This is a genomic window from Telluria sp. AZSoR62 (genome assembly GCF_058111565.1).
Window position 1 is genome coordinate 1 of the sequence record NZ_JBYTST010000001.1, and the last position, 57671, is coordinate 57671.

Below are 57671 nucleotides of genomic sequence, written 5' to 3' on the forward strand. Positions count from 1 at the left end.
CTTGGCGTGACACCGAAACACCATACATCAGGCACCTCGGTCAAAGGAAGGTCGGTCGTTTGCCGTACCGGCAGTACATCGCTACGAGCAGCACTCTTCATGCCCAGCATGGTGGCATGCCGGTTCAACCCGATCCTCAATCAATTTGCAGCGCGCCTGCTGACAACTGGACTGCCGAGGAAGGCTGTCATTTGCGCTGTCATGCACAAACTGACTCACCTGATTTACGGGGTAATCCGCACCGGCAAGCCATTTGACGCAAATTACCCGTCGAAACGGCTTGCCATTCAAGACGGTATCTGACCCCGATGTTGAAGGTACGGGTAGAATGCGCTCTCGATAAACAAGGACAAGCAATGAAAAAGACCGACCTGGCCAAGAGCGACGCCAAGAAACTGATGAACCAGATGAGCGCGAAGGGTGGCGCCTTTGGCGCGTCCGTCGCGCCGGCTGTCGACCGCCGCGAGCAGCGCGAGCGTGAACGGGCGCTGGGGCTGGTGCCGTTTGCCGTCAAGCTCAACGGCGAGCTGGTGCAGCAGCTGCAGGCGCAGGCCAGGGAGCGCGGTGTCGACATGAACCAGCTGGTGGCCGAGCTGCTGCAAAAAGGCCTGTCGGCCTGAAGCCCCGCCCTGCCCGCGGCGTGCTCAGCACGCGTCGCGCATGCCGGCTGCGACGACCGCATCCTCGAAGGGCTTGCGTTCGGTATGGATCTTGATGAGGTTGCCGGTGTGGGACAGGTGCTGCGCGATCCCGACGGTCAGGTGCATGTATTTCGTTCCCGTCAGGACGCTCACCCGCCGCAACTGCGCGCGCGCTTCGGAAAAGAAGGCCGCCCACTGCCGGCTCACGTCGACCGACACGTTCACGACCTGCTCGGCGTCGACCAGCAGTTCCAGCGTTCCCGCGCGCCACAGCGCCAGCCGGATCTCGTCCAGGCAGGTGCTGCCGATCTGGCCTTCGTCGACGCCCGCGATGGTCACCAATAGCGCATCGGGCGCCAGCTGGCGGAAACAGAACTCGCCGCCTTCGGCGTTGATGCGCACTTCACGCGCGTCCTGGGTCCTGGTGGTGACCTGCATCATGCCGCCGCTCCTGGAGCTCAGTGGATCGCAGCCGGGTAGCGGAGTTCGCGGCGCGCAGCGCGCAGTGTTTGATCATGGGCCATGGGCCGATGATACATTTGCCCTGGCTGGAGGACAATGCCTGCGGCCGATCGGCCGGCTCAGACCTGCGCCACCCGCAGCATCGCCTCGATCCGCCCCGGCTCCACCGGCCGGCTGAAGTGGAAGCCCTGCATCTGGTCGCAGCCGTGTTCAAGCAGGTAGGCCAGCTGCTCGCCGGTCTCGACGCCTTCCGCAATCACGTTCAGCTTCATCGAATGCGCCAGCGCGATCACCGCGTTGACGATAGCGGCGTCGTCGGCGTCCTGGGTCAGGTCCATCACGAAAGAGCGGTCGATCTTCAGGCTGTGGATCGGGAAGCGCTTCAGGCTGGCCAGGCTCGAGTAGCCGGTGCCGAAATCGTCGATCGCCAGCTGCACGCCCATGGCGGCCAGGCGCCGCATGGTTTCGGTGGCGGCCAGCGGGTTTTCCATCAGGACGCTCTCGGTGATTTCCAGGGTCAGGTAGCCGGGGTCGCAGCCGGTGCGCTCCAGCAGCGCAGCCACGCACTGGGCCACGTCCTGCCCCAGGAACTGGCGCGCCGACAGGTTCACGCTGATGCGCACCGGGCTCAAGCCGGCCTGGCGCCAGGCCACCTGCTGGGCCATGGCGGTGGCCAAGACCCATTCGCCGATCGGCACGATCAGGCCGGTTTCCTCGGCCAGCGGGATGAAGTCGGCGGGAGACACCATGGCGCGGTCCTGCGGCTGCCAGCGCAGCAGCGCCTCCACCCCGGTCACCACGCCGCTGCCGATATCGACCACCGGCTGGTAGTGCAGCAGGAATTCCCGGCGCTGCAGGGCGCGCTGCAGGGCGCCTTCCATGCGCAGGTGCTCGACCGCCTGGGCGCCCATTTCGGCCGTATAGAACGAGTAGTGGTTGCCGCCCTGCGCCTTGGAGCCGTACATGGCGCTGTCGGCGCATTTGAGCAAGGTGGCGCTGTCCTCGCCGTCGCGCGGGTACATGGCGATGCCGATGCTCCCTGATGGGAAGACTTCCTGGCCGCACAGCATCAAGGGCTGGAACAGGTTTTCCAGCAGCTTGCGCGCCACGCGCGCCGCGTCTTCCTCTCCGCCCAGGTCGGGCAGCACCACCACGAATTCGTCGCCGCCCTGGCGCGCCACGGTGTCGCTCTCGCGCAGGCTGCCCGACAGGCGGCGCGCGATCTCGACGATCAGGCCGTCGCCGGCATCGTGGCCCAGGCTGTCGTTGACGTGCTTGAAGCGGTCCAGGTCGATGAACATCACCGCCACCTGGCGCCCTGCCCGGTGTGCATGCATGATGGCCTGGCCGAGGCGGTCCTGCATCAGCACGCGATTCGGCAGGCCGGTGAGCGCGTCGTGGTTGGCCATGCGCAGCAGCGCTTCCTCGGCCTGCTTTTGTGCGTGGATGTCGTTGATGACGCAGATGAAGCGCTGGCCGCCGTTCACGTCGCGCATCGCCGACACGTTCACGCTGACCCACGCGCGCGCGCCATCGCGCCGCAACAGGCGCTTTTCCAGCTGGTAGTCGCTGATCTGGCCGAGCTTGAGCCGCCTGATCAGCACTTCTTCTTCGGCCATGTCTTCGGCGCAGGTCAGTTGCTGGAAGAAGCGCTGCATCAGCTCCATCTCGGTATAGCCGAGGATCTGCGACATCTTGCTGTTGGTCCGCAGCACGCGCCCGTCCGCGCCCAGCAGCACGATGCCGACCGCGGCCTGGTTGAAGGTGAGCCGGAAGAATTCTTCGCTTTCCTGCAGGCGCAGGCGCGCCTTGCGGCGGAAGGTGATGTCCTGGCCGATCAGGAGCAGCATGTAGCCGCCGTCCTTGCGGGTGCGGCGGATGTTGAAGTCGACGTAGCGCACGCCGTCCGCGCGGCCGTCCAGGGTGACCAGCACGTTGTCGTGCGGAGCGCCGGAAGCCAGCGCCTCGGCCGCGCGGCGCGCGAGTTCAGGGCAGGCGATCAGCTCGTCCAGCGCCAACTTCTGTTCGCACAGCAGGTCGTCCGACACGCCGAGCAGGTCGGCCATCATGCGGTTCATCGAGCAGGCGCGCAAGGATGCATCGACCATCACCAGCCCGGCCGGCATGGCGTCGATGACCTGCTCCAGGTAGTTCTGGTTCTGCAGGTGGCTGTCGGCAAATTCGTGCAGCACGTTCATCGGTGGAGGCATTTCATGGCAAACCTGGAGCCCAAGGGCAATATTTATTCTGGGATAGTGTCATTGCATGATAGCAATCAGTGTCGTGTGAATCGAGCAGATAATCACGAATTCTCACGTCTGTTGTGAAACCACCATACCGCGAGTGTGGTTTTGTTGCCGAAGGCCAATAAAAGCTTGGGATGGCGCAAGGCCTGCCGCTGGCCACGGCAGCACAGTAGGACGAATCCCATTGCCGAGAGGAGTCCGCCATGCCACGCCGCCTGTCCCTGTCCTTGCTGCTCTCCCTGGCCGCCGCCCCTGCCCTGGCGCAGGACGTAAGCGTGACGGTTACCCCGGTGCGCCAGAACTTCGCGCGCAGCGACGAGGTGAAGGTCGAAGTCACGCTGGCCAACCATGGCTTGACGCCGCAGTTCATCCTGAAATGGCATACCCCGGTCGAGGGTGTGGAAGCGCAGCTGTTCGAGGTGCAGCGCGACGGCCAGCCGGTGCGCTATCTCGGCATCGAAGCCAAGCGCCCGGCGCCGGGCCCGAACGACTACGTGCGGCTGGAACCGGGTGCCTCGATCTCGACCGTGGTGGAGCTGTCGGCGCTGTACGAGATGAACGTGACCGGCTCCTATACCCTGCGCTACCGCACCGCCGCGGCCGGCCTGTTCGGCAGCGCGGGCGTGCGCCAGACGACAGGCGCGCTGGCCTCGAACACGGCCGCGATCTGGATCGAGGGGCGCCTGCCGCGCGGCGCGCGGCCGCCGGCCAAGCAGGCCGCCACCGGCAGCGGGCTCGAGTTCAGCAAATGCTCGAACGCGCAGCAGGAGCAGCTGGCGCAAGCGGTCGACGCGGGCCGCGCGATGACGGTCGACAGCCATGCCTACCTGAGCGCCGGCGCTGCCTATGGCGCGCGTTACGCCACCTGGTTCGGCGCGCCCGACCCGGCCCGCGGCGCGGCGGTGACGAAGAATTTCGCCGCGATCCGCGACGCGTTCGAGACCAAGCCCCTGAAGATAGACTGCGGCTGCACCGCCTCGTATTTCGCCTACGTCTACCCGGCCCAGCCCTATACGATCTATGTCTGCAAGGCCTTCTGGACAGCGGCGCCGACCGGCACCGATTCGCGCGGCGGCACCCTCTTGCATGAGCTCAGCCATTTCACCGTGGTGGCGGGCACCGACGACCACGTGTACGGGCAATCGGGGGCGGCGGACCTGGCGCGCACCGACCCGGGACGGGCCGTCAACAACGCCGATTCGCACGAATACTTCGGGGAGAACACGCCCCAACAACAATGACCGAGCATAATTGCTAGCACTTGTATTGACAGATTTCCAGCGCACGATTGAAGATTTTTGTCGCTTGTTGACTTTCCACAAATACTGTCACATTCAGCACGAATCGACTTTACACCTACTCATCATTCCGTGATGATTCATTGGAGTTATTCCATATCACCGGCGTAACTCGATAAGGCTGAGGCAAGGCCACATAACAATTTTTCACACGGAGAATCAATATGAGCTGGAACGGCATCTTGAAGTCGGCAGTGGGCGCTGCGGCGCTGATGGTGGCATGCGGCGCGGTGGCGGCCCCGAAGGGCGTCTCGGTCAGCGTCACCCCGGAGAAGAACGCGCTGGGGCAGGACGAAGACGTGGTGGTCAAGGTCACCATCACCAACAATTCGGGCGCGCCGCAGTACGTGCTCAAGTCGCGCACGCCGTTCGAAGGCATGGACCACCCGCTGTTCGACATCAAGCGCGACGGCCAGCCGGTGACCTACCTCGGCGCCCTGGCCAAGCGCGGCGCACCGACCCAGTCCGACTACTTCGTGCTCAAGCCGGGCGCCTCCCACACCGTCAAGGTCGAGCTCTCGAGCCTGTACGACATGAGCGTGAGCGGCGACTACCAGATCAGCTACAAGACCCATTCGCCCCAGCTGTTCCTCGCCTCTGCAAGCGGCGGCGATACCGCCTCGATCGCCTCGGCGCCGGCCTCGGTGTGGATCGACGGGCGCGTGGCGCGCGGCGAGAAGTCGAAGGTCGAACTCGACCTGGAAGCCATGAAGGCGCCAGCGCCGACGCCATCGGCCGGCAGCCTCTCGTTCAGCCGCTGCACCACCTCGCAGCAAAGCACCGTGATCTCGGCCATGTCGGCCGGCCTGAACATGTCCAGCGACAGCGACGCCTACATGACGCGCGGCGTCATCGGCCCGCGCTACACCAAGTGGTTCGGCGCCAACAACAGCACCCGCGTGGCCACCGTGAAGTCGAACTTCGCCAAGATCACGGACGCGTTCGCGAACAAGCCGGTGACGGTGGATTGCGGCTGCAACAAGACCTACTACGCCTATGTCTACCCGACCCAGCCGTACAAGATCTATGTCTGCAAGGCCTTCTGGACGGCGCCGATGACCGGCACCGATTCCAAGGGCGGCACCCTGCTGCATGAAATGAGCCACTTCAACGTGGTCGCCGGCACCGACGACAACGTGTACGGCCAATCCGGCGCCGCCAACCTGGCGATCACCAATCCCGACCTGGCAGTGCAGAACGCCGACTCGCACGAGTACTTCGGCGAGAACACCCCGGCCCTGAACTAAGCCGCAAGGACTGTTTCGGATAGCAGGAAGGGCGGCCTTGCCGCCCTTCCTGCCGTTTACAGGCTGTGCGCTGTCAGCGGCTGAAGCTGAAGCGCACCGGCGTTGCCGGGCTATGGCTTACCGCATCGAGCTCTTTCACATCCTTCAGCCACGGCCCGTCGTAGCGGATCTCGTAGCTCCCCTTCCCCTGCCTGAACGCATACGCCGGCGTGATGTCGATGGTATTCATGTGCATGGTGTGCGGCGCCACCGGATGGTAATCCTGGGCCGTGAGCGCGCTGCGCTTGACCATCATGCCGGTGTAGTCAAGCGGCTTGCCGGGCGTGGCGCCCTGCATGTCCAGCACCTCGAAACGCCGGCCCGTGAGTTCGTCTTCGGCGGCGACTTCGCGCGGCACATAGATCGTGGTCTCGCCATGGTTCTCGACCGTCAGGCGCACCCGCACCTGGCCGCCGGTGGTCTCGACTTCGAGCTGGTGGCGCACGGCCGCGTCTTTTTCCACGGCGCCGACGGCGCTCACGAGGCCGCCCAGGGCAAGGACCAGCAGGGCAAGGATGGGTTTGACATGCATGCGCACTCCTTGAAAGAATATTTCAAACAGACGGCAAAAATGACATTTTATTTCAGGGCCGTGGGCGGCGGCTCGGGCGTCGCGGCCAGGATCATCACCGCAACGCGCCGGTTGCGCGCCTGGTTGACGGGGCTGTCGTTGCGCGCCACCGGCCGCGTCGCGCCATGGCCGATCGCCGACAGCCGCTGCTCCTGTACGCCGCCCTCGATGAACAGGCGCACCACGCTGGCCGCGCGTACCGCCGACAGCTCCCAGTTCGATGCATACTGGGGCGTGGCGATCGGCAGGTTGTCGGTATGGCCTTCGACTTCGACCATGTGCGGATCGTCTTTCAGCAGGCCGGCCACCTCGCGCAGCACCGCGCGCGCGTCCGGCTGCAGCACCGCGTCACCCTGGTCGAACAGCGCGCTGGCATTGATCTCGATGCTGATGCCGCGCGCGTTCTGGGTCACGCGCACCTGGCCCGATTTCACCAGCGGCAGCAGGGTCGCCGACAGGTCTTTCGACAGGGTCTCCAGGCGCTGGCGGTCGCGCCGTGCGGCCTCGATGCGCTTGCGGTTGACGATGTGCGACAGCGGCAGCGCCGGCTCCACGCGCGTGGCCGCCTGCGGCGCCAGGCTGCGCCCGCCGAAGGCGTCGCCCAGCGCTTCGGACAGCACCGCGTACTTGCCTTCGTTGACGATGGAAATCGCGTACATCACGACGAAGAAGGCGAACAGCAGCGTGATGAAGTCGGCGTAGGAAATCAGCCAGCGCTCGTGGTGCTCGCCGGAAGCCGAATGATCGTCGTAGCGTTTGCGCGCCATGGTCCAGCGCCTAGTGGCGCATCAGGAGGCTGGCCACGCGCTCGTCGACCACGCGGGTATGGTCGCCGCTGGCCAGGTCGTGGAAGACTTCGGCCAGGATCTCGTACTGGGTCACCTTGTCGGTGACGATGGCCTTCAGTTTGTTCCCGACCGGGTAGAAGAACAGGTTGGCCAGGCCCACGCCATATACGGTGGAGACAAAGGCGACCGCGATGCCCGAACCCAGGCGCGACGGGTCCGACAAGTTCTCCATCACGTGGATCAGGCCCAGCACCGCGCCCAGGATGCCGATGGTCGGCGAATAGCCGGCGGCCGATTCCCAGATGCGCGCGGCCTGGCGCTGGGCGAATTCGTAGGCGCTGATTTCGCTCTCGAGCAGGCTGCGGATCTTGTCGGGGTTGATGCCGTCCACCACCAGGCGCAGGCCCTTCTGGACGAATTTGTCCTGCGTGCCCATGTACTGCTCGAGCGAGAGCAGGCCGTCGCGGCGCGCCGTCAGGCTCCACAGCGCGATCTCGCGCGAGAGCTTGTCGCGGCCCGATTTCGGCGGGAAGAACACCCAGCGCAGCATGCGCATCCCATGCAGGAAGCTGCGGGTTTCGCTTTGCAGCAGCACGGCCCCGAAGGTGCCGACCACCACGATGGCAAACGCGGCCGGCTGGATCAGCGAGGCGAACTTGCCGCCGTCGAGCGTATGGCCCACCAGGATGCCCGCCAGCGCGAGCACCAGTCCCGCTACGCTGGCCCAGTCCATAATTGCTCCTTGAGCGAGGCACGCAGCCGCGACACCGCCTGGGTGTGCAGCTGCGACACGCGCGATTCACTCACGCCCATGACCGCGCCGATTTCCTTCAGGTTGAGTTCTTCCTCGTAGTACAGGCCCATCAGCATCTTCTCGCGCGGAGGCAGCTTGTCGATGGCGTCGATGACGGCCTGGCGGAAGTCGGTGTCGAGCAGCGAGCGCAGCGGGTCGGCGTCGTCGACCGCATAGCGGTCGAGGAAGCTGTCGCTGCCCTCTTCGTCGTGAAAATCCTCGTAGTACAGCAGCTGGTGCCCGCCGCCGTCGCCCAGCATGTCCTGGTACTCGGACAGCGAGATCTTGAGCGACTTGGCGATTTCCGATTCGCTGGCCGGGCGGCCGAGGCGCTGCTGCAGCGCTTCCATCGCAGCCTCGACCTTGCGCATGTTCTGGCGGGTGCTGCGCGGCATCCAGTCGCTCGAACGCAGTTCGTCGAGCATGGCGCCGCGGATGCGCAGCACCGCATAGGTCTCGAACTGGGCGCCGTGGTTGTCCTCGTAGCGGTTGATCGCGTCGAGCAGGCCGATCATGCCCGCCTGCACCAGGTCATCGACTTCCACCGAAGGCGGCAGCTTGGCCTTCATGTGGTGGGCAAGACGCTTCACCAACGGCATGTGCTCCGTCAGCAAATGGTTCTTGTCCGCTTTCCCTTTGACCGTGTACATGCGTTGCTTGTCTTCTCTTCTTCTCTAGCAGGTCAGGACCCGAAATGTGCGCCGCCTCCCCGGCCCAGCTGCGGCATCGCGTGCAGCGCGAACTTGCCTGCCAGCTGGCGGAAAGCAACCGATGCGCCCGCCAGCGGGAAGGCATCGACCACGGCGCGCCCCAGGCGCGCGGCGCGGTGCAGGTATTCGTCGGCCGGTACCGAGCCCATCGAATTGAGGGTCACCGCCAGGTAGCGTGTTGCCGCGGTAGACATATTATCGTATACAACCTTGGCTTCCGCCTCTGTCGCGCCGGTAACAAGGATGCCGAAAGGACGGCGGCCCAGCTGGTGCGACAAATGCTTGATCAAGGCGTAGGCATTCGTGATCGATGCGGCGCTGGTGGAGACCTGCACCACGATCTCGGAACTGGCCATCAGCGGCAGCGGCAATTCGCCGTCCGGGCCGAGTTCGGCGTCGACCATCACGATGCCGGCCTGCTTGACCAGCACGTCGAAGGTCTTGCCCAGGCGGCGCGCGTCGTCGGCGCGCTGCGGGCTGCCGAGCGAAGCCACCGAGAAGCCCTGCGGCACCGCGTGCAGCACCTGGTTCAGGCCGCATTCCTGGCGCGCCACGTTGGTCAGCGCGGCGGCGCGGCTGATGCCCAGGCGCCGGGCCACGCCATACTCGCGCTCGCAGGCGTCGACGATCAGCACGTCGTTGCCGGCCTGGGACAGCGAGGCGCCCAGGTTGACCAGCATGGCGCCCTTGTCGTCTTCGGGGGTAGCGGAAAGAAAAGTCACGATGCGCGGGCGCGGGCCCTGCAGCATCCGGCGCAGGCCTTCGGCCTGGTCGAAATCGAAACTAGCCAAGGGACACCTCGCGCAGCGAACGGTCGTTGTGCAGGTTGCCTGCGTTGGCGCCGGCGGCGGCCATCATCAGCGGCAGGTCGGCGTCGAAAAAACCGTTGCCGGCGGCCTTGCTGCGGAAGGCGCGGTCGACCAGCATGGCGCGGTCGGCCAGGTGCAGGTCTTCCGGCACGCGCTGGCCGTTCGAGATGTAGTGCAGGTTCAGCTTCTGGCGGATCACGACGTCGAGCACGTTGCCGATCGAAGCGGCTTCGTCCAGCTTGGTCATGATGCAGCCGGCCAGGCCCGAACCTTGATAGGCGCGCACCACTTCGTTCAGGGTCTCGTTGGTCGAGGTCGCGTTCAGGCACAGCAGGCGTTTCACGTCGGCGCCGGATTCGCTCAGCATGGCCACCTGTTCCGTCACCATCTGGTCGCGCTGCGACATGCCGATGGTGTCGATCAGCACGGTGTGCTTGTTCTTGAGTTCCTTCAGGGCGATGCGCAGGTCGGCTTCGTCCTTCACCGAGTGCACCATCACGCCCAGGATCTTGCCGTAGATGCGCAGCTGCTCGTGGCCGCCGATACGGTAGGCGTCGGTGGTGATCAGGGCCAGCTTGTCGGCGCCGTGGCGCATCACGCAGCGGGCGGCCAGCTTGGCGGTGGTGGTGGTCTTGCCGACACCGGTCGGGCCGACCAGGGCGAACACGCCGCCGCGCGAGAGCAGGTCGTCTTCGTTGGCGATGGTGGTCAGGTTACGGGCCAGCACGGTCTTGATCCAGCGCAGGGCTTCGGCCGCGTCCTTCGTGGCCGGCATCTTGTCGATCAGGTAGCGCGCCAGGGTGGCCGAGAAACCGGCGGCCAGCATCTCGCGCAGCACGGCGTTCTTCTGCGGTTCGCGCTGCGAGCCGGCGTTCCACGACAGCTCGGCCAGCTGGGTTTCCATCATGCCGCGCATGGCGCGGATTTCATTCATCATGCCGCTCATTTCGAGCGTGGCCGATTCCTTGGCCTGGGCGATCGCGGCGCTCATCATCGAGCTCATGGCGGCCATGTCGATGGCCGGCGCTGCAGCCGGGGCACGGCGGTTTTCGTAGGTCGGCGGCACTTCCTCGGCAACCGGGGCAGGCGCGGCGCGGCGCTCGACATAAGGCTGGCCGGCGAACGGCTCCATCTGCGGCTGGGCGGCGCGCGGAGCGGCCTGGCGTGGTTCGGGAGCGGCGAAGGCAGGGGCGCGGGAAAAGACCGGTTCCGGGTCGAAGTCGGTGTCGAAGGCCTGGAATTGCGGCTGGGCTTGTTCGATGCTCGGCGCGGACAGCGAGGCGACGTCGTCGTTGTCCAGCGCCAGGATCTCGACCACGCCGTCGACCGGACGGTTGGACAGGATGACTGCGTCAGGACCGAGTGCCTCGCGCACCTTGCGCAAGGCGTCACGGGAGGTAGCCGCTGTAAATTTCTTCACGTTCATCGTTGTTCTCCGCACTTCGCTGGTCTGTTCTATGTTCTGTTGCAGGCGAAACCGCCCGTCCATAGATCGTATTATTGGCGATGCCGTGCGGAAACCATCGGGGGAGAAGGAAGGGGAAAAGGGCCTATTTCAAATGGCCCGGGAAAAAATGAAGGTCTACCAAGGTTTTGTAGGGTGGGCGGGTCTCCCCCCCACCCTACAACCATCACATCGGCACGCCGACCAGGCTGGTCACCCGAATCGTCTTGGTTTCCGGAATCTCGTTGTGCGACAGCACTTTCAGCTGGGGCACCGCACGGCGCAGGAAACGCGACAGCAGCACGCGCAGCGGGGCCGGCACCAGCAGCACCGGGCTCAGGCCCAGCTCTTCCTGCTGCTGGGCAGCATTCGCGGCCTGCTGGGCGATGGTGTCGGCCAGGCCCGGCTCGATGCCGGCGCCGTCGCCGCCCGCTCCCATGGCCTGCATCAGCAAACGCTCGAGGCGGTTGTCGAGGGTCATCACGGACAATTCGTTCATGCCCGGGAACAGCTGCTGCACGATGGCGCGGCCCAGCGCCACCCGCACCATGGCGGTCAGCTCGTTCGGGTCCTGGGTCTGCGTCGCGTATTCCGACAGCGCCTCGATGATGGTGCGCATGTCGCGGATGTGCACGCCTTCCTGCAGCAGGTTCTGCAGCACTTTCTGCAAGGTCGACAGCGAGACGATCTTCGGCACCAGGTCTTCCACCAGCTTCGGGGTTTCCTTGCCCAGGTGGTCGAGCAGCGCCTGCACTTCCATGCGGCCCAGCAGCTCGGAGGCGTGGGTGGTGATCAAATGGTTCAGGTGGGTCGCCACCACGGTGCCGGCGTCGACCACGGTATAGCCCATGCTCTGGGCTTCGTCGCGCAGGCTGGCGTCGATCCAGGTGGCGGGCAGGCCAAAGGCCGGATCGGTCGTCACCAGGCCAGGCAGCGTGCCGCTGGCCATGCCCGGGTTGATCGCCAGGAACTGGCCGTTCATGGCTTCGCCCGTGCCCACTTCCACGCCCTTGAGCGTGATGCGGTAGGCCGATGGCTTGAGTTCCAGGTTGTCGCGGATGTGCACGGGCGGCGCCAGGAAGCCGACTTCCTGGGCGAATTTCTTGCGGATGCCCTTGATGCGCTTGAGCAGCTCGCCTCCTTGGGTCTTGTCCACCAGCGGAATCAGGCGGTAGCCCACTTCCAGGCCGAGGGTGTCGACCGCCATGACATCCTGCCAGGTGGCTTCTTCCGATTCGGCCGGCGCAGCCGCGCCGCCGGCGCCGCCGGCCGCCGCGGCTTCTGCAGCCGCCGCCGCTTCCTGGGCCGGGGCTTCGCGGCGCCGCTTGGCGATCATGTAGCCGCCGCCGACCAGGGCGCCGCCCAGCAGCAGGAACACCAAATTCGGCATGCCCGGGATCAGGCCCAGCGCCAGGATGATGCCGCCGGTGATGTAGAGCGCTTCCGGACGGGCGAACAGCTGGGTGGTCAACTGGGTGCTGATGTCTTCGTCGCTGGCCACGCGCGAGACCACCATACCGGCCGCGATCGAGATGATCAGGGATGGCAGCTGGGCCACCAGGCCGTCGCCGATGGCCAGCAGGGTGTAGACCTCGGCGGCCTTGCCGAAGGGCATGTCGTGCTGGACGATACCGATGATCAGGCCGCCGACGATGTTGATCACGGTGATCATGATGCCGGCGACCGCGTCGCCCTTGACGTACTTCGAGGCGCCGTCCATCGCGCCGTAGAATTCGGCCTCTTGCGCGACTTCGTTGCGGCGCTTGCGGGCGTCGGCTTCGCCGATCAGGCCGGCGTTCAGGTCGGCGTCGATCGCCATCTGCTTGCCCGGCATCGCATCCAGGGCGAAGCGCGCGCCGACTTCGGCGATACGGCCCGCACCCTTGGTGACCACCGAGAAGTTAATGATGGTGAGGATGATGAAGACGACGATACCGACGGTGTAGTTACCGCCGATCAGGAAGTGGCCGAAGGCCTCGATGACCTTACCGGCGGCCGCGCCGCCGGTGTGGCCTTCGGTCAGCACGATGCGGGTCGACGCGACGTTGAGCGACAGGCGCAGCATCGTGGAGACCAGCAGGATGGCCGGGAAGGCCATGAAGTCGAGCGGCTTGACCGTGTACAGCGCGGTCAGGAGCACGATGACTGACAGCGCGATGTTAAAGCTGAAGAACACGTCCAGCACGAAGGCCGGCAGCGGCAGGATCATCATCGCCAGCAGGACGATGATGAGCAGCGGCGCGGCCAGCGCGTTGCCGCCGCGGGCGCCCAGGCCATTCATCCATGCCGGCAGTCTGATGCTGTTCATTAGTGCAGTGCTCCGTTATTGGTGCTGCCCGGCCCCTTGTAGGCCGGATCGTTCGGGTCCATCTCCGCCGGCACCGCGAGTTTCGTCGGGCGATCCGGGTATTGGCCGTCGCCGGTCTTGTAGGCGCGCAGCTGGTAAACATAGGCCAGTACTTCGGCCACGGCCGAGAACAGCTTTTCCGGGATTTCTTCGTCGATGTCGGTGTGCTTGTACAGCGCACGGGCCAGGGCCGGGGCTTCGAGCAGGGTCACCTTGTGCTCGGCGCCGAGTTCGCGGATCTTGGCCGCCACGTCGTCGATACCCTTGGCCACCACGCGCGGTGCGCCTTTCTGGCCGTCGGCATACTTCAGCGCCACCGCATAGTGGGTCGGGTTGGTGACGATCACATCGGCAGTAGGGACATTCTGCATCATCCGGCCGCGCGCCATTTCGCGCTGGAGCTGGCGAATCCTGCCCTTCATCTGCGGATTGCCGTCCGATTCCTTGGATTCCTGGATCACTTCCTGGCGCGTCATCTTGAGCTTGTCGTTGTAGTGCCAGAGCTGCCAGGGGCCGTCGATGGCCGCGATCAGGCCCAGCGCCCCGGTGATGAACAGGAAGGCCTTGGCCATCAGCTCGCCCACGTGGGCGCTGCCGGTATTGAGCGGTTCGACCGCCAGGCCGAGGAAGGCTTCTTTCTGGCCATTGATGACGACCCAGGCCACGGCGCCGACCACCAGGGTCTTGGCGATGGCCTTGAGCAGCTCGATCAGCGCATTGGTGGAGAACATGTTGCCGATGCCCTTGATCGGGTTCAACTTCATGAAGTTCGGCATGAAGGCCTTGGACGAGAACAGCCAGCCGCCGATCAGGAGCGGCGAGGCCAGCGCGACCAGCATGATCAGGCCGGCCAGCGGCAGGCAGGCGATCAGTACGCCAACCAGGTCGTTGGTGATGCGCTCGATCAGGATGTCGGGGTTGTAGACCTGGTCGCGGCTGAGCGACAGGCCGGAATGCAGGGTTTCGCCGAGCTTGCCGGCCAGGGTGCCGCCGGTCATGTACAGGCCGGCGCCGGCGGTCATCAGGACGGTAAAGGTAGCGATCTCGCGCGAACGGGGAACGTCGCCATCCTCACGGGCTTTTTCCAGCCTCCTGGGTGACGCGGGTTCGGTCTTTTCGGCATCGCTGTCTTCCGACATCCACTGCTCCTGTTAGTTACTACCAAGAACAGGATTATCGCAGGTGTTGCCGTACGGCTAGAAGCGAAACAGGGTGTGAAAGACCCTCTAATTGCCTTGTTGTGCGTGAAAGCTACTCAGCAGTAAAGCCAATAGCGCTAAAACTTAGAGGAACAACAAATCAAGCGTTCGTTTGCCAAGATCATGTCCTAAGTTGTGAAAGTTGAACTCTAGAGCAGACCCGAATTCGTGAAGCCGGGTCCAAAATATGTCAGACTGGGCAGAAGTGTCATCTCAATTTGGGCAATGTCTGAGCGAACGGGAGCAAGTATGCAGCGGTCCGAAGTACGTAATGGAATTATCTACGAAACGGAAGGACACCTGGACCGGGGACTGGTACCAGATGCGGTGCAGGCAGCGCAACTAAGCGGGTCGCCTGCGCCGATTGCCCAGTGCAAACTAGCCGACATGATAAATAGTAGTCCTCGCCAAGCGGCGCAAGTCCAGTTGAGCAGCGTCATCCGACGAAATACGCTTGCTCGCGCCCAGCGGCGGCCTGTCAGTCTCGTAGGTCCAGTGCAGCTCCAACAGACAATCAGCGGACATGGCGCACTTCGGCGTGACGTCACCAATGCGCCGGTAAGTTACACGGTTCCTCTTGGTAAGAAGATCATTCGTGCCGCACCGCCGGGAGCAACCTTGGGAGATATCTCCTTGGTTTTGAACGTGACGACGTCACCCGACCCGGCAACTATGCGTTCGAACATCAAGGTGAGTACAACAGCCGAATTCTGGACAAATATCGCGATGGTCAAGGTCGTGAAGGACAATGCAGACATTCCAAAAACGGCACTACAAACCACTATACTGGCGGGTATTTGCGATGCCACAGCGCCATACTCAGGCTTATCCGGCGGCAACAAAGGCTCCTTGACCTCCTTGGAAAAAAAAGAGAAATTCGAAGCATGGGCAAACACCAAGGTCGTGCCCGAAACGTTTAAAGTAATTAACGCAACAGAAGTAATGGACGATATGGTGCTGTCGGCATTTGAGCCGAAGCTACAAAGCGGAGCAAACAGCGCATCGCAAAACCATTACATTACGACTGCTACGACACTATCAGCGCACATTGCAAGCAATCCTGGCGAGAATGAATTCGTCGTCAATGCATGCTCACATGACCCAGATGCAGAATTTACGGGTTTCCAGATCGATAGCAAATCTTGAAGGGCATGTCCATGGGGATGGGCTTCAGCGAGCGAGGGACTCGCCCGCCCTACGGTTCTCACTCATTGACCGGCATTGCTCTCAACCGGTGTTCACAGCCCTCGCCTTACACGCTCGAGATTTACGACTAACTCAAGCCGTCTCATCATTCATAGGTCTCGCCCCCCATGAAAGGCCTGCCTTGCCCGTCGCGCGCCGACAGCGACGGCATCCCCGCCAGCGGCCAGGCAATCGCCAGCTGCGGATCGTCCCAGGCGATGCAGCGCTCGTGCTCCGGATAATAGTAATCGGTCGACTTGTAGACGAATTCCGCCCCGTCTTCCAGCGCCAGGAAGCCATGCGCAAAGCCCGGCGGGATCCACATCTGACGCTTGTTGTCCGCGCTGAGCACATTGCCGACCCATTGCCCGAAGGTGGGCGAGCCCCGCCGCAAGTCCACAGCGACATCGAACACGCTGCCGGCAATCACGCGCACCAGCTTGCCCTGCGGGTGCCGGACCTGGTAATGCAGGCCGCGCAGCACGTTCGGCGCCGACTTCGAATGGCTGTCCTGTACGAATTCCACCGCCCGCCCGAGGATGGCTTCGAAGCCGCGCGCGTTGAAGCTCTCGAAGAAGAAGCCGCGCTCGTCGCCGAACACGCGCGGCTCGAGCAGCAGCACATCCGGGATAGGCTGGGGCGTGGCGATCATGGAATGACGTTCGGTTCGGCCAGCACGCGCATCAGGTACTGGCCGTAACCGTTGTTCTGCATCGGCGCGGCCAGCTCGGCCAGCTGGGCGGCGCTGATCCAGCCCATGCGATAGGCGATTTCTTCCGGACAGGCCACCTTCAGGCCCTGGCGCCGCTCGATGGTGGCGATGAAATGGCTGGCGTCGAGCAGCGACTCGTGGGTGCCGGTGTCGAGCCAGGCGTAGCCGCGGCGCAGGATCTCGACCTGGAGCCGGCCGCGTTCCATGTAGCTGCGGTTCATGTCGGTGATTTCCAGCTCGCCGCGCGCCGAGGGCCGGAGGGCGCGCGCGATCTCCACCGCTTCGCCGTCGTAGAAGTACAGGCCCGTGACCGCATAGTTCGAGCGCGGCGCCTGCGGCTTTTCTTCCAGGCTGATGGCGCGGCCGTCGGCGCCGAATTCCACCACGCCGTAGCGCTCCGGATCCTGCACGTGATAGGCGAACACGCTGGCATCCTCGCGGTGTGAAGCGCGGTGCAGCATGTGGTACAAGTCGTGGCCGTAGAAGATGTTGTCGCCCAGGACCAGCGCCGACGGGCTGCCCGCCAGGAAGTGCGCGCCGATCAGGTAGGCCTGGGCGATGCCGTCCGGGGAGGCCTGCACCGCGTACGTGATGTCGAGCCCGAAGCGCGAGCCGTCGCCGAGCAGCTGCTCGAAACGCGGTGTGTCCTGCGGGGTCGAGATGACCAGGATTTCCTGGATCCCGGCCAGCATCAGGGTGCTGAGCGGGTAGTAGATCATCGGCTTGTCGAACACCGGCATCAGCTGCTTCGACACCGCCAGCGTGGCCGGGTACAGGCGCGTGCCGCTGCCGCCTGCCAGGATGATGCCTTTGCGTTTCATGATGTTCCTTGTTCTGCCAGTTCGGCGATCAAACGGTTGACGTGGTGGCGCCAGTCGGGCAGCGCCAGGCCGAAGGCGGCGCGGAACCTGCCGGTATCGAGCAGCGAATTGGCGGGACGCGGCGCCGCCGCGCCCCAGTCCTTTGCCAGCACCGGCCTGATGCTCCCTGGCGTGGCCTGCAGCCGCATGCCATGGGCCAGCGCCTGCTCCACGACGTGGCAGGCATAGGCATGCCAGCTGGCCTGGCCGGCTGCCGCCACATGGTAGGTGCCCGACAGCTGCGCCGCGCCGCCCATGGACGCGATGCGGTGCAGCGCCAGCGCGGTGGCGTCGGCCAGCAGGTCCGCGCCGGTCGGCGCACCCAGCTGGTCGGCCACGACGTCGAAGCAGCTGCGCTCCCCGGCCAGGCGCAGGATGGTTTTCAGGAAGTTCTCGCCATGCCGCCCGAACACCCAGCCGGTGCGCAGGATCAGGTGGCGCGCGCCGCTGGCGCGGATGCCTTCCTCGCCCTCGAACTTGCTGCGGCCATAGGCCGACAGCGGATTGGCCGCGTCGGTTTCCAGGTAGGGGCCTTGCTTGCAGCCGTCGAACACGTAGTCGGTCGAATAATGCACCAGCCAGGCGCCGCAGGCCTGCGCTTCCTCGGCCAGCACCCCGGGCGCCAGCGCATTGACGCGCTGGGCCAAGGCTTCATCGCGCTCGGCGCGGTCGACCGCCGTGCAGGCGGCGGCGTTGACGATGACGTCCGGCTCCAGGGCCCGCACGCAGGCGCGCAGCGCGTCGAGCTCCAGCAGGTCGGCATCACGGTGGCCAAGGGCGTGCAGTTCGCCCAGCAGGGCCAGCGAGCGCCCCAGCTCCCGGCCGACCTGGCCATCCTTGCCGAGCAAGAGGATCTTCATGCCTGGTAGTGCCCGGAGATCCACTCGCGGTAGGCGCCGCTGGTGACGCTCGCCACCCAGTCCGGGTGCGCCAGGTACCAGGCCACGGTCTTGCGGATGCCGGAGTCGAAGGTCTCCGCCGGGCGCCAGCCCAGTTCGCGCTCCACCTTGCCCGCATCGATCGCGTAGCGGCGGTCGTGGCCCGGGCGGTCCTTCACGAAGCTCACCTGGGCCGCGTACGGCGCGCCGTCGGCGCGCGGGCGCAGCTCGTCGAGCATGGCGCAGATGGTGTGGACGACGTCGATGTTGGCCATCTCGTTGCAGCCGCCGATGTTGTAGGTCTCCCCCACCCGGCCGCTATCGAGCACGCGGCGGATCGCGCTGCAGTGGTCCAGCACATACAGCCAGTCGCGCACCTGCCGTCCGTCGCCGTACACCGGAAGCGGCTTGCCGGCGAGCGCATTGTGGATCACCAGCGGGATCAGCTTTTCCGGGAAGTGGAAGGGGCCGTAGTTGTTGGAACAGTTGGTGGTCAGGACCGGCAAGCCATAGGTGTGGTGCCAGGCGCGCACCAGGTGGTCCGAGGCGGCCTTGCTGGCCGAATACGGGCTGTTCGGGGCGTAGGGGTGCGCTTCGGTAAAGGCCGGGGCATCGGGCGCGAGCGAGCCGTAGACTTCGTCGGTCGACACATGCAGGAAGCGGAACGCCGCGCGCTCGTTTTCCGGCAGCGCGCTCCAGTAGCCGCGCACCGCTTCGAGCAGGTGGAAAGAGCCCGTGACATTGGTATCGATGAAGGCGGCAGGGCCGGCGATCGAGCGGTCGACATGGCTTTCGGCGGCGAAGTTGAGCACCGCACGCACCCGGTGCGTGCGCAGCAGGCGCCCGACCAGTTCGGCGTCGCCGATGTCGCCGCGCACGAAGTGGTGGCGCGCATCGTTCTCGACGGCGGCCAGGTTGGCCAGGTTGCCGGCATAGGTCAGCTTGTCGAGGTTGACGACCGGCTCGCTGCCTTGCGCCAGCCAGTCGAGCACGAAGTTCGAACCGATGAAGCCTGCGCCCCCGGTCACAAGGATGGTCATACGCTAACCCGTTTGTTGAATCCGGGCATGCGCCCGCCAACCCGGATTATGGCGCTTTTAGGCCGCTTGTGCGAGGCTCAGAGACCGCGCTGGATGAAGGAGGAGTTCGGCTGCTCGAGCCCGATGCCGGCGGCGGGCTCGGGACGCTTCATGCGGCGGCGGCGCGCCCACCAGGCCGAGACCACGAAGGCATACACCGACAGGTACAGCAGGAAGCTGGCCAGCACGCCCTGCAACAGGGCTTCGGGCATGTCGTAGAAACGCACCGCCAGCATGGCCGGCACGACCGCCACGCCCCACGAGAACGGCGAGACGCAGGCATTGCGCAGCGGTGCGGGCAGCACGCGGAAATAGCGCGCCGCGATCGCGGTTTTCACCAGGCTGTGCAGGTGCCAGCTGTCCGGATGGCCCGGATGGCGGCGGCACCACAGGCGGCGCCCGATGGTGAACAGGGTTTCGAAGATCGGGTAACCACAGGCCAGCAGCGGCGCCCACGGCGAGACGCCGGGGTTGCGGTAGACCAGCATCACCGACAGCCAGGACAGCAGGAAGCCCAGCAGGTAGGCCCCGCCATCGCCCAGGAACAGCTTGCCGAAGGGGAAATTCACCACGAAGAATCCGCCGGTGACGGCGCAGACGATGAAGCACAGCTGGGCCAGGTCGGCGTCGCCCGCGTTCTGGGCGATCAGGCCCACCGCCGCCATGCCGATCAGCACGGTGCCGCTGGCCAGGCCATTGAAGCCGTCGATGATATTGACCGCATTGGCCACGCCGCCCACCGCAAAGGCGGTAAACAGCACCGAGAACGGCAGCCAGGCCAGCAGCGCGTCGAGCGGCGCGACGCCGCTGGCGACCAGGCTGATGCCGGTCAGGCCCCAGCAGCACACCCCGCTGGCCATGGTGGCGAGCAGGCGCGCCCGCACCGAGACGTTGCCGGTCAGGTCTTCGGCCAGGCCGAAGACGAATGCCGGCATGGCGGCCACCAGCACCGGCAGCAGCAACTCCTGCTGGCTCTCCGGCAGCGCGCCCAGCGTCAGCCACAGGCCGAGCATGATGGCGGCGCCGCCGACGCGCGGCGTCGGGGTGATGTGGAATTTTTGTACGCCTTGCGTCGCGTCGAGCGAATAGCGGCCGTGCCAGCGCGTCGTCAGGACGAGCAGCAGCGAACAAACCAGCGTAACGGCGAAGCCGAGCTCGAGGCCGGCGTAGGGAAGATTAAAAATACTCATAGAACCACTTTGTTAACTCGTCAATTCTATCGCATTTCAAATTTATCAAGGGCGCAAGGTGTTACAAGCTGTTTCACAAGCAGTGAATGCAAGTCCTTGATTGTGAAAGAACAATCGCGCGATTCTAAAGAGTTTGATTATCCGCAATCAACCTCCCTGAAACTTCTCATAAGATTTTTCCACAATTTGTTACACTTTTATTCTGGAAACATTGTTTCCTAACCGCGCAGCATCCATCGAGAGCTGGTCCATGGCTTCCTGTTTCTGGCATCCCGCCGCGTGGCGCTTCCTTCCATTGCTTCTTGCGTTGGGCGCACCGGCGCAGGCCCAGCCGGCCTTTGACCTGGCCGAGCTGCGTGCCCGCCAGCTGGAAGCGCAAGCGCGCCAGGCGGTCGCCGAAGCCGAGCGCGCCGAACTGCTGGCGCGGCTGCCCCCGAGCCAGTCCAAGGCCCTGGCCGGCGCCGTCGACACGCGCCAGTTCGGCGCCGCCGCTCTGGTGCGCGCCTTCGACCTCGCGCGCGAGCTTGCCGCGGAACTCTGCACCCGCCTGCCGGCCGACCGCCCGGCCGCGCTCTACGATCCGGTCACGGCCCAGGGCATGGTGGCGGCGCGCACGGTCGATACCGCCCTCGCCCGCCTGTCGATCGACATGGCGGCCAAGAACAAGGAGCTCCAGCATTACCTGGACACCCACCGCCCGCCCGGCTCCGGCGCGGCCGCGCTGCCCCTGGGGGTGCTGGCCGTAGTACCCGCGGTCGTGCGCGCCGGCGCCGACGTCGCCGCCCTGCTGCGCAGCGACGTGACGGCAAGCGGCATTGGCTATGGCGAAGGCGCGCGCAGCCTGTTTGCCAGCGCGCTGGCGCAGGCCTGTCCGGCACGCATCAGCGGGCTGGGCGCCGGCTATCTCGGCGAGCTCGACTGGGCGCGCTACGAAAAACTGCTGGGCCGGGTCGGTGCGCTGGCCGTGCACCGTGCCGCCTACGCCGGGCGCATCGCCGAGCTGCAAGGCCTGCTGGACGCCGCCAAGGGCGAGCAAAAGAAGGAATTCGCCACCGTGGCCCAGGCTGCGCTGGCGCAACTGAAGGTGGTCGATACCTTCGTCGACTCGCTCAAGGCGGGCGAAGCCAGCGACAAAAGCCCGCTATTCAATGCCGCCCGCTACCTCGGCTACAGCGAACGCACCGCCGGCAGCCTGGTGCTGGACGCCGACCTGCGCCTGGAAGGCTTGAGCATCGTGAAGGAAAACCTGTTCACCGGCCAGCACCTGCGCCTGTCGGGTGTGGCCTTCCTCTGGTACCGGCTGCACGAGCCGGACGGCCGGCTGCTGCAGGCCGAGGCCCTGCGCCGCATCACCCGGCCGGTCGAGGTCGACCTGCGCGGCTCCAGCGCGCCCGATCATTTCTGGTCGGGGCCCTGAGCGCTGGCCTTCTTTACCTTCTGGTCGATCGCGCCGAAAATCGATTTGCCCTTCTCGTCCAGCATCTCGATGCGGATCGTGTCGCCGAAGCGCATGAAAGGCGTGCTCGCTTCGCCGTCGGCGATCATTTCCAGGCAGCGCTGCTCGGCGATGCAGGAATAGCCCTTTTTCGTATCCTTGTTCGAGACCGTGCCCGAGCCGACGATGCTGCCGGCGCGCACGTTGCGGCTCTTGGCCAGGTGGGCGACCAGCTGCGGGAAGTTGAACACCATGTCGGTGCCGGCATGCGGCTGGCCCACCAGGTGGCCGTTCCAGGTCGAGCGCAGCGGCAGGTGGACCTTGCCGCCGCGCCAGGCCTCGCCCAGCTCGTCCGGGGTGACCGCGACCGGCGAAAAACTGGTCGCCGGCTTGGACTGCAGGAAGCCGAAGCCCTTGGCCAGCTCGTCGGGAATCAGGTTGCGCAGCGAAACGTCGTTGGCCAGCATGAGCAGGCGGATCTGGCCATGCGCCTCGTCGGGCGTGGCGCCCATGCTCACGTCGCCGGTGACCACCGCCACTTCGGCCTCGAAATCGATGCCCCATTCCTCGTGCGCCAGCACGATGTCGTCTTGCGGCCCGAGGAAATCGTCGCTGCCGCCCTGGTACATCAGCGGGTCTTCCCAGAACGAGGCCGGCATTTCGGCCTTGCGCGCACGCCGTACCAGTTCCACATGGTTGACATAGGCCGACCCGTCGGCCCACTGGTAGGCGCGCGGCAGCGGAGCCATGCAGTCGGCCGGCTCGAAATCGAAGGGGCGGCGGGCGCGGCCTTCCATCCTGCCCTCGTTGAGCAACAGATAGAGGTCTTGCAACTGGGGCGCGATGAAGGCCCAGTCGTCCAGCGCGGCCTGCAGGGTCGGCGCAATGCCGTCGGCGACGTGGGCGGTTTTCAGGTCGCGCGAGACGACCAGCAATTGGCCGTCGCGGCTACCGTCTTTGAGTGTGGCGAGTTTCATGGCGGGTTCCTGTTACCTGAACCCGCCATTGTAAACGCTGTGCTTAGTACTTCACCATCACGCCGGCGCCGACGCTGCGCTGGAAATAGTTATAGTCGATCAGGCTCTGGCCATAACCGGAGAACACATTGACATAGCCCTTGAGCGGCCCGGCCAGCGGGAAGGCCCAGCCCAGCTGGGTCGCGCCCTTGTTGGTATGCAGGTTACGGCGCAGCAGGGCCGAGAACTCGTGCCCGTCCATGCGGTAGGTGCCGGTCAGCTCGGCATGGCCCAGGTAGTCGAGGATGTCCGGGTTGTTGTCTTCCGCAGCCGACTCGTTGACCCGCTTCCAGACGCGCGCGCTCACGCTCAGCGGCCCGCGTTCCAGGCCGACCTGGGCATAGAAGCGGTTCCAGCTGCGCGACAGGCTGGCGGATTGGCCGTTCGACTGGTGGGTGAAGCCCAGGTTCAGGAACTTCACGTTGGTGCCCAGCACGCTGAAGTTCAGCGGCGTGACCAGCATCAGCTCGGGCTGGTAATTGGTTTCGCGGAACGGGCTGGACGATTCGCGGTTGGCAGCCTGCCAGAAGCTGTTCTGGGTATAGCCGAACCACAGGTCGACCGGCAGCTCGAAGGCGGTCTCGACCAGCTTCATCTTGAAGCCGAGCTGGAATTCCAGTTCGGCGTGCGAGAGCTTGCCGGTGAAATCCGCGGCGCGGAAAGGCTCGTACGGCGCCTCGTTCGGACGGTAGGTGCGGTTCGCAACCAGGTAGTTCGGGTTATGCGGGCGGAACACGAACGTACCCCGGCGGTGCTTCTCGTTCAGTTCCCAGTGGCCGTCCATGGTGTATTCGGCGGCGGCTTCGACGGCGGGGTCGATCGAGCCCGCTGCATCGGGCTGGGGCTTGGCCGGGAAGGCGGTGGGCTGCACGGCAGGCGTGGCCGCGGCCGAGTCGGCATTCGCCACCGGGACCGCGGGCGCATTGATCGCGCCGTGGGCGGCGGCCAGGCGGTCGAAGCAGGCAAGGCGCTGGACGGTGTCGGGGAGCTGGGCGCAGCCGGTGAGCTGCTGGGGGAGTTGCTGGGCGGTGGCGGGGATGGCGAACAGGAGCGGCAACAGTGCTGCGGGAATCGATTTCAAACGCATGAGGCTTTCTTTGGAAACGGCTGGTCGGTCGTGATATCAGTACGGTGACATTACGGATTTTTCAACAGTTTCGCGGAAATAGCTGATGTGTGTCGCACGGATTACTGCGGTGCAGCATCGGTTTTCGTAGCGTGGGCGGGTCTCCCGCCCACGCGGCGATCGGTCAACGGAGAAATACCCAGCAAGATGATCTGGCAACTGGTTCAACGCGTGGGCAAGAACTTGCCCACCCTACGGGACACGGCTGCTCTTACGGCACCAATAAATCCAGCTGTTCCTGCTCGAGGAAACACCACTCGCCCTCCTGCAGCCCCAGCGCCTCCAGGGTCAGTCCGCCGATCTGCGATCGGTGCAGCGCGCTGCAATGGTTCCCGGCGGCAGCCAGCATGCGCTTGACCTGGTGGTACTTGCCCTGCTCCAGCACGATCTCGAGCAGGTGCTCGCCGCGCTGCACGCAGGACAGGGCTTTCAGCGGCGCCGGCTCGTCGTGCAGCTGCACGCCGGCCAGCAATTGCTCCACCAATTCAGGGGTCACGGGCTCGGCGGTCGTGGCCTGGTAGACCTTGGGCACGTGGCGCTTGGGCGAGGATTGCGCGTGGATGAAGGGGCCGTCGTCCGACATCAGCAGCAGGCCGGTGGTGTCGTGGTCGAGGCGGCCGACGGGCTGTACTTCGCGCCAGGTAAATTGCTCAGGCAGCAGAGTCAATACGCCGGGGTGATGGCTGGGTTTGCGCGAGCATTCGAAATTGGCCGGCTTGTACAGCGCCAGGTAGAGGTGCTCGCGGTAGCGCCATTCCTCGTCGAACACCGTCAGCACCAGGCCGGCGGTATCGAAGGTGGCCTTGTAATTGGTTTCAGGCGTGCCGTTGACCGACACGTCGCCGTCCTCGATCAGGGCGCGGCAGTATTTGCGGGTGCCGAAACCCTGCGATTGCAGGATGCGGTCGAGGGAAAGTTTGCTCATGGGGCGCCACTTTACCAGAACGGAATGGCTCGAACTAGCCGGGCCACTCAGCGCTTCCCTAGCCCACCTGGTAAAGATTCCTACCCCGCCAGCCAGACTATCCCGCAAGGGTTGGATGCATACGCTCATTTGACGAACGTCAAGCTTCGGAAATTTCCTATTGATAGACTTCAACGCGTTAGGAATCCGCCTAACGGCCCGAGGCAATCTTTACAGTAGACTGTCCTCGCATCGAAGAATAGGACATGACCGTGCATACCGACGCGCAACTGACCAACGAACCATTCCCGCCACGTGATAACACTGCGGAACGGCACAGGATTGCCCAATTCTATGTTTCCGGATTTCCCGCACAGCTTGCCCTGGCACGCTGGCAGTACGGCGGCGAGACGCCCCACCTGCATCCGGGCGTACCTGCCCTGCGCGCCGCTTTTTATGCAGCAGCGCGGCAGGATTTCCAGGCCTGGCTCGAGCGAGGTGGCTTCCACGCGCCCGAGGACGGGGTTGCCGACGCGCCGGCAAGCGTCCAGGCGCCCGCCAAGCACCAGGCCGTGCCGGATGGCGACACCCAGCAGGTCGACGCCTGCAATTAGAACACCGCCTGACAAATGAAAACGACGGCCGGAGCCGTCGTTTCCACTTCCTGAAAAGGAACACAACTGTGAGGAATTGAATTCTCTCGAGCCGCACCCTGGGTGCAGTATGGGGGCGCGTCTTTCAGTTGGGGATCTTCACACCTCTGGAAGTGTGGCCTGCCCGTCCCGCAAGTCGCTACACACAATATAGAACAAGAACCGCAGGATGCAAGCAAAATGTCATCTTAATTGCGGCACCGCGCCGCGGTAGGCGGCATTCACGGCGCCGTTGCCCACTGCCGCGCCGAACTTCTTCAGCACTCGCTCCGGCAAGCCTTCGTGGGCGGTGTAGTCGACGATGTCCTCGGCCTTGACGATGTCGCGCGCCACGGTGTCGACCGTGCCGAAGCCGTCGGCCAGGCCCATTTCCACCGCCTTCGCCCCGGTCCAGTACAGGCCCGAGAACATGTCCGGGGTTTCTTTCAGGCGCTTGCCGCGCCCGGCGCGCACCACCGAGATGAATTGCTGGTGGATTTCGTTGAGCATGGCCTGGGCATGCGCCTTGTGCTTGTCCGACTGCGGGCTGAACGGATCGAGGAAGCCCTTGTTTTCGCCGGCCGTGAGCAGGCGCCGCTCGACGCCGAGCTTGTCCATGGTGCCGGTAAAGCCGAAGCTGTCCATCAGCACGCCCACCGAGCCGACGATCGACGCCTTGTTGACATAGATGCGGTCGGCCGCCGAGGCGATGTAATAACCGCCCGAGGCGCACATCTCGTCCACCACCACATACAGCGGCTTGTCCGGAAAGCCGCGTTTGAGGCGCTGGATCTCGTCGACGATGATGCCGGCCTGGACCGGGCTGCCGCCGGGGCTGTCGATGCGCAGCACCACGGCCGCGGAACCGGAATCGGAAAACGCCTTGTTCAGCGAGGGAATCACGGTATCGGCCGCGCCGCTGCCTTCTGCTTCGATCTCGCCGTTAATTTCGATCAGCGCAGTGTGGCGACCGAGGTTCTCGTCGCCGCCCAGGCCGAAGGTGGAATCGTAATAGGTCAGCAGGGCGACGATGCCCAGCAGCAGAAAGCCCAGCTTGAAGAAGATGCCCCAGCGGCGCGCGGCGCGGCGTTCGCGCACGGTGGCGAAGACCAGCTTTTCGAGCGTCTCGCGCTCCCAGTTGCCCGCGGTGGGGTTGGCGGCGAGCCGTTTTTCGGCTGGCAGCTCGGCTTGGTGATCGTGACTCGGTTGGTCGCTCATAGGGTCCAAAAACGGTTCCACATTTTTAAACTGCTTCGCCCGCTGCCGGGGCCTGTACCATCGCATCGGGCTGCCACCAGATGCCGCCGTCGTGCTCGCGCACGGCGATTGGGCGCAGCCGCCCTCCCCGGCACGGACCGCCCGCACACCTGCCGGTATCGGGTTCGTACATTGCGCCGTGGGTCGAGCACATCAGGTACAGCCCGCTGGACTCGAAAAAGTCGCCCTGCGACCAGTCGAGTTCGATCGGCACATGGGCACAACGGTTCAGGTAGGCAAAAGGTTTACCATCATAACGCACCACGAAGCCCGTGGTTGGCTGCCCATAGGCAAGAACCGGGAAGCGCACGCCCTTGCCGCCGTCGAGCAGCGCGGCGGCTTCGCAGACGTACATGCCGCGATCTTCCACGATTACCCCGTCATCCTCATGCATTCTCCAGCAGCCAGCCGTGCAGCTCCGGGATCGACTTGGCCGAGTACAGGGGGCGGCAAGCCTGCAGCTGGTGCACCGGATGGGCGCCGAACTCGACCGCAATGCCGGAGGCGCCGGCATTGGTCGCCATCATCAGGTCGTGGGTGGTGTCGCCGATCATGACGGTGCGGCGCAGTACCTGGCCCAGCTCGCGGGTCAGTTCCTGCAGCATGGCCGGGTGCGGCTTGGAGAAGGTTTCGTCGGCGCAGCGGGTCGCGTCGAACGTGGAGAGCAATCCGGCCGCGTTCAGCGAACGGTTCAGGCCGACGCGGCTCTTGCCGGTCGCCACGGCCAGGAAATAGCCCTCTTGCTTGAGTTCGCGCAGCATCTCGCGCACGCCCTTGAACAGCACCAGTTCATGGTCCCTGGTCAGGTAATGGTAGCGATAGCGCTCGACCATGCGCGGGTACATGGCCGCTTCGATATCCGGCATCACGGCCTGCATCGCCTCGGACAGGCCCAGGCCGATCACGTGCGCGGCCGAGGCGTCGCTCGGCACCGGCAGGCCGAGGTCGCGCGCCGCCGACTGGATGCAACGGACGATGGTCGCCGTGCTGTCCATCAGCGTGCCGTCCCAATCGAAGACGATCAGGTCAAATTGCTTTCTTGGCATTGTTGTCGGCAGGGTTGCTGCCGGCTCCTTATGGTTTGTTCAGTATGCAAGCATGGCATTCATGCCACGGGTTGCCCCAAGCTTACCAAGAATCGGTCGCACTCGGCAGGCAAAGCGGCGCGCAAGGTCATTTGCTCGCCCTTGTCCGGATGGGTAAAGGTGATCTGGTGCGCGTGCAGGAACATGCGCCTCAATGCGCCGCGGCTGTCCGTCCCCTTCTGCAAGGCCTTGTTGAGCGCGAAATCGCCGTATTTGTCGTCGCCCAGGATCGGGAAGCCGCTCGAGGCCAGGTGCACCCGGATCTGGTGGGTGCGGCCGGTTTTCAATTCGGCTTCCAGCAGGGCGAACTCCTGCCACTTGCGTTTCAAGTTGAATACCGTGTGCGATTCCATGCCGCCGGCCTGCACCACCACGCGCCGCTCGCCATCGGCGGTCGTGTATTTATGTAAAGGGAGCTTTACATGCTGGCGCTTATTCGTCCAGTCGCCATGCACGGCCGTGAGATAGCGCTTGTCGGTATGGCCGTCGCGCATCTGTTCATGCAGGTGGGTCAATGCCGAGCGCTTCTTTGCCAGCAGCAGCAGGCCCGAGGTTTCGCGGTCCAGCCGGTGCACCAGTTCCAGGAACTTGGCGTCCGGGCGCGAGGCGCGCAACTGCTCGATCACGCCATACGACACGCCCGAGCCGCCGTGCACGGCCACGCCGGCCGGCTTGTCGATGACGAGCAGGTGGGCATCCTCGAACACGATCGCGAATTCGGCGCCGGGCGCGGCCTGGGCGCTGCTTTTCTCGGCGATGCGGATCGGCGGAATGCGCACCACGTCGCCTTCGACCAGGCGGTAGAGCTGGTCGATGCGGCCCTTGTTCACCCGCACTTCGCCGGAGCGCAGGATGCGGTAGACGTGACTCTTCGGGACGCCTTTGCAGATGCGCAACAGGTAGTTATCGATGCGCTGGCCGGCTTCTTCTTCGGTGATGGTAAGGAACTGCGCCTGTAGTGCTTGTTGTGATGAAGGGGGAACAACATCGTTTTGTATCGCCATTCGCATTGTCTTCCCAGAAATTCTCTCTAAGTCCTTCATTTTGAATATATAATCGACAGGCGGCGGTCAAACCTCTGCTGGTGTAAGAATTAAAACGATATTTTACACAGGGGCGCGCTTCATCGGCCCTGCCAGAGTGCAAATCGATGGAAAAAACGTGTACGCACATTCAGGCGCGAATCAGGGTTGCACCTGCAGTTGTAATCGGGTTGCGCGCGTGAATGCAGGATTGGATTGTTTGGATTTATAAGGATAAGTACCGGCAAGCCGCCCCGTTTGGCGGCTCGCTGGTTGATGGTGTCGATAACGCTTGTCGTTGTGGCCCGACCCGATGGTGGCTTCACCTGAAGGCTTGAGACGATGGACTGATGAATCGGGCCGATTGATCGCCCGCTGTCGAGATCCTGTTTCTTCGCTTGTTACGGTCTGGCTCGTTGTTGCACACCGCCTCGCTGTTCCCGCCGTGCCCACCCCAACGTGGTGGCAGTCGGAAGCAGTTGCAGGTTGCGGCGTGCGTAGACAATGACGTTCGGCTCCATTTGCGCCCTGTGCGGCCGCGACGCTACGCGTCGCCGTGCCCCATGCCCGGGTATTCCCCCCTCCAACATTCTTTCTCCGCGTACATCCCATGTACTTTCGCCGCGTCTTACAAGCGCGGCATGACACGGCCCCCGGGCCGCGGAGTTAATAAAAATGAAACGTATGTTGTTTAACGCTACGCAGCAAGAAGAGCTGCGCGTAGCGATCGTCGATGGACAGAAACTGATCGACATCGACATTGAGACAGCCGGACGAGAGCAGCGCAAGTCCAATATCTACAAGGGTGTCATCACCCGCATCGAACCCTCCCTCGAAGCCTGCTTCGTCAGCTACGGCGAAGACCGCCACGGTTTCCTCCCCTTCAAAGAAGTCGCCCGCACGTATTTCCGTGACGGCGTCGACGTACGCAACTGCACCATCAAGGAAGCGCTGCGCGAAGGCCAGGAAATCATGGTCCAGGTCGAAAAGGAAGAACGCGGCAACAAGGGCGCCGCCCTGACCTCGTTCATCTCGCTGGCCGGCCGCTACCTGGTCCTGATGCCGAACAACCCGCGCGGCGGCGGCGTGTCGCGCCGCGTCGAAGGCGAAGAGCGCCAGGAACTGCGCGAGACCATGGACAAGCTCGACCTGCCGCAAGGCATGTCGGTGATCGCCCGCACCGCAGGCATCGGCCGCAATGTCGAAGAACTGCAATGGGACCTGAACTACCTGATGCAACTCTGGCGCGCGATCGAAGGCGCCGGCAAGTCGGCCGGCGGCGCCTTCCTGATCTACCAGGAATCCTCGCTCGTCATCCGCGCCATCCGTGACTATTTCCAGCCGGACATCGGCGAAGTCCTGATCGACACCGACGACATCTTTGACCAGGCCCAGCAGTTCATGAGCCACGTGATGCCGGACATGGCGCACCGCGTCAAGCGCTACAGCGACGACGTGCCGCTGTTCTCGCGCTTCCAGATCGAACACCAGATCGAAACCGCCTACGCGCGCACCGTGCCGCTGCCATCGGGCGGCGCGATCGTGATCGACCATACCGAAGCGCTGGTCTCCATCGACGTCAACTCGGCCCGCGCCACGCGCGGCTCGGACATCGAGAACACCGCCTTCAACACCAACTGCGAAGCGGCCGACGAAGTCGCCCGCCAGCTGCGCCTGCGCGACCTGGGCGGCCTGATCGTGATCGACTTCATCGACATGGAAGTGGCCAAGAACCAGCGCGAAGTCGAGACCCGCCTGAAAGACGCCCTGCACCACGACCGTGCACGCGTGCAGATGGGCAAGATCTCGCGCTTCGGCCTGATGGAACTGTCGCGCCAGCGCCTGCGTCCGTCGCTGTCGGAAGGCTCCCACGTGACCTGCCCGCGCTGCTCGGGCACCGGCCACATCCGCGATACCGAATCGTCCGCCCTGCAGGTGCTGCGCATCATCCAGGAAGAGGCGATGAAGGAAAACTCGGCCGCGATCCATGTGCAGGTGCCGGTGGACGTCGCCGCCTTCCTGCTCAACGAGAAACGCGGCGAAGTGCTCAAGATCGAGAGCCGCCACCGCATCACCGTGATCCTGATCCCGAACAAGCACCTGGACACGCCGCACTACAAGCTCGAGCGCATCAAGCACGACGACCCGCGCCTGGAAGACGCCCACGCCAGCTACACCATGGCGGAATCGGCCGACACCGACATGGCTTACGCCAAGCGCCAGAAAGAAGAAGCCAAGCCGCGCCAGGAAGCCGTGGTCAAGACCATCACCCCGGCCCAGCCGGCCCCGGTGGTGGATCGCAGCGAAGCGGCCAAGCCAGCCAAGCCGGTCGCCGCGGCCCCGGCTGCCGCACCAGTTGCCCCGGCGCCTGCCGAGACGGGCTTCTTCGCCCGCATCCGCAAGTTCTTCATGGGCGAGCCGGTGCCGCCGGCGCCAGCGCCTGCGCCAGTGGCTGCTGACAAGCCGGCCGCCCCGGCAACGGGCGAGCGCGGCGAACGTGGCCAGCGCGGCCGCAACGGCAGCGGCCGTGGCGCCAAGGGCGGCCGCGACCGCGGCGAGCGCGACGCCACCGCCAAGCTCGACGAGACCGTGAAGGGTGCGGAACTCGAAGGCAAGCCGGCACGTCCACCGCGTCCTCCACGCGAACCGCGTCCACCGCGCGAGCCGCGCGAAGGCGCCGAGGCAGCGCCAGCCGCACCACGCGCCGAGCGTGGCGAGCGTCCGGAGCCGGCCGAGCGCAAGGAACGCGCACCGCGCCAGCCGCGTGAGCGTGGCGAGCGCGCTGCTGCCCAGCCGGTCGAAGCCAAGGCGGAAGAACTGAAGCTGCACGCCACCCCGGTGCCGGTCGAAGCCGAACTGTCGACCAGCACCCCGCATGGCGACGTGCTCGAGCACGCGGTGAAGGTCGCCGCGACCGGTCCTGCCGGCGAGGAACTCGACGCCGACGGCGACGAGCCGCGCCGCCGCCGCCGCCGCGGTGGCCGCAACCGCAACCGCCGCGACCGTGAAGGCGCGGAAGGCAGCGAGGGCATGGAAGGCGTGGAAGGCGCACCGGCCTTTACGCCGGTAGCCGACGAAGAAGCCGCCAAGGTCGCCGCCCAGGGCCGTCCGCCACGGGCCAAGCAGGCTGCCGCATCGACCGAGCCGGCGCCATGGGCCTTCCCGACCGCCGCATCGGTGGCTGCCGCCGCCGCTGCCAAGGCGCAGGCCGAAGCTGCTGCCGCCGCGCCTGCTCCGGTTGCCGCGGCTCCTGCTGCTCCTGCGCCTGCAGCGGCTCCTGCCGCTGCGGTGGCGCCGGCCGCGGGTGAAATCGGTGCCTGGGCCTTCCCGACCGCCGCATCGGTGGCTGCTGCACAAGCCGCGGCTGCTCCCGCTGTCGAGGCCGCTCCTGCTCCGGTTGCTGCTCCTGCACCTGTCGTTGCGCCTGCTCCAGTTGCTGCAGCGCCAGCGCCTGTGGAAGTGGCACCGGCACCTGTTGCTGTCCCGGCGCCGGTCGCACCTGCTCCAGCCGCACCTGCACCTGTCGCCGCCCAGCCGTCGGTGAACATGGACGACGTGCTGTCCAAGGCCGGCCTGCAGCTGGCCTCGACCGATCCGGAAAAGCTGCGCGCCGCCCAGGAAGCCGCTGCCCAGGCCGCGTCGACCCAGCGTGTCGGCCGTGCCCGCAAGCCGGTCGTCGTGCCGGTGGACGAGCCGCTGATTCAGGTGGATACCAGCCGCCAGTAAGCCTTGCCGTATAGAAGGTCAGAAAGGGAAGCTTCGGCTTCCCTTTTTATTTGGCGCTGTCACCGCAAACTGTAGAAATTGAACTGTCGAGCTTTAAAGCAGTCCAACGATGATCTGATCGATCGTCGGGTGCGCCATGAACGGGGCAGGGTTCAGCAGGTGGCTCAAGCAATTGCCTTCGTTGACGCGGCGCCAGCGAGGGCAGCTGCTCGACGCCTTGCGCCCTGCAATCGGATTCGAACGCGTCTGCGCGGCCATTGCCCAGGCCAAACCCAGCCCTTGTTGTCCCTCCTGCCAGGCCGAGCGCCCTTACCGGCACGGGATGGACCGTGGGATCCAACGCTATCGCTGCCGCGTCTGCCGTAAGACCTTCAGCGTCTTGAGCGGCACACCGCTGTCGCGCCTGCGCCATCGCGCCAAATGGCTCGACTACCTTGAACGCATGCTCGAGACCAAGAGTGTGCGCGCAGCTGCCAAGGCGGTCGGCGTACACCGCAACACCAGCTTTCGCTGGCGCCACCGTTTTCTATCGATCACCAAGCACGACCGGGCCGAGCGCCTAGCCGGCATTGCAGAAGCCGACGAAATGTTTTTATTGGAATCGCAAAAAGGCTCGCGCACGCTGGATCGGCCCGCGCGGCAGCGCGGCGGCGTTGCTGCCAGCCGCGGCATCACGCACGAGCACGTTTGTATTTTGGTGGCGCGCGACCGCACGGGGCAAACCCTCGATTTCATCACCGGCCGGGCTGCAGTCACCAAACAGCAGCTGCACCGGCACCTCGGTCCCAGGCTCGACAAGGATGTGCTGCTCGTGACCGACGGGCATCCTGCTTACCGGGCCTTTGCGCGCGAAGCAGGGATCGCCCACGCTTTCGTGAACCTGCGTCATGGTGAGCGGGTGCGCGGCGCGCTACATGTGCAGAACGTCAACGCTTACCACCGGCGCTTCCGGCAATGGCTCGCGCGCTTTTACGGCGTCGCTACGCGTTATCTTCCGAACTACCTGGGCTGGCGCTGGGCGCTCGATGGTGAACGCATCAGCTCACCGGAGACACTGCTGCGAGCGGCGCTGGGCATCTTCCACACGTAACGGGCACAGCGCCTTTTATTTGGCGCCCAGCAGCATGCCACTGTCATATCGATGGGTTAGGATAGCGCCCATGCAAGCGCCCGCCCCCGTCACCCTTCGCCAGGCCCTCCTCTACTGGCTCAAGCTCGGCTTCATCAGCTTCGGCGGCCCCGCCGGCCAGATCGCCCTGATGCACGCCGAACTGGTCGAGCGCCGCCGCTGGATTTCCGAACAACGCTTCCTGCACGCGCTGAACTACTGCATGCTGCTGCCCGGCCCGGAAGCGACCCAACTAGCTGTCTACATCGGCTGGCTGCTGCACCGCAAGCTCGGTGGCATCATGGCAGGGCTGCTGTTCATCCTCCCTTCGCTGCTGCTGCTCATCGGGCTGTCGTCGATCTACCTGGCCTGGGGCCATTTGCCGGCGGTTGCCGGGATCATGGCCGGGATCAAGCCGGCGGTCGTGGCCATCGTCGTCGCCGCGGCCTGGCGCATCGGCTCGCGCACCCTGCGCAATGGTGTGCTCTGCGCGATTGCCGCGCTGGCCTTCATCGCGATCGCCGTGTTCGACCTGCCCTTCCCGCTGATCGTGCTGCTGGCGGCACTCGCCGGCGTCCTGGGCGGGCGCCTCTGGCCGCATCGCTTCCAGCTTGGCGGCGCCCATCCGCTCGAGCGCAAGCACTACGGCCCGGCGCTGATCGACGACGACACCCCGACACCCGAGCACGCGCGCTTCTCGCTGCGTGGCCTCGTCAAGATGGCCTTGACCGGCATTGGACTGGCGCTGGCCGCCTGGCTGCTGCTGGCCGCGGTCTACGGCGTCGACGGCACCCTGGCCCGGATGGGCTGGTTCTTCACCAAGGCGGCCTTGATGACGTTTGGCGGCGCCTACGCGGTGCTGCCCTATGTGGTGCAGGGCGCGGTCGAACAATATGAATGGCTGAGCGCCGCGCAGATGATCGACGGGTTGGCGCTGGGCGAAACCACGCCCGGGCCCCTGATCATGATCGTGGCCTTTGTCGGCTTCGTGGGCGGCTGGACCCATGCGCTGTTCGGGCCGGACGCCCTGCCCCTGGCCGGGGCTGCCGGCGCGCTGGTCGCGGCGCTGTTTACCTTCCTGCCCTCCTTCGTGTTCATCCTGGCTGGCGGGCCGCTGGTCGAGTCCGGACGAGGCAACGTGCGGCTCACCGCGCCGCTCACCGCGATCTCGGCGGCCGTGGTCGGGGTGGTAGCGAGCCTGGCGGTATTCTTCGGGCAGCATGTATTCTTTGCCGGGGGCGTGGTGCAGCCGACCGCGATCGCCATCGGCGCTGCCGCCGGCATCGCGCTGCTGGGCTTCAAGGTCGGGCCCATCCGGCTGATCGCCGCCTGTGCGCTGGCGGGGCTCGTGCTATCGTATTGGCATGGCTGAAAAAATCATCATGATCAACGACTTGCGCTCGCCGATGCTGGCGGTGCCAGGCGAGGTCGACGCACCCACGGGACAGCTGCTCGATACCCTCGGCAGGCCGCTGCATGACCTGCGCATCTCGGTCACCGACCGCTGCAATTTCCGCTGCGTGTACTGCATGCCGAAGGAAGTGTTCGACAAGGATTACGCCTACCTGCCGCACAGCGAGCTGCTCTCTTTCGAAGAGATCCAGCGCGTGGCGCGCATCTTCATTGCGCACGGCGTCGAGAAGATCCGCCTGACCGGGGGCGAGCCGCTGCTGCGCAAGAACCTCGAGCGCCTGGTCGGCATGCTGCGCGCGCTGCCCACGCCCAGCGGCCGCCCGCTCGACCTGACCCTCACCACCAATGGCTCGCTGCTGGCGCGCAAGGCCCAGGCCCTGAAGGATGCTGGCCTGGACCGCGTGACGGTGTCGCTCGACGCGCTCGACGAAGCCATGTTCCGCCGCATGAACGATGTCGATTTTTCGGTCGCCGACGTGCTGCACGGGCTGGACGCGGCGCATGCGGCCGGGCTCGGACCGATCAAGGTCAATATGGTGGTCAAGGGCGGCACCAACGACGGCCAAGTCCTGCCGATGGCGCGCCACTTCAAGGGCTCGCCCTTCATCCTGCGCTTCATCGAATACATGGATGTGGGCGCGTCGAATGGCTGGAACATGGACGAGGTGATTCCTTCGGCCGAAGTCATCCGGCGCGTCCATGCCGAGCTGCCGCTCGCTCCTGCCTCGGCCAACTACGCGGGCGAAACCGCCGCGCGCTGGCGCTACCTCGACGGCAGCGGCGAAGTCGGCGTGATCTCCAGCGTTACCCAGGCCTTCTGCCACGACTGCTCGCGCCTGCGCCTGTCCACCGAGGGCAAGCTCTACACCTGCCTGTTCGCCACCCGCGGCCACGACCTGCGCGCCTTGCTGCGCACCGGCCGCACGGACGACGAGCTCTCCGGCGCCGTCGCCCAGCTCTGGCGCGGACGCACCGACCGCTATTCGGAAACCCGCACCATCGATACATCAAGCCTGGCGCCTGGGGCCAAGCGCGTTGAAATGTCTTACATCGGCGGTTAGAAATACATGGACAAGAAACTCATCACAGGACTGGTCCTGGCGGGCGGGCGCGGCTCGCGCATGGGCAATGTGGACAAGGGCTTGCAGCCCTTCCGCGGCAGCACGATGGCACAGCACGTGATCGACCGCCTGCTGCCGCAGGTCGGCTCGGTCATGGTCAACGCCAACCGCAACCTGGAAGCCTGGCTGGAACTGGCCTCGCCCGTCTGGGCCGACGAAACGCCGGATTTCGCGGGCCCCCTGGCCGGCCTGCAGGCCGGGCTGCGCCACTGCGTCACGCCCTGGCTGCTGGCCGTGCCCTGCGATTCCCCTTTCCTGCCGCACGACCTGGCGGCCAGGCTGGCCGCCGCGGTCGAAGAAGCCGACGCCGACCTGGCCTTTGCCGTGACCCAGGAAGCTGGCATGCGTCCCCAGCCGCATCCGGTGTTCTGCCTGGTCAAGGCCACCCGGCTGCCGGTGCTGTCGCAATACCTGCTCGAAGGCGGACGGCGCATGGACGGCTGGTACAAGGAGCTCAAAGCGGTCGAGGTCCTGTTCGAGGATGCCGATGCCTTCCGCAACATCAATACCCTCGACGAGCTGCACGTGCTCGACGACACCTTGCCGCCAACACTGGCAAAAGTGACCAGCTGCCTGGACGGCTACGACCCGGACGCGCTCCCGGTGCGCGACGCCCAGCGCATCATCCGCGACTTCGTGCAGCCGGTGCGCGCAATCGAACAAGTCGCGCTGCGCTCGGCGCTCGGCCGCGTGCTCGCCGCCGATGTCGTCTCGCCGATCAACGTGCCTGCGCACGACAACTCGGCGATGGACGGTTTTGCGCTGCGCGGTGAAGACCTGGGGCTTGACGCGCCGGTGAGCCTGCGCGTGATCGGCACTGCCTTGGCCGGCAATCCGTCGGGCCTCGTTCCCGCTCCCGGCGAGTGCGTGCGCATCATGACGGGCGGCGTCATGCCCCTCGGTTGCGACAGCGTGGTGCCGCAGGAATTCGTCAAGCAGGATGGCGAGACCATCACTCTAGGCGCCGGCGTGATCCGTCCTGGCGACAACCGCCGCTTCGCCGGCGAAGACCTGAAGGCCGGCAGCCCGGCCTTGACAGCCGGCCGCATCGTGCGCCCCGCCGACCTCGGCCTGCTCGCCTCGCTCGGCATGCCCGAAGTGGCCGTGCAGCGGCGCCTGCGGGTCGCTTTCTTCTCGACCGGCGACGAGTTGCGCTCGGTTGGCGAGCTACTTCCCGAAGGCTGCGTTTACGACAGCAACCGCTATACGATCTACGGCATGCTGCAGCGCCTGGGCTGCGACTTCATCGACATGGGCGTGGTGCGCGACGACCCGCAGGCGCTGGAAGACACCCTGCGCAGCGCCTGCGAGAACGCGGACGCCATCATCACGTCGGGCGGCGTCTCGGTCGGCGCGGCCGACTACACCAAGCAGGTGATGGGCAAGCTGGGCGACGTGACCTTCTGGAAGATCGGCATGCGCCCGGGGCGCCCCCTGGCCTTTGGCCGCATCCAGTCCAACGGCCGCAGCGCTTTCCTGTTCGGCCTGCCCGGCAACCCGGTGGCCGTCATGGTGTCCTTCTACTTCTTCGCACGCGAAGCGCTGCTGCGCATGATGGGCGCCGACGCCCCGCTGCCGCTATTGCGTGCGCGCTCGAGCACCGCGATCCGCAAGAAGCCGGGCCGCACCGAATACCAGCGCGGCATCCTTGCGCCAGGAACGGATGGCCAGCCCGAAGTGCGCATCACCGGCTCGCAAGGCTCGGGCATCTTGCGCTCGATGTCGGAGGCAAACTGCATGGTGGTACTGCACGACGAGCAGGGCAACGTGGTGGCGGGCGACATGGTCGACATCATCCCGTTCGAAGGTTTGATGTAAGCCGCGGCCTGCAATCGACACGCCAGTCCACCGTTCCAGACAAAATCGGGGTCAGGTCTGACATTCGGACACGATCTCAGCTGTAGGCCCTGCAACACGATCGGGGTCAGGTCTGACATTTGGACACGACCTCATCCATAAGCCGTTCGTATGCTTGAGCCTGTGTCCGAATGTCAGACCTGACCCCGAAGTGATATCAGGGGGGTTCGGAGAGCCGGTGGCGGATTACTCGTCGCCGTCGCTGCGTTCGGTCCCGAGCAGCAGTTGCGCCGCCTCGGCCGGCAAGGCTTCCACCGACTTCAGCTTCTTCGCCATCGCGCGGCTGCGCACTTCGGCGCCTTCGATGTTCTTGGCGGCCTTTTCCAGGGTCGCCTTGGTGGTGGCCAGCACGTCGCCGAACTTGGTGAACTCGGTCTTGACTGCGCCCAGCACCTGCCACACCTCGGACGAGCGCTTTTCCAGCGCCAGCGTGCGGAAGCCCATCTGCAGGCTGTTGAGCAGCGCGGACAGGGTCGATGGCCCGGCGATCGATACCCGCAGCGAGCGTTGCAGGTCGTCGGCCAGGCCCGGACGGCGCATCACTTCCGCGTACAGGCCTTCGGTCGGCAGGAACAGGATCGCAAAGTCGGTCGTCTGCGGCGGCGAGACGTATTTTTCGCAGATGGTCTTGGCTTCCAGGCGCACCGCGCGTTCGAGCTCGGCGCCGAAGCGCGCCACGCCCTCGGCGTCGGCCCGGTCGGCCGCTTCCAGCAGGCGTTCGTACTGCTCTTTCGGGAACTTGGCGTCGATCGGCAGCCATAGCGGCGCCCCGCCTTCGCTCACGCCCGGCAGCTTGATCGCGAATTCCACCCGCGCGCCGGTGCCGGCGATCGTTTCGACGTTCTTGGCGTACTGGTCGACCGTGAGTACCTGCTCGAGCAGCATCTCGAGTTGCACTTCGCCCCAGGTACCGCGGGTCTTGACGTTGGTGAGTACCCGCTTGAGGTCGCCCACGCCGATGGCCAGCTGCTGCATCTCGCCCAGGCCCTGGTGCACCTTGTCCAGCCGGTCGCTGACCTGCCTGAACGATTCGGTCAGGCGCGTCTCCAGCGTGGCGTGCAGCTTTTCGTCGACGGTCTGGCGCATTTCTTCCAGGCGCTTGGCATTGTCGTTCTGCAGATCGCGGATCTTGGTCTCCAGCGTGCCGCGCACTTCCAGCATGCGCTGGGCGTTCGATTCGGTCAGGTTCGACAGGGTCTGCTGCAGCGTGTCGGCAAAGCGCTTGAGGGCGCGCGCCTGCTCTTCGCGGCCGCTGGACGATTGCAGCTGCATCTGCTGGCGCATGCTGTCGAACTGCTGCACGCCGGCCGCATGGTACTGCCCCATGTGTCCCGCCACTTCCTGGCGCGTGGCCTGGGCGGTCGATTGCAGCTCCAGGCGCAGCTCGCGCTCGAGGCGTTCGATGTGGCGGCCGTCTCCGGCATTGCGTGCGCGGGCAAGCAGCAGCAGTTGCAGGACGACGACGACCAGCAGGACCAGCAGGATCAGGAGTTCGGCGATACCCATGTCAGTCGGCCTTGTTCCGCATCCGGTCGGCGGTCTGGTAGAACGATTGCATCAGCCGCATGCGCAGCGCCTCGTCGTAGCCCAGGTCTTCCATCGCCCAGGCCATGGCGCGCAACCACTGGTCGCGCTCCTGGGTGCCGATGGCAAATGGCAGGTGCCGCGCGCGCAGGCGCGGGTGGCCATGCTGCTGCACGAACAGATCGGGGCCGCCGGTCCAACCGGACAGGAACATGAACAGCTTGTCGCGCGAGCTGTCGTTGGGGCTCGGGTGCATGGCGTGGATGACGGAAAATTCCGGCTCCAGCTCCATCAGGTCGTAGAAGCGGTCGACCAGTTCGCGCAGGCGACTGGCGCCGCCCATCACGTCGTACAGCGTTCGGGCTTCAGGGGTAGTCGATTCTGGCATGGCCAGCATGATAGCGCAGCCGGGACGGCGCGTGGCCCTCCCGGCTTGGCCCTGTTGCAAACCTGCTTCAAGCCTCGCGCAGGGTTTGCAGCGGCGGCTGGCGCAGCACGCTGCGCAGGCCCAGCCAGCCGCCCAGCAGCGCGCAGATCACGCCCACCGCCACGCCGGCCAGCCACACGCCCGGCTCGAAGCGCCAGGGGAACTTGAAGACGTATTCGGCCAGCGCCCAGCCCATCGCCGCCGCGCCGCTGGCGGCCAATACACCGGACAGGCTGCCCACCAGGATGAATTCGATGCGCTGGGCGGTGGCCAGCTGCCCGCGGGTCGCGCCGAGCGCGCGCAGCAGGCCGGCTTCGCGCGTGCGCTCGGACTGGGAACCCATCAGCGCCGCATACAGCACCAGCACGCCCGAGGCGAGCGTGAACACGAACAGGAATTCGACTGCCACCACCACCTGGTCGAGCACGTCCTGCAACTGGCGGATGATGCCCGAGACGTCGATCACGGTCAGGTTCGGGTAGGCGCGTGTCAGGCTGTTGGTGAGCCCGCCCGCACTGCCGGGCAGGTGGAAGGCCGTCATGTAGCTGCGCGGCGCATCGGCCATCGCCTGCGGGTTGATGATGACGAAGAAGTTGGCCCGCATCGAGCCCCATTCGAGCTTGCGCAGGCTGGTGACTTTCGATTCCACCACCAGGCCTCCCATGTCGAAACGCATCACGTCGCCCAGCTTCAGGCCCAGGGTCTGGGCCAGCTTCTGCTCGACCGAGGCTTCGCCCATGGCCGCCGCCCCTGGCTCATCGCTGAACCACTTGCCGGCCACCACCTCGTTCGACTCCGGCAGCTTGTCGGTGGTCGACAGGTTGAATTCGCGTTCGGCCATGCGGCGCGCCTCGCCGTTCTGGAAGCTGTCGCGGGTGAGCTGCTTGCCGTTGATGGCGGTCAGGCGCCCGCGGATCATCGGGAACAAGGTCACGTCCTTGACGCCGGCGCCGGCCAGCTGGCGTTCGACCCCAGGGGCCTGCTCGGGCTGGATATTGATGATGAAGCGGTTCGGCGCATCCGGCGGCGTGGCGGTGCGCCAGGCGCTCATCAGGTCGCCGCGCACCACGGTGAGCAGCAGCAGCGCCATCAAGCCGAGCGAGAGCGACACCACCTGCACCACGGTGGCGCCGGGACGGCGCTGCAGCGAGGTGATGGCAAAGCGCCAGGCCTGGTGCCGGAAGGCGCCGCGCAGGTGGCGCAGCAGGCGCAGGCCCAGCCAGGCCACCAGGGCAAAGACCCCGAGGCCGCCGAGGAAGCCGGCCGCCGTCATCAGGGCCAGTTTGGTATCGCCGGCCTGCCACAGCAGCAGCGCCAGGAACACGCCGACGCCCAGGCCATAGGTGGCCAGCGCCAGCGGCTGCGGGGCCGCGGCTTCGCGCCGGATCACGCGGTTGTGCGGCACGTTGCGCAGCTGGAGCACCGGCGGCAGCGCGAAGCCTACCAGCAGCAGCAAGCCGGTGGCGACGCCCTGCAGCGCGGGCAGGATCGAGACCGGCGGCAGGTCCGGCGGCAGCAGGCTGCCGATCAATTCGAGCAGGATGAAGTGGGCGCCGAAGCCCACCAGCACGCCCAGCACGCTCCCCGCCAGTCCCACCAGGGCGAATTCGATCAGGTACATCGCGCCGACCTGGTTCTGGGTCAGCCCCAGGCAGCGCAGCATGGCGCAGGCATCCAGGTGGCGCTGCATGAAGCGGCGCGCCGCCATGGCCACCGCCACCGCCGCCAGCATGGCCGACAGCAGCCCGACCAGCGACAGGAAGCTGTCGGCGCGGTCGAGCGTGGCGCGCATCTCGGGGCGGCCGTTTTCCAGGGTTTCGATGCGCACCCCGCGCACGTTGCGCGCGGCCAGGTCGGCGCGCAGCCATTTTTCGAAGGCGGCGACCGCCGCCATGTCGTTCCTCGAGGTCGAGGCCACCTGCAGGCGGTAGGTCACGCGCGAGAATTCATCCACCAGGCGGGTCGCCGCCAGGTCCGGCAGCGACAGCATCACGCGCGGCGCGAAATTGGCGAACGAGGCGCCCTTATCGGGTTCGGTGGCGATCAGCTGCGCGATGCGGAAAGTCTTGTCGCCCAGCTGGATGCCGCTGCCCACGCCCACGCGCAAGGCCGGCAGCAGGTTGGCATCGACCCAGACCGTGCCCGGTTCGGGCGTGGCGCGGGTTTTTTGTCCGATCGCGCCGCTGGCCTGGTCGGGATCGGTGGTGATGCTCAGCTGCCCGCGCAGCGGATAGCCCGGCTCCACCGCCTTCACCGCGGCCAGCTGGGCGCTCGATGCCTCGCCCTCGCCGGCCTGCGCCATGCTCTGGAAGGCCACGGTTTCGGCCACCAGCAGGCCGCGCCGGCGCGCTTCCTCGCGCCAGTTCTTCTGGATCGGGTCGTCGGCATTGACCAGCAGGTCGGCGCCCAGCAGCTGGTGGGCGTCGCGGTTCAAGCCAGAGCGCATGCGGTCGATGAAGAAGCCCACCGAGGACAAGGCCGCCACGGCGACGATCAGGGCCACCAGCAGGAAACGCAGTTCGCCGGCGCGCCAGTCGCGCGCGGTCATGCGGAGGGACTGTCTGAACATGTGCGGCCTTTATGCGTGAGCGAAGAAGGCGTCCACCTCGGCCAGGAACGCGCGCTTGCGCTCCGGGTCGAGGAAGGACGCGGCAAAGCTGTTATGCGCCAGCTGGCGCGCGTGCCCGGTGTCGAGCGGCAAGGCTTCGAAGACGGCGATGAAATTGTCATTCATGTAGCCGCCGAAATAGGCCGGGTCGTCCGAATTGACGGTGGCCGCCAGGCCCTTGTCGAGCAGCTCGCGCAGGTTGTGGCTCTGCATCCCGTCGAACACGCGCAGCTTGATGTTCGACAGCGGGCACACGGTCAGCGCCATGCCCTCGCGCACCAGGCGCGCCACCAGTTCCGGGCTTTCGAGGCTGCGCACGCCGTGGTCGATGCGCTCGACCTTGAGCACGTCCAGCGCGCTCTCGATATAGGCGGGCGGGCCCTCCTCGCCCGCATGCGCCACCAGGCGCAGGCCAAGCTGGCGCGCGCGCTCGAACACGCGCGCGAATTTCTCGGGCGGATGGCCGACTTCGGAGGAATCCAGGCCGACGCCGATGAACTTGTCGCGGTAAGGCAGCGCTTCGTCGAGCGTGGCCAGCGCTTCTTCTTCCGACAGGTGGCGCAGGAAGCACATGATCAGGCTGGCGCTGATGGGCGCGTCCTGGCAGGCGCGCCAGATGCCGGTGATGACGGTTTCAAACGGCACGCCGCGCGCGGTATGCGTTTGCGGGTCGAAGAAGATTTCGGTGTGGCGTACGTTATCCAGCGCGGCGCGCGCCAGGTAGGCCGCCGTCATGTCGTAGAAATCCTGTTCGGTCAGGAGCACGCTGGCGCCGGCGTAATAAATGTCCAGGAAGGACTGCAGATCGCTGAAAGCGTAGGCCTCGCGCAACGCCTCGACCGAGGGATAGGGCAGCGAGACGCCATTTCTTTGTGCCAGCTCAAATATCAGCTCTGGCTCCAGCGATCCTTCGATATGGATATGTAATTCGGCCTTCGGCATGGTGAGCAGAATGCGGCGCAGCTGGTCGTTCAGCATAGTTTCTCCGGCGGGACAAGACATGATCGACAAGTGTAACGCATGCCTGCAAAAGGCTTTCCGTCATAGGTAAAAGCTGCACTTGCCGGGCACGATTTGCGTGCGCCGCCGCCTCGGGCTACAGTGCAGTATCGGCGCGCGGCGATGGAAAAAACAGCGCGCCGGAAGCAGGCCGATTTGCAGCGATCGACGATGTCGGAATGGCGTCAATACGCTTCTTTTACGCCTCCGCCGCGTGCTTGCAAAAACCTTCTTTCCTTATTCGATTCAAGCACTTACAGAACTTACATCAGCTTGCACGACACGCTTTGACTTCGGGAACTAATAGGCACATAATAAATTTCACAAACGCAAAAAAGACGCTCTCCAACAGCGGGAGATCGGAAGGGCCGCGCAGGTCCATTCCGGGTCGATAACAAAAAAAATCGCAGCATCCGCGCTACCGGCGATCCCGGCTGCGCATGCGGGCGACCGACAGGAGCAACGCCAACAAAACCCGGGGCCCAGGGCTGCCTTTGACAATTCGGCTGCCATGACAGTGATCGTTGTTAGCACACGCTGTTTGTACATAAAGGACATTCGAAATGAGCATCTTTGACAACTACGCAGCCCGCTACGAGCGCACCCGGGAAGAGGAATATTCCATGTCGGAGTTCCTCCAATTGTGCAAACAGGATCCCCTCACCTACGCCACCGCCCCGGAGCGCATGCTGGCCGCCATTGGCGAGCCGACCCTGGTCGACACCCGCCTCGACCCGCGTTTGTCGCGCATATTTGCGAACAAGGTCATCAAGATCTATCCGGCCTTCCGCGAGTTCTACGGCATGGAAGAAGTGATCGAGCAAGTCGTCTCCTACTTCCGCCACGCGGCGCAGGGCCTGGAAGAGCGCAAGCAGATCCTTTACCTGCTGGGCCCGGTCGGGGGCGGTAAATCGTCGATCGCGGAAAAGCTCAAGAGCCTGATGGAACACGTGCCCTTCTATGCGATCAAGGGTTCGCCCGTGAACGAGTCGCCCCTGGGCCTGTTCAACGAGCTCGAAGACGGCACCATCCTCGAAGAAGACTACGGCATCCCGCGCCGCTACCTGCGCGCGATCCCCAGCCCCTGGGCGGTCAAGCGCCTGCACGAGTTCGGCGGCGACATCAACAAGTTCCGCGTGGTGCGGCGCTATCCGTCGATCCTGAAGCAGGTCGCGATTTCCAAGACCGAACCCGGCGACGAGAACAACCAGGATATTTCCTCGCTGGTCGGCAAAGTGGATATCCGCAAGCTCGAAGACTATGCCCAGGACGATCCGGACGCCTACAGCTATTCCGGCGGCCTGTGCCTGGCCAACCAGGGCCTGATGGAATTCGTCGAGATGTTCAAGGCGCCGATCAAGGTGCTGCACCCGCTGCTGACGGCCACGCAGGAAGGCAACTACAAGGGCACCGAAGGTTTCGGCGCGATTCCCTTCGAGGGTATCGTGCTGGCGCACTCGAACGAGTCCGAGTGGAAGACCTTCCGCAACAACCGCAACAACGAGGCATTCCTCGACCGCATCTATATCGTCAAGGTGCCCTATTGCCTGCGCGTGTCGGACGAGATCAAGATCTACGACAAGCTGATGCACAACTCCTCGCTCGACAAGGCGCCCTGCGCCCCGGGCACGCTGCGCATGATGGCCCAGTTCGCCATCCTGTCGCGCCTGAAGGACCCGGAAAACTCCAGCATCTATTCCAAGATGCTGGTCTACGACGGCGAGAACCTGAAGGACACCGACCCGAAAGCCAAGTCGCTGCACGAATACGTCGACTACGCCGGCGTGGACGAAGGCATGAACGGCTTGTCGACGCGCTTTGCCTTCAAGATCTTGTCTAAGGTCTTCAACTTCGACAATACCGAAGTGGCGGCCAACCCGGTGCACCTGCTCTACGTGCTCGAACAGCAGATCGAGCGCGAGCAATTCCCGCCGGAGACCGAGCAGCGCTACCTGTCGTACATCAAGGAGCACCTGGCGCAGCGCTATGTCGATTTCATCGGCAAGGAAATCCAGACCGCCTACCTGGAAAGCTATTCGGAATACGGCCAGAACATCTTCGACCGCTACGTGACCTTTGCCGACTTCTGGATCCAGGACCAGGAATTCCGCGATCCGGATACCGGCGAGAGCTTCGACCGCGAATCGCTCAATGCCGAACTCGAGAAGATCGAGAAACCGGCCGGCATCTCGAATCCGAAAGACTTCCGCAACGAGATCGTCAACTTCAGCCTGCGTGCGCGGGCGACGAATGCCGGCAAGAACCCGGCATGGACCAGCTACGAGAAATTCCGTAGCGTGATCGAGAAGAAGATGTTCTCGAACACCGAGGAATTGCTGCCGGTGATTTCCTTCAATGCCAAGGCCAGTGCCGAGGATGCCAACAAGCATGCCGACTTCGTGGCCCGCATGGTCGAGAAGGGCTATACGCCGAAACAGGTGCGCCTGCTCTGCGAATGGTACTTGCGCGTGAGGAAGTCCTCGTAAGCAAGGAGCGCGGGGTGCGCCCGGCGCGCCCCGCGCTCTGTGCTTGACGAGGCCGCCCGGCGGCGGCGCAGGCCCCGCCCCGGACCTTCGGCTTCGTTGGCATGTGCGCCGCACGCACAATCGCGCAGCGTATTAAGATAAGGGCACCGGGAGCTTGCCGGTACCCCGAGTGTTTCCAGGGAGGCCTGTTTTGACTTACCTCATCGACCGTCGCTTGCAGGGCAAGAACAAGTCAGCGGTCAACCGCGAACGCTTCCTGCGCCGCTACAAGGCGCAAATCAAGGATGCGGTCGGCCGCGCGATCAAGGGCCGCTCGATCACCGACATCGAGAACGGCGAGAAGGTCACGATTCCCGTCAAGGACGTGAACGAGCCGCATTTTGGCCACGCCCATGGCGGCGTCTGGGAAACGGTCAACCCCGGCAACACCGAATACCAGAAAGGCGACCAGTTCAACCGCCCCCGCAGCGGCGGCGGCGGCGCCGGGCGCGGGCGCGCCGGCAACAGCGACCAGACCAACGAAGACGATTTCATCTTCGAGCTTTCGCGCGAAGAATTCATGAATTATTTCTTCGAAGATCTCGAGCTGCCGAACATGGTCAAGACCCAGCTTGCCCAGACTGTCGAATTCAAGAGCCAGCGCGCCGGCTACAACGTCTCCGGCACGCCCTCGAACATCCACGTGCTGCGCTCCTTGCGCGGCGCACTCGGCCGCCGCATCGCCGTGGGCGGCCCGGCCCGGCGCCAGCTGCGCGAAGCCGAGGAAGAATTGCAGTTGCTGTTGGATGCCGGCGCGCCGCTGGACGACGAGATGGTGGTCGAGCTCAAGGAGCGCATCCACCACCTGCACATTCGCCTCAACGCCATTCCCTTCATCGACCCCTTCGACCTGCGCTACTCGAACCGGATCAAGGTGCCCAAGCCCAGCACCCAGGCCGTCATGTTCTGCATCATGGACGTTTCCGGCTCGATGGACGAGACCCGCAAGGACACCGCCAAGCGCTTCTTCATCCTGCTCTACCTGTTCCTCAAACGCGTGTACGAGAAGATCGAAGTGGTCTTCATCCGCCACCACACGGCGGCGGCCGAGGTCGACGAGAACGAATTCTTCCATTCGCGCGAGTCCGGCGGCACCGTGGTGTCCTCGGCCCTGCACCTGCTGCAGAAAGTCATTGCCGAGCGCTACGGCAGCTCGGACTGGAATGCCTACGTGGCCCAGGCCTCCGACGGCGACAACTGGGACAACGACTCGGTACTGTGCAAGCAGATCCTGAACAACGCCATCATGCCGCGGGTCCAGTACTACACCTATGTCGAGATCACCGACGGCCCGCCGCAAAACCTGTGGGAGCAATATTGCGAGGTGGCCGACCACCACAAGAATTTCGCCATGCAGAAGATCGTCACGCCGGCCGATATCTATCCGGTCTTCCGCGAGCTGTTCAAGAAACAGCCGAAGTAGCGATAGAGGAAAGCAGCGCAAACCCGCTGCTGAAAACCGATACGGAGGCACCCCATGCCACGAGACCCGAACAACCCGCGCGCGCTGCCCGAACAGTCCGAATGGACCTTCGATCTGATCGAGCAGGCGCACGATGAAATCAAGCGGGTGGCCAAGCGCTACAACCTGGACACCTACCCGAACCAGCTCGAGATCATCACGGCCGAGCAGATGATGGACGCCTACACCTCGGTCGGCATGCCGGTGTCCTACAACCACTGGTCTTTCGGCAAGCACTTCCTGTCGACCGAGAAAAGCTACAAGCGCGGCCAGATGGGCCTGGCCTACGAGATCGTCATCAATTCGAATCCCTGCATCGCTTACCTGATGGAGGAAAACAGCCTGACCATGCAGGCGCTGGTGATTGCCCACGCTGCCTACGGGCACAATTCCTTCTTTAAAGGCAATTACCTGTTCCGCACCTGGACCGATGCCGACGCCATTGTCGACTACATGGTGTTTGCCAAGAACTATATCGCCGAGTGCGAGCAGCGCTATGGCATCGATGCCGTCGAAGACCTGCTCGACTCCTGCCACGCCCTGCAGAACTACGGGGTCGACCGCTACAAGCGTCCGGCCAAGCTCTCGGTAGCACAAGAAAAAGCCCGTCTGAAAGAGCGCGAGGAATATGCCCAGTCCCAGGTCAACTCGATCTGGCGCACGCTGCCGCTGCGCGAAGAACAGGTGGCGGACACGGCGCCGGTGCGCTTCCCGCCCGAGCCCGAGGAGAATCTGCTCTACTTCATCGAAAAATACGCGCCCCTGCTGGAACCCTGGCAGCGGGAGCTGGTGCGCATCACGCGTAAGATCTCGCAATACTTTTATCCCCAGCGCCAGACCCAGGTAATGAACGAAGGCTGGGCCACCTTCTGGCATTACACCATCCTGCAAGACCTGTACAAGGAAGGCATCGTCGGCGACGGCTTCATGCTGGAATTCCTGCAAAGTCACACCAACGTCGTGTACCAGCCGCCGGCCACCAGCCCCTATTACAGCGGCATCAATCCGTACGCACTGGGTTTCGCGATGATGACCGACATTCGGCGCATTTGCGAAGAGCCTACCGATGAAGACCGGGCCTGGTTCCCGGACATGGCCGGTAGCGACTGGCTCAAGACCCTCGACTTTGCGATGCGCAACTTCAAGGACGAGAGCTTCATCGCCCAATACCTGTCGCCCAAGCTGATCCGCGATTTCCACTTCTTCGCCGTGCTCGACGACGACCGCAGCGACAAACTCACCATTTCGGCGATCCACGACGAACAGGGCTACCGCTACGTGCGCCACAAGCTGGCCGAGCAGTACAACATCGGCAGCCGCGAGCCGAACATCCAGGTGTGGCAGGTCAATACCAGGGACGACCGTGCCCTTACCCTGCGCCATACCCAATTCAACCGGCGCCCGCTGAACCAGCAGGCCCAGGAAGTGCTCAAGCACGTGGCCCGCCTGTGGGGCTTCGACGTCCGCCTCGAAACCGTGGACCCGAGCGGCCACGTGGTCAGCTTCCTCGAGTGCCGCCGCGAGAAACGCGGACGCTGACTTTGCCCCCTGCCGATCCGCCGCCTCCTGGTGGCGGATTGGGCATTCGCCGGTTTCTCTTCAATCGCGCTTCGGCCCGGCCCGGATCCGGCTATCCTTGATGACGCGCACGAGAACGGCGCCCGGATCAGCGGCGCACCGCCGAGCTGCGCCATTCGCCAGCAGCAAGGCGTGGTGGGTCCTCCTGCCGGAGCCGGATACTGTTGCCCATTACCCTTTTTTCCTTAGCATCCCCAGTCGCATTACCACCCCACCCACGCCCCGGCGTCCACCTCCCCGCAACTTTATTTGCGCTTGGGTGCGCTAACACACTGTTCAAACCGCTCGATGTCATGTAGTTTTGCTATGCAGACGTCGTGATGGTGGAGTCGAATGCTTGTCTTTCGTACTACTGAAGCATATCAAGACGGGTTTCGCCCATGACTTTCAGCTATGGCTCGCAGCAGGAAGCGCCTCGCTTTTGGCAGGTCAACAGTACGCACGGGTTTCATAAAACTGGCTATAGTTTGCAGAAACACCACGAGTTGGTAATATGAAATTTGCCATTAGCCGATTTGGGCAGTAAAAATTTGGTAAATGCGGCATTCCTGCCTGATGATCCACACATGGAGGAGAACTGCGACAAACAATTACAAATCATCCTTGCTTTCTGGACCACAAAACTGCTGGCGCCGAGCGTGTATAGATGAGCTTGTTTGCCTGTTTTTACAGGCAGATAGAAGTCTTTTGAGTATGCAAAAATGTATGCTCAAAAAAGAATTCGTAGGTATAATTCTTTGATCTCCCGCAAGCGGCCCTAGGTTTTTGTCGTGTTGAGTGGGTTTAGTGGCAACAAAAAAGAGTTGGTATTGGAGAAAGATGGCATGAATTTTACGCATGAGAAGAACCCGGGAAAGAATTTCACAGGTCTCGCCATTGTCATCCTGTTGCACGTTCTGGTAGCTTGGGCAGTAGTCAATGGCCTGGGTACCCGGATCGTGAGCAAGGTAACCGAGGCTGTGGAAACGAAACTGATCGAAGAGGTGAAGCCGCCGCCACCGCCGGACACGCCGCCACCGCCGCCACCGCCGGAAATGAAGGCTCCGCCACCGCCGTTCATCCCGCCGGTCGAAGTGCAGGTGCAGACGCCTCCGCCGCCGCAGAATGCGATCACGACGGCAACCAACACGCCGCCGCCGACCACCTCGCTGGCACCGCCGGCACCACCAGCACCGCCTGCGGCACCGCCGGCAGCGCCACGTGGTCCGAGCCGTACCGAAGCAGTGGCCGACTTCAACACCTGCGCACGCCCGGAATATCCGCGTTCGTCGCAGCGTAACGAAGAAACCGGTACCACGACCCTGCAGTTCCTGATTGGTGCTGATGGTCGCGTGATGGATTCCAAACTGCAGAAGTCGAGTGGCTTCCGCGACCTGGACCGAGCCGCACAAACGGCTCTGACGAAATGCCGATTCAAGCCGGCCATGGTTGATGGCCAGCCGCAACAGGCGTGGACAGCGGTGCAGTACGTCTGGACGCTGGAATAAAACCGAGACAGAACACCGTCTCAATCTTTGATTTTCGTTGTTATAAGTTCAGCGAACTGTCTATTTTATATTTTTGGAGGAAGCATGTTTAAGAATACCCGTTTGTCCGCTATGCTGGCGGCTGTCCTGTTCTCGGTAACGGCGGCATCGGCCCTGGTCTCCGCACCAGCCTTCGCTGACGCTCCTGCCGCAGGCGCCACCGCTCCGGCGGCTGACGCGGCTGCAGCACCGGCTGCCGACGCAGCTGCTGCACCGGCTGCCGACGCTGCTGCCGCTCCTGCTGGCGACGCAGCCGCTCCTGCAGCTGCTGCTGGCTCGACCGAAGAAGTCCACAACCCATACGGCATCGGCGCCATGTGGGAAGAAGGCGACTTCGTCAACAAAGGCACCATCATCATCCTGGCCCTGATGTCGATCGGTTCGTGGTACATCATCATCACCAAGCTGATCGACCAGCAGAAGATCATGCGCCAGTCGAAGGAAGCTTCGGCCAAGTTCTGGAAAGCCCCATCGATCGCTGCCGGTTCGGCATCGCTGAAAGAAGGCTCGCCATTCCGCTTCATCGCTGAAACCGGCACCAAGGCAACCCAGCACCACGACGGCGCCCTGCTCGAGCAGATCGACCTGTCGACCTGGGTCACCATGCAGATCCAGCGCGCAGTGGACCGCGTCCAGTCGCGTCTGCAGGACGGCCTGTCGTTCCTGGCAACCGTCGGTTCGACCTCGCCGTTCATCGGTCTGTTCGGTACCGTCTGGGGCATCTACAACGCGCTGACCGCCATCGGTATGTCGGGTAACGCGTCGATCGACAAAGTCGCAGGCCCAGTGGGTGAAGCACTGATCATGACCGCCTTCGGTCTGTTCGTCGCGGTTCCTGCGGTTCTGGGTTACAACTGGCTGGTTCGTCGTAACAAGTCGGTCATGGAAGACGTCCGTTCGTTCTCGGCTGACGTGCACTCGGTCCTGATCTCGGGCGCCATGTCGACCTCGAACGCAGCTGCCGGCGCCAAGAAGGCTGGTTAAATCATGTCGATGAGTGTCGGCTCCGATTCCGGAGATGAAGATGCAGTGATGTCAGAGATCAACACGACGCCGCTAGTCGACATCATGTTGGTTCTTCTGATCATCTTCCTGATCACCAGCCCGGTGGTTCTGAACCTGCAGAAGGTCGCCCTTCCAGCAGAATCGAACCAGGTCACCAAGACCAAGCCGGAAGACGTCAACATCACCATCAACAAAGATGGCGAGATGTACTACAACCAGACGCGCATCGCGAACACGGACGAGCTGTTCAAGTTCCTCGCGGAGCAGTCGGTGAAGCAGCCGCAACCTGCTGTGAAAGTGCGCGGCGACCAGGCTAGCCGCTACGAAGCAATCGGCCGGGTCATCTACACGGCTCAGCGTGCTGGGATTCAGAAGGTGGGTTTCGTCATCGAACCACCTGACAAGGGCTAATACCCTGTCCGCGGTATCACTATCCTCCTGGGATCTTGATACCGCGTCCGTTGCCCCAACATTTGAAAAGGAAACACCATGAGCATGAACGTGGGTTCGGGCTCCGCAAAAGGAGCCGATCCGGAACCGATGATGGAAATGAACATGACGCCGCTGATTGACGTCCTGCTCGTTCTGATCATTATGATGATTATCACGATTCCGAAGCAAAACCACTCGGTCAACCTGAACATGCCGGTCGGTACTCCGCCGCCATCGACGGTCAAGCCAGTGGTCGTAACGATCGATGTGGACTTCGACGGCACCATCCTCTGGGACGGTGAAGTTGTCGGAGACCGCGCGGCCCTGGAAGCCAAGATGAACGGCGTTGCTGCAATGCCTGACCAGCCGGAAGTGCACCTGCGTCCGAACAAGCTGGTCGAGTACAAGGTGGTTGCCGGTGTCATGGCAACGGCCCAGCGTCTCGGCGTCACCAAGATCGGCATGGTCGGTAACGAGCAGTTCCAGTAATCGACACATGTATGACCAACACGGCAGGGTTTCCCTGCCGTGTCCATTTAAGAAGGATGTTTTCAGATGATTAAATTCCGTCTCGCACACCTTGGCCTCGCACTGGCCGCCCTCGGTTTCACCGCTGCCGTGCCGGTCGTCGGCCTGGCGCCTGTGCATGCCGCGGTCCTGCGCGCCGAAATCGGCAAGCCGATCCAGCAAGCCCAATCGCTGATGAAGCAAGGCAACCATAAGGGTGCCCTGGCAGCCCTGCGCGACGCGGACAAAGCGGCCAAGGACGACAACGAACGCTTCCTGATCGAGCGCGTGCGCGCCTCGGCGGCATCGTCGGCCGGCGACTGGAACACCGCTGCCAACTCGTTCGAAAAGCTGCTCGATTCGGGCAAGCTGAATGCCGGCGAGCGTTCGCAGTTCTCGGAAGGCCTGGTCGGCATCTACATGCGCGCCGGCGACCTGAACAAGGCAAACGCCACCATCCAGAAACTGCTCAAGAACGGCAACGATCCAAAGCTGCGCGCCTACCTGATGCAGAACTATTACAAGCAGGGCAATGTCGCCGCGCTTGAGCAGGAACTGCGCAACGCCGAGAAAAGCGGCCGCCTGAGCGAAGACGAGCTCGGCATGCTGGCGAACATCCAGCTCAAGAAGAACGACAAGGTCGGCTACGTCGCCACCATCGAAAAGCTGGCCTCGAACTACCCGAAGACCCAGTACTGGACCGACCTGCTCAACCGCGTGCAGGGCAAGCCAGGCTTCTCGAGCGGCCGCCTGGCGGTGGATGTCTACCGCCTGAAGCTGGCCAACAACCTGCTGAAGAAGCCGAGCGAATACATGGAAATGGCCCAGCTCGTGCTGCAGGCCAAGGCTCCGGCTGAAGCCCTGAAGGTCATCGACAAGGGCTACAAGGCCGGCGCCCTGGGCACCGGCACCGACGCCGCGCGTCACCAGCGCCTGAAGGAACTGGCCGAGAAGAACCTGGCTGAGCAGAATAAGAACGTCGCTGCCCTGGAAGCCGAATACACGGCCGCCAAGGACAACGACGCGCTGGTCGGTCTCGGTTATTCGCTGGTGCAGGCTGGCCAGGCCGACAAGGGCCTGAAGATGATGGAAGGCGCAATCAAGGCCGGTGGCCTGCGCTACGCCGACGAAGCCAAGCTACGCCTGGGCGAAGCCTACGCTGCCGCCGGCAAGAAGCAGCAAGCCATCAATACGCTCAAGACCGTGGGCGGCAAGGAAGGCACTGCCGACCTGGCCCGCTACTGGATCATGGCGATCAACCGCCCGATCGCTTAAGCGAGCAAGCTGTCATGAAACGCCGCCTGTTCGCAGGCGGCGTTTTTTTTTGGTCGTGTCCAGGGCCGACGGCATTCGCATCATGCCGGATCGTAAGGTGGGCGGCTGAGCCGCCTGGGCGGTGGTCGTTGGCGGCAAGATCATCCAGTCCGTGAACGGAGCCGATAACAATCACCGCGTGGGCAGAGAAACAGTCCAGTGGACCGTTTGCCGCCCACCCTACGAGCGCAGGGGATCGTGACGCCTTCCCACGTTGCTGTGCAACATCCGAGTTACCGTATAATCAGCACTTCGCGCCGGAGCGGCCGGCTGCGCAAAGGAACACATTGATGAAGGTATTTCGCGGACTTCCCAACGACAGGGCGCGCGCACCCTGCGCCCTCACGATCGGCAACTTTGACGGTGTGCACCGTGGCCACCAGGCATTGCTGGCCCACGTGCGCGGCGCCGCCGCCGGACTGGGAATCGAAGCGGCCGTGATGACCTTCGAGCCGCATCCGCGCGAGTATTTCGCCCAGCGCAGTGCCGACCTGTCCAAGGCCCCGGCCCGCATCGCCAACCTGCGCGACAAGCTCAGCGACCTGGCCGATTCCGGCATCGACCGCGTCATCGTCGAGCACTTCAACGAACACTTCGCCGCCCAGGCCCCGCAGGACTTCGTCAAGCGTGTGCTGGTCGACGGCCTGCACGTGAAATGGCTGATGGTCGGCGACGATTTCCGCTACGGCGCCCGGCGCCTGGGGGACATCGCCATGCTCAAGGAAGCCGGCCGCGAGTTCGGCTTCCAGGTCGAGACCTTGCCGGCCGTGCTGCATGGCGCGCGCCGCATCTCGTCGTCGGCCGTGCGCGAAGCGCTGGCCGCCGGCGACTTCGACGCCACCCAGGAATTGCTGGGCCACCCGTACACCATGTCGGGCCACGTCATCCACGGGCAAAAGCTCGGCCGCACGCTGGGCTTTCCGACCCTGAACCTGCGCGTGGCGCACCGCCCTGCCCTGTGCGGCATCTTCGTGGTGCAGGTGCATGGCCTGGCCGACGCTCCCTTGCCGGCCGTCGCCAGCCTGGGCGTGCGCCCTACCGTCGAAGACGCCGGCCGCATGCTGCTCGAGGTGCACGTCTTCGATTACGCCGCCTCGGCCTACGGCAAGCTGGTGCGGGTCGAATTCCTGGCCAAGCTGCGCGACGAAGAAAAATACGTCGACCTGCCTACCCTGACCGACGCCATCGAGAGCGACGCCGTGCAGGCGCGCGCCTGGTTCGCGCGCCGCAACGGCGCGCTGACCGCCACCGACCGAATTTGACGCCGCCTTGATCCCTTGAGCGCTGTCCGCGGCCCTGCCGCGACCCTGAATCGAATCCCCTAGAGAAGAAGCTTATGTCCGATACCAAACCTGACCAGAACGCCGCGCCGAAAGGTGCGAAGAAGCCTGAGAGCAAATACCCGGTCAACATGACCGACACCCCCTTCCCGATGCGCGGCGACCTCGCCAAGCGCGAGCCGGGCTGGGTCAAGCAATGGCAGGAAAAAAAGCTCTACCACCGCATCCGCAAGGCCTCGGCCGGCCGTCCGAAATTCATCCTGCACGACGGTCCTCCGTATGCGAACGGCGACATCCACCTCGGTCACGCCGTCAACAAGATCCTGAAGGACATGGTCGTGAAATCGCGCACCATGGCCGGTTTCGACGCGCCCTATGTGCCGGGCTGGGACTGCCACGGCATGCCGATCGAGATCCAGATCGAAAAACTCTACGGCAAGAACCTGCCGACCGCCGAAGTGCTGCAAAAGGCCCGCGCCTACGCGCTCGAGCAGATCGACCGCCAGCGCGCCGGCTTCATCCGCCTGGGCGTGCTGGGCGAGTGGGAAAACCCGTACATGACCATGGCCTACGGTAACGAGGCCGACGAGCTGCGGGCGCTGGGCAAGCTGCTGGAGAAGGGTTACGTCTACCGCGGCCTGAAGCCCGTGAACTGGTGCTTCGACTGCGGCTCGGCCCTGGCCGAAGCGGAAGTCGAATACCAGGACAAGCGCGACCCGGCGATCGACGTCGGCTTCCCGTTCGCCGAGCCCGACAAGGTGGCGAGCGCCTTCGGCCTGGGCGAGCTGCCGACCGCCAACGGCTTCATCGTGATCTGGACCACGACGCCATGGACCATCCCCTCGAACCAGGCCCTGAACGTCAATCCGGAAGTAAGCTACTCGCTGGTGCAGACCGAGCGCGACGGCCTGCCGCTGCTCTTGATCCTGGCCACCGACCTGGCCGAGTCGGTGCTGGCGCGCTACAAGTTCGAAGGCAAGACCATCGCCACTACCCTGGGCGAAAAACTGGGCGGCCTGCACTTCAAGCACCCGATGTATGCGGCCGACCCGTTCTACGACCGCGTCTCGCCGGTGTACCTGGCCGACTACGTCACGACCGAGAGCGGCACCGGCGTGGTGCACTCGGCGCCGGCCTATGGCCTGGAAGACTTCCAGTCGTGCAAGGCGCACGGCATGAAGGACGACGACATCCTCAAGCCGGTGATGGGCGACGGCCGCTTCGCGCCCAACCTGCCGCTGTTCGGCGGCATGACGATCTGGGAAGCCTCCAAGCCGATCTGCAGCGCGCTGACCGAAGCCGGCGCCCTGTTCGAGCTGAAGATGTTCGACCACAGCTACATGCACTGCTGGCGCCACAAGACCCCGATCGTCTACCGCGCAACGAGCCAGTGGTTCGCAGGCATGGACACGATCCCGAAAGACGGTGGAAAAAGCCTGCGCGAGACGGCCCTCAGCGGCATCGCCGACACCAAGTTCTTCCCCGAGTGGGGCCAGGCGCGCCTGCACGGCATGATCGAGAACCGTCCGGACTGGACCCTGTCGCGCCAGCGCCAGTGGGGCGTGCCGATGGCCTTCTTCATCCACAAGGAAACCGGCGACCTGCACCCGCGCACGCCGGAGCTGCTCGAGCAGGTGGCCAAGCTGATCGAAGCGAATGGCATCGACGCCTGGCAGAGCCTGGACCCGGCCACCCTGCTGGGCGAGGACGCCCACCACTACGAAAAGAACAAGGACACGCTGGACGTCTGGTTCGACTCGGGCGCGACCCACCAGACCGTGCTGCGCGGCTCGCACGCCGAGCAGTCGAGCTTCCCGGCCGACCTCTACCTGGAAGGCTCGGACCAGCACCGCGGCTGGTTCCACTCGTCGCTGCTGACCTCCTCGATGCTCAACGGCCGCCCGCCCTACAAGGCGCTGCTGACCCACGGCTTCACGGTCGACGAGCATGGCAAGAAGATGAGCAAGTCGCTCGGCAACACGCTGGCGCCGCAGAAGATCTCGGACACCCTGGGCGCCGACATCCTGCGCCTGTGGGTCGCCTCGACCGACTACACGGGCGAACTGTCGATCAGCGAAGAGATCCTCAAGCGCGTGACCGAATCCTATCGCCGCATCCGCAACACGCTGCGCTTCCTGCTGGCCAACACCTCGGACTTCGACCCGGCGCAGCACGCCGTGCCCGTGGCCGGGATGCTCGAGATCGACCGCTATGCGGTCGCCGCGATGGCCGCGCTGCAGAAGGACATCGGCGCGCACTTCGAGCGCTACGAATTCCATCCGGT

The 57671-nt window shown here is 64.4% G+C and carries 48 protein-coding genes (1 of these 48 running past the window's edge); 22 read left to right on the forward strand and 26 right to left on the reverse strand.

Annotated elements, in window-relative coordinates:
- The coding region (locus AC3XQU_RS00005; protein ID WP_489872076.1) for a transposase at positions 1-303 on the forward strand (303 nt) is incomplete at its 5' end.
- Between the two features lie 53 nt (positions 304-356).
- Positions 357-620 (forward strand): hypothetical protein, encoded by a 264-nt coding sequence (locus AC3XQU_RS00010; protein WP_489872077.1) that lies wholly within the window; start codon positions 357-359, stop codon positions 618-620.
- Positions 621-644: 24 nt separating this feature from the next.
- Here AC3XQU_RS00010 and AC3XQU_RS00015 read toward each other — a convergent pair whose 3' ends face one another.
- Entirely contained in the window at positions 645-1082 is a 438-nt protein-coding gene (locus tag AC3XQU_RS00015; protein ID WP_489872078.1) for a hypothetical protein, read from the reverse strand.
- Between the two features lie 140 nt (positions 1083-1222).
- The gene (locus AC3XQU_RS00020) at positions 1223-3313 is read right to left on the reverse strand and encodes a putative bifunctional diguanylate cyclase/phosphodiesterase (protein WP_489872079.1); all 2091 of its coding nucleotides are present in this window, start codon (positions 3311-3313) and stop codon (positions 1223-1225) included.
- Between the two features lie 239 nt (positions 3314-3552).
- Between AC3XQU_RS00020 and AC3XQU_RS00025 the strand changes: the two genes are divergently transcribed.
- Positions 3553-4590: a M35 family metalloendopeptidase gene (locus tag AC3XQU_RS00025; protein ID WP_489872080.1), complete on the forward strand. Its 1038-nt coding sequence runs from the start codon at positions 3553-3555 to the stop codon at positions 4588-4590.
- A gap of 221 nt (positions 4591-4811) precedes the next feature.
- Positions 4812-5894, forward strand: coding sequence for a M35 family metalloendopeptidase (locus tag AC3XQU_RS00030; protein ID WP_489872081.1), 1083 nt, complete (start codon positions 4812-4814; stop codon positions 5892-5894).
- Between the two features lie 73 nt (positions 5895-5967).
- On the opposite strand, the gene AC3XQU_RS00035 is transcribed toward AC3XQU_RS00030, so the two are convergent.
- The 8 genes from AC3XQU_RS00035 to flhB form a co-directional block, all read right to left on the reverse strand.
- On the reverse strand, positions 5968-6465 hold the full coding sequence (locus tag AC3XQU_RS00035) for a hypothetical protein (RefSeq protein WP_489872082.1): 498 nt from the start codon (positions 6463-6465) through the stop codon (positions 5968-5970).
- A 47-nt stretch (positions 6466-6512) separates the two neighbouring features.
- Positions 6513-7271, reverse strand: coding sequence for a flagellar motor protein MotD (gene motD / locus AC3XQU_RS00040; RefSeq protein WP_489872083.1), 759 nt, complete (start codon positions 7269-7271; stop codon positions 6513-6515).
- Between the two features lie 10 nt (positions 7272-7281).
- Positions 7282-8025 carry a flagellar motor protein gene (locus tag AC3XQU_RS00045; protein WP_489872084.1) on the reverse strand — a complete coding sequence of 248 codons (744 nt, stop codon included), beginning with the start codon at positions 8023-8025 and terminating at the stop codon, positions 7282-7284.
- On the reverse strand, positions 8007-8735 hold the full coding sequence (locus AC3XQU_RS00050; protein ID WP_489872085.1) for an RNA polymerase sigma factor FliA: 729 nt from the start codon (positions 8733-8735) through the stop codon (positions 8007-8009). Before AC3XQU_RS00050 ends, AC3XQU_RS00045 begins: the two co-directional genes overlap by 19 nt.
- A 32-nt stretch (positions 8736-8767) precedes the next feature.
- Positions 8768-9586 carry a MinD/ParA family ATP-binding protein gene (locus tag AC3XQU_RS00055; RefSeq protein ID WP_489872086.1) on the reverse strand — a complete coding sequence of 273 codons (819 nt, stop codon included), beginning with the start codon at positions 9584-9586 and terminating at the stop codon, positions 8768-8770.
- Complete coding sequence (gene flhF / locus AC3XQU_RS00060) at positions 9579-11030, reverse strand: flagellar biosynthesis GTPase FlhF (protein ID WP_489872087.1); 1452 nt, start codon at positions 11028-11030, stop codon at positions 9579-9581. The genes AC3XQU_RS00055 and flhF overlap by 8 nt, the downstream gene beginning before the upstream one ends.
- A 205-nt stretch (positions 11031-11235) precedes the next feature.
- Positions 11236-13356 carry a flagellar biosynthesis protein FlhA gene (gene flhA, locus AC3XQU_RS00065; protein WP_489872088.1) on the reverse strand — a complete coding sequence of 707 codons (2121 nt, stop codon included), beginning with the start codon at positions 13354-13356 and terminating at the stop codon, positions 11236-11238.
- Complete coding sequence (gene flhB, locus AC3XQU_RS00070; RefSeq protein WP_489872089.1) at positions 13356-14534, reverse strand: flagellar biosynthesis protein FlhB; 1179 nt, start codon at positions 14532-14534, stop codon at positions 13356-13358. The genes flhA and flhB overlap by 1 nt, the downstream gene beginning before the upstream one ends.
- Before the next feature lie 309 nt (positions 14535-14843).
- Here flhB and AC3XQU_RS00075 point away from each other — a divergent pair, with 309 nt between their 5' ends.
- A complete protein-coding gene (locus tag AC3XQU_RS00075; RefSeq protein WP_489872090.1) occupies positions 14844-15740 on the forward strand; it encodes a hypothetical protein in 897 nt (298 codons plus the stop codon).
- A 145-nt stretch (positions 15741-15885) separates the two neighbouring features.
- On the opposite strand, the gene rfbC is transcribed toward AC3XQU_RS00075, so the two are convergent.
- The 5 genes from rfbC to AC3XQU_RS00100 form a co-directional block, all read right to left on the reverse strand.
- Positions 15886-16431, reverse strand: a complete 546-nt coding sequence (gene rfbC, locus AC3XQU_RS00080; protein WP_489872091.1) for a dTDP-4-dehydrorhamnose 3,5-epimerase — start codon at positions 16429-16431, stop codon at positions 15886-15888.
- Positions 16428-17312 carry a glucose-1-phosphate thymidylyltransferase RfbA gene (rfbA, locus tag AC3XQU_RS00085; protein ID WP_489872092.1) on the reverse strand — a complete coding sequence of 295 codons (885 nt, stop codon included), beginning with the start codon at positions 17310-17312 and terminating at the stop codon, positions 16428-16430. Before rfbA ends, rfbC begins: the two co-directional genes overlap by 4 nt.
- Positions 17309-18211 carry a dTDP-4-dehydrorhamnose reductase gene (gene rfbD / locus AC3XQU_RS00090; RefSeq protein ID WP_489872093.1) on the reverse strand — a complete coding sequence of 301 codons (903 nt, stop codon included), beginning with the start codon at positions 18209-18211 and terminating at the stop codon, positions 17309-17311. The genes rfbA and rfbD overlap by 4 nt, the downstream gene beginning before the upstream one ends.
- Positions 18208-19269, reverse strand: coding sequence for a dTDP-glucose 4,6-dehydratase (rfbB, locus tag AC3XQU_RS00095; RefSeq protein ID WP_489872094.1), 1062 nt, complete (start codon positions 19267-19269; stop codon positions 18208-18210). Before rfbB ends, rfbD begins: the two co-directional genes overlap by 4 nt.
- 77 nt (positions 19270-19346) lie before the next feature.
- Entirely contained in the window at positions 19347-20498 is a 1152-nt protein-coding gene (locus AC3XQU_RS00100; RefSeq protein ID WP_489872095.1) for an MraY family glycosyltransferase, read from the reverse strand.
- 250 nt (positions 20499-20748) lie between these two features.
- On the opposite strand from AC3XQU_RS00100, the gene AC3XQU_RS00105 reads away from it, so the two are divergent.
- A complete protein-coding gene (locus tag AC3XQU_RS00105; RefSeq protein WP_489872096.1) occupies positions 20749-21915 on the forward strand; it encodes a hypothetical protein in 1167 nt (388 codons plus the stop codon).
- On the opposite strand, the gene AC3XQU_RS00110 is transcribed toward AC3XQU_RS00105, so the two are convergent.
- The 3 genes from AC3XQU_RS00110 to AC3XQU_RS00120 all read right to left on the reverse strand — a co-directional run bounded on the left by AC3XQU_RS00110 (position 21894) and on the right by AC3XQU_RS00120 (position 25000).
- Positions 21894-22910 (reverse strand): fumarylacetoacetate hydrolase family protein, encoded by a 1017-nt coding sequence (locus AC3XQU_RS00110; protein WP_489872097.1) that lies wholly within the window; start codon positions 22908-22910, stop codon positions 21894-21896. The two genes, AC3XQU_RS00105 and AC3XQU_RS00110, sit on opposite strands and share 22 nt — an antisense overlap.
- A gap of 43 nt (positions 22911-22953) precedes the next feature.
- Complete coding sequence (locus AC3XQU_RS00115; RefSeq protein WP_489872098.1) at positions 22954-24036, reverse strand: phospholipase A; 1083 nt, start codon at positions 24034-24036, stop codon at positions 22954-22956.
- A gap of 250 nt (positions 24037-24286) precedes the next feature.
- Positions 24287-25000, reverse strand: coding sequence for a pseudouridine synthase (locus AC3XQU_RS00120; protein WP_489872099.1), 714 nt, complete (start codon positions 24998-25000; stop codon positions 24287-24289).
- Positions 25001-25245: 245 nt separating this feature from the next.
- Here AC3XQU_RS00120 and AC3XQU_RS00125 point away from each other — a divergent pair, with 245 nt between their 5' ends.
- A complete protein-coding gene (locus AC3XQU_RS00125) occupies positions 25246-25593 on the forward strand; it encodes a hypothetical protein (RefSeq protein WP_489872100.1) in 348 nt (115 codons plus the stop codon).
- Positions 25594-25815: 222 nt separating this feature from the next.
- Here the strand turns inward: AC3XQU_RS00125 and AC3XQU_RS00130 are convergent, their stop codons facing one another.
- From AC3XQU_RS00130 to AC3XQU_RS00145, 4 genes are read right to left on the reverse strand one after another with little or no spacing between them, the layout of a single operon-like run.
- Positions 25816-26829: a S49 family peptidase gene (locus AC3XQU_RS00130; RefSeq protein WP_489872101.1), complete on the reverse strand. Its 1014-nt coding sequence runs from the start codon at positions 26827-26829 to the stop codon at positions 25816-25818.
- 25 nt (positions 26830-26854) lie between these two features.
- Positions 26855-27262, reverse strand: coding sequence for a Rieske (2Fe-2S) protein (locus AC3XQU_RS00135; protein ID WP_489872102.1), 408 nt, complete (start codon positions 27260-27262; stop codon positions 26855-26857).
- Entirely contained in the window at positions 27255-27914 is a 660-nt protein-coding gene (locus AC3XQU_RS00140; RefSeq protein ID WP_489872103.1) for an HAD-IA family hydrolase, read from the reverse strand. Before AC3XQU_RS00140 ends, AC3XQU_RS00135 begins: the two co-directional genes overlap by 8 nt.
- A gap of 59 nt (positions 27915-27973) precedes the next feature.
- Positions 27974-28957, reverse strand: coding sequence for an RluA family pseudouridine synthase (locus tag AC3XQU_RS00145; RefSeq protein WP_489872104.1), 984 nt, complete (start codon positions 28955-28957; stop codon positions 27974-27976).
- Positions 28958-29650: 693 nt separating this feature from the next.
- Here AC3XQU_RS00145 and AC3XQU_RS00150 point away from each other — a divergent pair.
- From AC3XQU_RS00150 to moeA, 5 genes are all read left to right on the forward strand, one after another.
- Positions 29651-32701 carry an Rne/Rng family ribonuclease gene (locus AC3XQU_RS00150; RefSeq protein ID WP_489872105.1) on the forward strand — a complete coding sequence of 1017 codons (3051 nt, stop codon included), beginning with the start codon at positions 29651-29653 and terminating at the stop codon, positions 32699-32701.
- 136 nt (positions 32702-32837) lie between these two features.
- On the forward strand, positions 32838-33791 hold the full coding sequence (locus AC3XQU_RS00155; RefSeq protein WP_489872106.1) for an IS1595 family transposase: 954 nt from the start codon (positions 32838-32840) through the stop codon (positions 33789-33791).
- Between the two features lie 70 nt (positions 33792-33861).
- The gene (chrA, locus tag AC3XQU_RS00160) at positions 33862-35181 is read left to right on the forward strand and encodes a chromate efflux transporter (RefSeq protein ID WP_489872107.1); all 1320 of its coding nucleotides are present in this window, start codon (positions 33862-33864) and stop codon (positions 35179-35181) included.
- Complete coding sequence (gene moaA / locus AC3XQU_RS00165; RefSeq protein WP_489872108.1) at positions 35174-36283, forward strand: GTP 3',8-cyclase MoaA; 1110 nt, start codon at positions 35174-35176, stop codon at positions 36281-36283. Before chrA ends, moaA begins: the two co-directional genes overlap by 8 nt.
- A 6-nt stretch (positions 36284-36289) precedes the next feature.
- The gene (gene moeA / locus AC3XQU_RS00170; RefSeq protein ID WP_489872109.1) at positions 36290-38161 is read left to right on the forward strand and encodes a molybdopterin molybdotransferase MoeA; all 1872 of its coding nucleotides are present in this window, start codon (positions 36290-36292) and stop codon (positions 38159-38161) included.
- A gap of 225 nt (positions 38162-38386) precedes the next feature.
- Here moeA and AC3XQU_RS00175 read toward each other — a convergent pair whose 3' ends face one another.
- From AC3XQU_RS00175 to AC3XQU_RS00190, 4 genes are all read right to left on the reverse strand, one after another.
- Positions 38387-39706: a DNA recombination protein RmuC gene (locus AC3XQU_RS00175; protein WP_489872110.1), complete on the reverse strand. Its 1320-nt coding sequence runs from the start codon at positions 39704-39706 to the stop codon at positions 38387-38389.
- 1 nt (position 39707) lies between these two features.
- Positions 39708-40112: a group II truncated hemoglobin gene (locus AC3XQU_RS00180; RefSeq protein WP_489872718.1), complete on the reverse strand. Its 405-nt coding sequence runs from the start codon at positions 40110-40112 to the stop codon at positions 39708-39710.
- Positions 40113-40179: 67 nt separating this feature from the next.
- Complete coding sequence (locus tag AC3XQU_RS00185) at positions 40180-42720, reverse strand: ABC transporter permease (protein ID WP_489872111.1); 2541 nt, start codon at positions 42718-42720, stop codon at positions 40180-40182.
- A gap of 9 nt (positions 42721-42729) precedes the next feature.
- Positions 42730-43737, reverse strand: a complete 1008-nt coding sequence (locus AC3XQU_RS00190) for an adenosine deaminase (protein ID WP_489872112.1) — start codon at positions 43735-43737, stop codon at positions 42730-42732.
- Positions 43738-44321: 584 nt separating this feature from the next.
- Here AC3XQU_RS00190 and AC3XQU_RS00195 point away from each other — a divergent pair.
- From AC3XQU_RS00195 to ileS, 10 genes are all read left to right on the forward strand, one after another.
- Positions 44322-46244: a PrkA family serine protein kinase gene (locus AC3XQU_RS00195; RefSeq protein WP_489872113.1), complete on the forward strand. Its 1923-nt coding sequence runs from the start codon at positions 44322-44324 to the stop codon at positions 46242-46244.
- Between the two features lie 190 nt (positions 46245-46434).
- Positions 46435-47706 (forward strand): YeaH/YhbH family protein, encoded by a 1272-nt coding sequence (locus AC3XQU_RS00200; RefSeq protein ID WP_489872114.1) that lies wholly within the window; start codon positions 46435-46437, stop codon positions 47704-47706.
- A 54-nt stretch (positions 47707-47760) separates the two neighbouring features.
- On the forward strand, positions 47761-49284 hold the full coding sequence (locus tag AC3XQU_RS00205) for a SpoVR family protein (RefSeq protein ID WP_489872115.1): 1524 nt from the start codon (positions 47761-47763) through the stop codon (positions 49282-49284).
- Positions 49285-50147: 863 nt separating this feature from the next.
- On the forward strand, positions 50148-50810 hold the full coding sequence (locus AC3XQU_RS00210) for an energy transducer TonB (RefSeq protein WP_489872116.1): 663 nt from the start codon (positions 50148-50150) through the stop codon (positions 50808-50810).
- Positions 50811-50894: 84 nt separating this feature from the next.
- Complete coding sequence (locus AC3XQU_RS00215; protein ID WP_489872117.1) at positions 50895-51833, forward strand: MotA/TolQ/ExbB proton channel family protein; 939 nt, start codon at positions 50895-50897, stop codon at positions 51831-51833.
- Between the two features lie 3 nt (positions 51834-51836).
- Positions 51837-52265: an ExbD/TolR family protein gene (locus tag AC3XQU_RS00220; protein WP_489872118.1), complete on the forward strand. Its 429-nt coding sequence runs from the start codon at positions 51837-51839 to the stop codon at positions 52263-52265.
- Between the two features lie 78 nt (positions 52266-52343).
- A complete protein-coding gene (locus tag AC3XQU_RS00225) occupies positions 52344-52775 on the forward strand; it encodes an ExbD/TolR family protein (protein WP_489872119.1) in 432 nt (143 codons plus the stop codon).
- A 66-nt stretch (positions 52776-52841) separates the two neighbouring features.
- Entirely contained in the window at positions 52842-54068 is a 1227-nt protein-coding gene (locus AC3XQU_RS00230; RefSeq protein WP_489872120.1) for a tetratricopeptide repeat protein, read from the forward strand.
- 329 nt (positions 54069-54397) lie between these two features.
- On the forward strand, positions 54398-55369 hold the full coding sequence (locus AC3XQU_RS00235) for a bifunctional riboflavin kinase/FAD synthetase (RefSeq protein WP_489872121.1): 972 nt from the start codon (positions 54398-54400) through the stop codon (positions 55367-55369).
- A gap of 74 nt (positions 55370-55443) precedes the next feature.
- A protein-coding gene (gene ileS / locus AC3XQU_RS00240; protein ID WP_489872122.1) for an isoleucine--tRNA ligase crosses the window boundary here: on the forward strand, positions 55444-57671 show its 5' portion. 664 nt of this gene lie beyond the right edge of the window; the window shows 2228 of its 2892 coding nt (coding positions 1-2228); the start codon lies at positions 55444-55446; its stop codon lies off the right edge, out of view.

Bases quoted from the DNA above. Each gene is read 5' to 3' on its own strand.
- AC3XQU_RS00050 (WP_489872085.1), bottom strand. From the start codon at position 8,735: ATGTACACGGTCAAAGGGAAAGCGGACAAGAACCATTTGCTGACGGAG.
- AC3XQU_RS00120 (WP_489872099.1), bottom strand. From the start codon at position 25,000: ATGAGCAAACTTTCCCTCGACCGCATCCTGCAATCGCAGGGTTTCGGC.
- AC3XQU_RS00215 (WP_489872117.1), top strand. From the start codon at position 50,895: ATGTTTAAGAATACCCGTTTGTCCGCTATGCTGGCGGCTGTCCTGTTC.
- AC3XQU_RS00020 (WP_489872079.1), bottom strand. From the start codon at position 3,313: ATGCCTCCACCGATGAACGTGCTGCACGAATTTGCCGACAGCCACCTG.
- rfbB (WP_489872094.1), bottom strand. From the start codon at position 19,269: ATGACCATCCTTGTGACCGGGGGCGCAGGCTTCATCGGTTCGAACTTC.
- AC3XQU_RS00145 (WP_489872104.1), bottom strand. From the start codon at position 28,957: ATGGCGATACAAAACGATGTTGTTCCCCCTTCATCACAACAAGCACTA.
- AC3XQU_RS00190 (WP_489872112.1), bottom strand. From the start codon at position 43,737: ATGCTGAACGACCAGCTGCGCCGCATTCTGCTCACCATGCCGAAGGCC.
- rfbA (WP_489872092.1), bottom strand. From the start codon at position 17,312: ATGAAACGCAAAGGCATCATCCTGGCAGGCGGCAGCGGCACGCGCCTG.
- AC3XQU_RS00135 (WP_489872102.1), bottom strand. From the start codon at position 27,262: ATGCATGAGGATGACGGGGTAATCGTGGAAGATCGCGGCATGTACGTC.
- AC3XQU_RS00235 (WP_489872121.1), top strand. From the start codon at position 54,398: ATGAAGGTATTTCGCGGACTTCCCAACGACAGGGCGCGCGCACCCTGC.
- AC3XQU_RS00075 (WP_489872090.1), top strand. From the start codon at position 14,844: ATGCAGCGGTCCGAAGTACGTAATGGAATTATCTACGAAACGGAAGGA.
- AC3XQU_RS00140 (WP_489872103.1), bottom strand. From the start codon at position 27,914: ATGCCAAGAAAGCAATTTGACCTGATCGTCTTCGATTGGGACGGCACG.
- rfbD (WP_489872093.1), bottom strand. From the start codon at position 18,211: ATGAAGATCCTCTTGCTCGGCAAGGATGGCCAGGTCGGCCGGGAGCTG.
- AC3XQU_RS00035 (WP_489872082.1), bottom strand. From the start codon at position 6,465: ATGCATGTCAAACCCATCCTTGCCCTGCTGGTCCTTGCCCTGGGCGGC.
- chrA (WP_489872107.1), top strand. From the start codon at position 33,862: ATGCAAGCGCCCGCCCCCGTCACCCTTCGCCAGGCCCTCCTCTACTGG.
- AC3XQU_RS00205 (WP_489872115.1), top strand. From the start codon at position 47,761: ATGCCACGAGACCCGAACAACCCGCGCGCGCTGCCCGAACAGTCCGAA.
- AC3XQU_RS00230 (WP_489872120.1), top strand. From the start codon at position 52,842: ATGATTAAATTCCGTCTCGCACACCTTGGCCTCGCACTGGCCGCCCTC.
- AC3XQU_RS00220 (WP_489872118.1), top strand. From the start codon at position 51,837: ATGTCGATGAGTGTCGGCTCCGATTCCGGAGATGAAGATGCAGTGATG.
- AC3XQU_RS00225 (WP_489872119.1), top strand. From the start codon at position 52,344: ATGAGCATGAACGTGGGTTCGGGCTCCGCAAAAGGAGCCGATCCGGAA.
- AC3XQU_RS00210 (WP_489872116.1), top strand. From the start codon at position 50,148: ATGAATTTTACGCATGAGAAGAACCCGGGAAAGAATTTCACAGGTCTC.
- AC3XQU_RS00010 (WP_489872077.1), top strand. From the start codon at position 357: ATGAAAAAGACCGACCTGGCCAAGAGCGACGCCAAGAAACTGATGAAC.
- AC3XQU_RS00100 (WP_489872095.1), bottom strand. From the start codon at position 20,498: ATGAGTATTTTTAATCTTCCCTACGCCGGCCTCGAGCTCGGCTTCGCC.
- AC3XQU_RS00180 (WP_489872718.1), bottom strand. From the start codon at position 40,112: ATGCCAGAATCGACTACCCCTGAAGCCCGAACGCTGTACGACGTGATG.
- AC3XQU_RS00015 (WP_489872078.1), bottom strand. From the start codon at position 1,082: ATGATGCAGGTCACCACCAGGACCCAGGACGCGCGTGAAGTGCGCATC.
- motD (WP_489872083.1), bottom strand. From the start codon at position 7,271: ATGGCGCGCAAACGCTACGACGATCATTCGGCTTCCGGCGAGCACCAC.
- AC3XQU_RS00130 (WP_489872101.1), bottom strand. From the start codon at position 26,829: ATGAGCGACCAACCGAGTCACGATCACCAAGCCGAGCTGCCAGCCGAA.
- AC3XQU_RS00115 (WP_489872098.1), bottom strand. From the start codon at position 24,036: ATGCGTTTGAAATCGATTCCCGCAGCACTGTTGCCGCTCCTGTTCGCC.
- flhA (WP_489872088.1), bottom strand. From the start codon at position 13,356: ATGAACAGCATCAGACTGCCGGCATGGATGAATGGCCTGGGCGCCCGC.
- flhF (WP_489872087.1), bottom strand. From the start codon at position 11,030: ATGAACGTGAAGAAATTTACAGCGGCTACCTCCCGTGACGCCTTGCGC.
- moeA (WP_489872109.1), top strand. From the start codon at position 36,290: ATGGACAAGAAACTCATCACAGGACTGGTCCTGGCGGGCGGGCGCGGC.
- AC3XQU_RS00125 (WP_489872100.1), top strand. From the start codon at position 25,246: ATGACCGTGCATACCGACGCGCAACTGACCAACGAACCATTCCCGCCA.
- AC3XQU_RS00185 (WP_489872111.1), bottom strand. From the start codon at position 42,720: ATGTTCAGACAGTCCCTCCGCATGACCGCGCGCGACTGGCGCGCCGGC.
- AC3XQU_RS00150 (WP_489872105.1), top strand. From the start codon at position 29,651: ATGAAACGTATGTTGTTTAACGCTACGCAGCAAGAAGAGCTGCGCGTA.
- AC3XQU_RS00045 (WP_489872084.1), bottom strand. From the start codon at position 8,025: ATGGACTGGGCCAGCGTAGCGGGACTGGTGCTCGCGCTGGCGGGCATC.
- moaA (WP_489872108.1), top strand. From the start codon at position 35,174: ATGGCTGAAAAAATCATCATGATCAACGACTTGCGCTCGCCGATGCTG.
- AC3XQU_RS00030 (WP_489872081.1), top strand. From the start codon at position 4,812: ATGAGCTGGAACGGCATCTTGAAGTCGGCAGTGGGCGCTGCGGCGCTG.
- AC3XQU_RS00175 (WP_489872110.1), bottom strand. From the start codon at position 39,706: ATGGGTATCGCCGAACTCCTGATCCTGCTGGTCCTGCTGGTCGTCGTC.
- AC3XQU_RS00105 (WP_489872096.1), top strand. From the start codon at position 20,749: ATGGCTTCCTGTTTCTGGCATCCCGCCGCGTGGCGCTTCCTTCCATTG.
- AC3XQU_RS00155 (WP_489872106.1), top strand. From the start codon at position 32,838: ATGAACGGGGCAGGGTTCAGCAGGTGGCTCAAGCAATTGCCTTCGTTG.
- rfbC (WP_489872091.1), bottom strand. From the start codon at position 16,431: ATGATCGCCACGCCCCAGCCTATCCCGGATGTGCTGCTGCTCGAGCCG.
- AC3XQU_RS00025 (WP_489872080.1), top strand. From the start codon at position 3,553: ATGCCACGCCGCCTGTCCCTGTCCTTGCTGCTCTCCCTGGCCGCCGCC.
- flhB (WP_489872089.1), bottom strand. From the start codon at position 14,534: ATGTCGGAAGACAGCGATGCCGAAAAGACCGAACCCGCGTCACCCAGG.
- AC3XQU_RS00110 (WP_489872097.1), bottom strand. From the start codon at position 22,910: ATGAAACTCGCCACACTCAAAGACGGTAGCCGCGACGGCCAATTGCTG.
- AC3XQU_RS00195 (WP_489872113.1), top strand. From the start codon at position 44,322: ATGAGCATCTTTGACAACTACGCAGCCCGCTACGAGCGCACCCGGGAA.